The 50602-nt window shown below is 61.2% G+C and carries 47 protein-coding genes and 4 pseudogenes (1 of these 51 only partly in view); 34 read left to right on the top strand and 17 right to left on the bottom strand.

Annotated features, from left to right (window positions below; all coding sequences use genetic code 11):
• From ABVK50_RS28685 to ABVK50_RS28700, 4 genes are all read left to right on the top strand, one after another.
• Nucleotides 1-849, top strand: the 3' portion of a protein-coding gene (locus tag ABVK50_RS28685; RefSeq protein ID WP_353646097.1) for a diacylglycerol kinase family protein. 72 nt of this gene lie to the left of the window's left edge; 849 of the gene's 921 nt are visible here — the last part of the coding sequence; the start codon falls outside the window, past its left edge; the stop codon is at nt 847-849.
• On the top strand, nt 846-1715 hold the full coding sequence (locus tag ABVK50_RS28690) for an inositol monophosphatase family protein (RefSeq protein WP_353646098.1): 870 nt from the start codon (nt 846-848) through the stop codon (nt 1713-1715). Before ABVK50_RS28685 ends, ABVK50_RS28690 begins: the two co-directional genes overlap by 4 nt.
• A gap of 527 nt (nt 1716-2242) precedes the next feature.
• Nucleotides 2243-2581, top strand: coding sequence for a PhnD/SsuA/transferrin family substrate-binding protein (locus ABVK50_RS28695; protein WP_353646099.1), 339 nt, complete (start codon nt 2243-2245; stop codon nt 2579-2581).
• Complete coding sequence (locus ABVK50_RS28700; RefSeq protein ID WP_353646100.1) at nt 2574-2843, top strand: PhnD/SsuA/transferrin family substrate-binding protein; 270 nt, start codon at nt 2574-2576, stop codon at nt 2841-2843. The genes ABVK50_RS28695 and ABVK50_RS28700 overlap by 8 nt, the downstream gene beginning before the upstream one ends.
• 472 nt (nt 2844-3315) lie before the next feature.
• Here ABVK50_RS28700 and ABVK50_RS28705 read toward each other — a convergent pair whose 3' ends face one another.
• The 4 genes from ABVK50_RS28705 to ABVK50_RS28720 form a co-directional block, all read right to left on the bottom strand.
• Nucleotides 3316-3810 (bottom strand): helix-turn-helix transcriptional regulator, encoded by a 495-nt coding sequence (locus tag ABVK50_RS28705; RefSeq protein ID WP_353646101.1) that lies wholly within the window; start codon nt 3808-3810, stop codon nt 3316-3318.
• A gap of 220 nt (nt 3811-4030) precedes the next feature.
• On the bottom strand, nt 4031-4423 hold the full coding sequence (locus ABVK50_RS28710) for a hypothetical protein (protein ID WP_353646102.1): 393 nt from the start codon (nt 4421-4423) through the stop codon (nt 4031-4033).
• 2 nt (nt 4424-4425) lie between these two features.
• On the bottom strand, nt 4426-4866 hold the full coding sequence (locus tag ABVK50_RS28715; RefSeq protein ID WP_353646103.1) for a hypothetical protein: 441 nt from the start codon (nt 4864-4866) through the stop codon (nt 4426-4428).
• Nucleotides 4859-5566: a ParA family protein gene (locus ABVK50_RS28720; RefSeq protein WP_353646172.1), complete on the bottom strand. Its 708-nt coding sequence runs from the start codon at nt 5564-5566 to the stop codon at nt 4859-4861. The genes ABVK50_RS28715 and ABVK50_RS28720 overlap by 8 nt, the downstream gene beginning before the upstream one ends.
• 703 nt (nt 5567-6269) lie before the next feature.
• Here ABVK50_RS28720 and ABVK50_RS28725 point away from each other — a divergent pair.
• The 8 genes from ABVK50_RS28725 to ABVK50_RS28760 all read left to right on the top strand — a co-directional run bounded on the left by ABVK50_RS28725 (nt 6270) and on the right by ABVK50_RS28760 (nt 14288).
• Nucleotides 6270-6671: a MobC family plasmid mobilization relaxosome protein gene (locus tag ABVK50_RS28725; protein ID WP_353646173.1), complete on the top strand. Its 402-nt coding sequence runs from the start codon at nt 6270-6272 to the stop codon at nt 6669-6671.
• Between the two features lie 3 nt (nt 6672-6674).
• Nucleotides 6675-9116: a conjugal transfer protein TraA gene (locus ABVK50_RS28730; RefSeq protein ID WP_353646104.1), complete on the top strand. Its 2442-nt coding sequence runs from the start codon at nt 6675-6677 to the stop codon at nt 9114-9116.
• 9 nt (nt 9117-9125) lie between these two features.
• Complete coding sequence (locus ABVK50_RS28735; RefSeq protein ID WP_353646105.1) at nt 9126-9338, top strand: hypothetical protein; 213 nt, start codon at nt 9126-9128, stop codon at nt 9336-9338.
• Nucleotides 9298-10164, top strand: a complete 867-nt coding sequence (locus tag ABVK50_RS28740) for a hypothetical protein (RefSeq protein WP_353646106.1) — start codon at nt 9298-9300, stop codon at nt 10162-10164. Before ABVK50_RS28735 ends, ABVK50_RS28740 begins: the two co-directional genes overlap by 41 nt.
• Nucleotides 10130-10366: a hypothetical protein gene (locus ABVK50_RS28745; RefSeq protein WP_353646107.1), complete on the top strand. Its 237-nt coding sequence runs from the start codon at nt 10130-10132 to the stop codon at nt 10364-10366. The genes ABVK50_RS28740 and ABVK50_RS28745 overlap by 35 nt, the downstream gene beginning before the upstream one ends.
• 352 nt (nt 10367-10718) lie before the next feature.
• A complete protein-coding gene (locus ABVK50_RS28750) occupies nt 10719-11573 on the top strand; it encodes a fumarylacetoacetate hydrolase family protein (protein ID WP_353646108.1) in 855 nt (284 codons plus the stop codon).
• Between the two features lie 101 nt (nt 11574-11674).
• Nucleotides 11675-12985 (top strand): adenylate/guanylate cyclase domain-containing protein, encoded by a 1311-nt coding sequence (locus ABVK50_RS28755; RefSeq protein ID WP_353646109.1) that lies wholly within the window; start codon nt 11675-11677, stop codon nt 12983-12985.
• Nucleotides 12986-13265: 280 nt separating this feature from the next.
• Nucleotides 13266-14288, top strand: coding sequence for an IS110 family transposase (locus tag ABVK50_RS28760; protein WP_353646110.1), 1023 nt, complete (start codon nt 13266-13268; stop codon nt 14286-14288).
• Between the two features lie 463 nt (nt 14289-14751).
• Here ABVK50_RS28760 and ABVK50_RS28765 read toward each other — a convergent pair whose 3' ends face one another.
• From ABVK50_RS28765 to ABVK50_RS28785, 5 genes and pseudogenes are all read right to left on the bottom strand, one after another.
• Nucleotides 14752-15585: a sulfite exporter TauE/SafE family protein gene (locus tag ABVK50_RS28765; protein ID WP_353646174.1), complete on the bottom strand. Its 834-nt coding sequence runs from the start codon at nt 15583-15585 to the stop codon at nt 14752-14754.
• Nucleotide 15586: 1 nt separating this feature from the next.
• A complete protein-coding gene (locus tag ABVK50_RS28770; RefSeq protein ID WP_353646175.1) occupies nt 15587-16057 on the bottom strand; it encodes an NAD-binding protein in 471 nt (156 codons plus the stop codon).
• Nucleotides 16037-16462: pseudogene (locus ABVK50_RS28775) on the bottom strand (NAD(P)-binding domain-containing protein); the annotation flags it as partial. The gene ABVK50_RS28770 and the pseudogene ABVK50_RS28775, both read right to left, overlap by 21 nt.
• The gene (locus tag ABVK50_RS28780) at nt 16447-17064 is read right to left on the bottom strand and encodes an RraA family protein (protein ID WP_353646111.1); all 618 of its coding nucleotides are present in this window, start codon (nt 17062-17064) and stop codon (nt 16447-16449) included. The pseudogene ABVK50_RS28775 and the gene ABVK50_RS28780, both read right to left, overlap by 16 nt.
• The gene (locus ABVK50_RS28785; RefSeq protein WP_353646112.1) at nt 17061-17759 is read right to left on the bottom strand and encodes a fumarylacetoacetate hydrolase family protein; all 699 of its coding nucleotides are present in this window, start codon (nt 17757-17759) and stop codon (nt 17061-17063) included. The genes ABVK50_RS28780 and ABVK50_RS28785 overlap by 4 nt, the downstream gene beginning before the upstream one ends.
• Before the next feature lie 235 nt (nt 17760-17994).
• Here ABVK50_RS28785 and ABVK50_RS28790 point away from each other — a divergent pair, with 235 nt between their 5' ends.
• From ABVK50_RS28790 to ABVK50_RS28805, 4 genes are read left to right on the top strand one after another with little or no spacing between them, the layout of a single operon-like run.
• Nucleotides 17995-19029, top strand: coding sequence for an ABC transporter substrate-binding protein (locus tag ABVK50_RS28790; RefSeq protein WP_353646113.1), 1035 nt, complete (start codon nt 17995-17997; stop codon nt 19027-19029).
• 5 nt (nt 19030-19034) lie between these two features.
• Nucleotides 19035-19847, top strand: coding sequence for an ABC transporter ATP-binding protein (locus tag ABVK50_RS28795; protein WP_353646176.1), 813 nt, complete (start codon nt 19035-19037; stop codon nt 19845-19847).
• Nucleotides 19844-20692, top strand: coding sequence for an ABC transporter permease (locus ABVK50_RS28800; protein WP_353646114.1), 849 nt, complete (start codon nt 19844-19846; stop codon nt 20690-20692). The genes ABVK50_RS28795 and ABVK50_RS28800 overlap by 4 nt, the downstream gene beginning before the upstream one ends.
• Nucleotide 20693: 1 nt before the next feature.
• Nucleotides 20694-21446, top strand: coding sequence for a GntR family transcriptional regulator (locus tag ABVK50_RS28805; protein WP_353646115.1), 753 nt, complete (start codon nt 20694-20696; stop codon nt 21444-21446).
• Nucleotides 21447-21762: 316 nt separating this feature from the next.
• Here the strand turns inward: ABVK50_RS28805 and ABVK50_RS28810 are convergent.
• From ABVK50_RS28810 to ABVK50_RS28820, 3 genes and pseudogenes are all read right to left on the bottom strand, one after another.
• Nucleotides 21763-22026, bottom strand: a pseudogene (locus ABVK50_RS28810) (peptide-methionine (R)-S-oxide reductase); the annotation flags it as partial.
• Nucleotides 22027-22112: 86 nt separating this feature from the next.
• A complete protein-coding gene (locus ABVK50_RS28815) occupies nt 22113-23342 on the bottom strand; it encodes an epoxide hydrolase (protein WP_353646116.1) in 1230 nt (409 codons plus the stop codon).
• A 363-nt stretch (nt 23343-23705) separates the two neighbouring features.
• Nucleotides 23706-23939 (bottom strand): hypothetical protein, encoded by a 234-nt coding sequence (locus tag ABVK50_RS28820; RefSeq protein WP_353646177.1) that lies wholly within the window; start codon nt 23937-23939, stop codon nt 23706-23708.
• A 330-nt stretch (nt 23940-24269) separates the two neighbouring features.
• Between ABVK50_RS28820 and ABVK50_RS28825 the strand changes: the two genes are divergently transcribed.
• The 9 genes from ABVK50_RS28825 to ABVK50_RS28865 all read left to right on the top strand — a co-directional run bounded on the left by ABVK50_RS28825 (nt 24270) and on the right by ABVK50_RS28865 (nt 33952).
• A complete protein-coding gene (locus ABVK50_RS28825; RefSeq protein ID WP_353646117.1) occupies nt 24270-24902 on the top strand; it encodes a tyrosine-type recombinase/integrase in 633 nt (210 codons plus the stop codon).
• A 692-nt stretch (nt 24903-25594) separates the two neighbouring features.
• The gene (locus ABVK50_RS28830; RefSeq protein ID WP_353646118.1) at nt 25595-25684 is read left to right on the top strand and encodes a K(+)-transporting ATPase subunit F; all 90 of its coding nucleotides are present in this window, start codon (nt 25595-25597) and stop codon (nt 25682-25684) included.
• Between the two features lie 8 nt (nt 25685-25692).
• Nucleotides 25693-27396 (top strand): potassium-transporting ATPase subunit KdpA, encoded by a 1704-nt coding sequence (kdpA, locus tag ABVK50_RS28835; RefSeq protein WP_353646119.1) that lies wholly within the window; start codon nt 25693-25695, stop codon nt 27394-27396.
• 13 nt (nt 27397-27409) lie between these two features.
• On the top strand, nt 27410-29506 hold the full coding sequence (gene kdpB / locus ABVK50_RS28840; RefSeq protein WP_353646120.1) for a potassium-transporting ATPase subunit KdpB: 2097 nt from the start codon (nt 27410-27412) through the stop codon (nt 29504-29506).
• Nucleotides 29507-29518: 12 nt separating this feature from the next.
• Nucleotides 29519-30088, top strand: coding sequence for a potassium-transporting ATPase subunit KdpC (gene kdpC / locus ABVK50_RS28845; protein WP_353646121.1), 570 nt, complete (start codon nt 29519-29521; stop codon nt 30086-30088).
• Between the two features lie 9 nt (nt 30089-30097).
• Nucleotides 30098-30286, top strand: a complete 189-nt coding sequence (locus ABVK50_RS28850) for a hypothetical protein (RefSeq protein WP_353646122.1) — start codon at nt 30098-30100, stop codon at nt 30284-30286.
• Nucleotides 30283-30549, top strand: a complete 267-nt coding sequence (locus tag ABVK50_RS28855; RefSeq protein WP_353646178.1) for a PTS sugar transporter subunit IIA — start codon at nt 30283-30285, stop codon at nt 30547-30549. The genes ABVK50_RS28850 and ABVK50_RS28855 overlap by 4 nt, the downstream gene beginning before the upstream one ends.
• Nucleotides 30550-30563: 14 nt before the next feature.
• Entirely contained in the window at nt 30564-33263 is a 2700-nt protein-coding gene (locus tag ABVK50_RS28860) for a sensor histidine kinase KdpD (protein ID WP_353646123.1), read from the top strand.
• Nucleotides 33260-33952: a response regulator transcription factor gene (locus tag ABVK50_RS28865; protein ID WP_353646124.1), complete on the top strand. Its 693-nt coding sequence runs from the start codon at nt 33260-33262 to the stop codon at nt 33950-33952. Before ABVK50_RS28860 ends, ABVK50_RS28865 begins: the two co-directional genes overlap by 4 nt.
• A 218-nt stretch (nt 33953-34170) precedes the next feature.
• Here ABVK50_RS28865 and ABVK50_RS28870 read toward each other — a convergent pair whose 3' ends face one another.
• From ABVK50_RS28870 to ABVK50_RS28880, 3 genes and pseudogenes are all read right to left on the bottom strand, one after another.
• On the bottom strand, nt 34171-34842 hold the full coding sequence (locus ABVK50_RS28870; RefSeq protein ID WP_353646125.1) for a TrkA family potassium uptake protein: 672 nt from the start codon (nt 34840-34842) through the stop codon (nt 34171-34173).
• A pseudogene (locus ABVK50_RS28875) lies at nt 34835-36165 on the bottom strand (potassium transporter TrkG). Before ABVK50_RS28875 ends, ABVK50_RS28870 begins: the two are co-directional and overlap by 8 nt.
• A 399-nt stretch (nt 36166-36564) precedes the next feature.
• Nucleotides 36565-38235, bottom strand: coding sequence for a winged helix-turn-helix domain-containing protein (locus ABVK50_RS28880; RefSeq protein ID WP_353646126.1), 1671 nt, complete (start codon nt 38233-38235; stop codon nt 36565-36567).
• An 88-nt stretch (nt 38236-38323) separates the two neighbouring features.
• Between ABVK50_RS28880 and ABVK50_RS28885 the strand changes: the two genes are divergently transcribed.
• A complete protein-coding gene (locus tag ABVK50_RS28885) occupies nt 38324-38677 on the top strand; it encodes a hypothetical protein (RefSeq protein WP_353646127.1) in 354 nt (117 codons plus the stop codon).
• Nucleotides 38678-38963: 286 nt separating this feature from the next.
• Complete coding sequence (locus ABVK50_RS28890) at nt 38964-39860, top strand: ankyrin repeat domain-containing protein (RefSeq protein WP_353646128.1); 897 nt, start codon at nt 38964-38966, stop codon at nt 39858-39860.
• 380 nt (nt 39861-40240) lie between these two features.
• On the opposite strand, the gene ABVK50_RS28895 is transcribed toward ABVK50_RS28890, so the two are convergent.
• Together ABVK50_RS28895 and ABVK50_RS28900 are read right to left on the bottom strand one after the other, a co-directional pair.
• Nucleotides 40241-41101: a hypothetical protein gene (locus ABVK50_RS28895; protein ID WP_353646129.1), complete on the bottom strand. Its 861-nt coding sequence runs from the start codon at nt 41099-41101 to the stop codon at nt 40241-40243.
• 241 nt (nt 41102-41342) lie between these two features.
• Complete coding sequence (locus ABVK50_RS28900) at nt 41343-42395, bottom strand: DUF2971 domain-containing protein (RefSeq protein ID WP_353646130.1); 1053 nt, start codon at nt 42393-42395, stop codon at nt 41343-41345.
• 337 nt (nt 42396-42732) lie between these two features.
• On the opposite strand from ABVK50_RS28900, the gene ABVK50_RS28905 reads away from it, so the two are divergent.
• The 7 genes and pseudogenes from ABVK50_RS28905 to ABVK50_RS28935 all read left to right on the top strand — a co-directional run bounded on the left by ABVK50_RS28905 (nt 42733) and on the right by ABVK50_RS28935 (nt 50339).
• Entirely contained in the window at nt 42733-44661 is a 1929-nt protein-coding gene (locus tag ABVK50_RS28905; protein ID WP_353646131.1) for a ParB/RepB/Spo0J family partition protein, read from the top strand.
• 607 nt (nt 44662-45268) lie between these two features.
• A pseudogene (repC, locus tag ABVK50_RS28910) lies at nt 45269-46545 on the top strand (plasmid replication protein RepC).
• A gap of 23 nt (nt 46546-46568) precedes the next feature.
• Nucleotides 46569-47054: a thermonuclease family protein gene (locus tag ABVK50_RS28915; protein WP_353646179.1), complete on the top strand. Its 486-nt coding sequence runs from the start codon at nt 46569-46571 to the stop codon at nt 47052-47054.
• 397 nt (nt 47055-47451) lie between these two features.
• The gene (locus ABVK50_RS28920) at nt 47452-47784 is read left to right on the top strand and encodes a DUF736 family protein (protein ID WP_127404257.1); all 333 of its coding nucleotides are present in this window, start codon (nt 47452-47454) and stop codon (nt 47782-47784) included.
• Between the two features lie 120 nt (nt 47785-47904).
• Complete coding sequence (locus ABVK50_RS28925) at nt 47905-48111, top strand: hypothetical protein (protein WP_353646133.1); 207 nt, start codon at nt 47905-47907, stop codon at nt 48109-48111.
• Nucleotides 48112-48176: 65 nt separating this feature from the next.
• Entirely contained in the window at nt 48177-49226 is a 1050-nt protein-coding gene (locus ABVK50_RS28930) for a Fic family protein (RefSeq protein ID WP_353646134.1), read from the top strand.
• A gap of 228 nt (nt 49227-49454) precedes the next feature.
• A complete protein-coding gene (locus tag ABVK50_RS28935) occupies nt 49455-50339 on the top strand; it encodes a zincin-like metallopeptidase domain-containing protein (protein WP_353646135.1) in 885 nt (294 codons plus the stop codon).
• The last annotated feature ends 263 nt before the right edge of the window (nt 50340-50602 follow it).

The raw sequence follows: 50602 nt of genomic DNA on the forward strand, positions 1-50602 counted from the left end.
CTTGGCCGAGCTGGCTTTGACGTGAGGTACTGTTCGACCAAGGGGTCGGACTTCAAGAAGATGCTCAAGGAGAAGGCCGATCTGGCGATTGTCGCAGGCGGCGATGGCACCGTCCGCAAGGTCGTCACGAAGCTCGCGGGCAGGGACATTCCGGTTGCCATCATTCCGCTGGGGACCGCAAACAACATCGCCACTTCCTTGGGAATCCCCGGCGTTGACGAGGAACATGCCGCCGCCTGGCAAACGGGACGGCGGCAAAGATTCGACATCGGGCTGGCGACGGGCCCCTGGGGTAAGCGGCTGTTCGTCGAAGCCGTGGGATGCGGCGTATTCGCCGAAGCGATTGGAACCAAGGTTGACGAGGATGCCCCACGCCAAGAAAGGCTCCTGCTTGGCCGCCAATCGTTGCGGAAATTTCTGAAGAAGGCTGTCCCGCTCGACATCGAAATTGAAATCGACGGCGAAAGCGTTGACGGTGACCTGCTGGCGGTCGAAGCGCTGAATATCGGCTACACCGGCTCAAGACTGCCCTTCTTTCCGCAAGCGGACTCCGGCGATCGGGGGTTCGACGTGGTCTGCATCCGCAAGGACCAGCGCTCCGACATGCTGGACTGGCTCGCCGCCTCGGATGATATGGGCTCGCCCGCGACCGCCGTATTCGGGCGGCGTCTTCGCATTCGATACGACAAATTCACGGCCCTGCGCATCGACGACAAGCTTCCGGACCCGCCCCACAAGCAAGGCGAGGTGAACGTCGAAGTCCAGGAGGACTCGATGGATATTGTTCTGCCGGCCCAACTCGAGAACGAGGCGAGGAGCGGCCGCGATCTTGCGGAGAAGGCATCATGAGCCAACACCGAACCACGAAAGAGCCAGCAATTGACGCGAAATACCTCGCCGAGATCGAACAGACGGCAGTCGAACTAGCCAATCTGGCCGGCGCCGAGATCAAGACCGCCCTCGGCAGCATGCTGTCTGTCCGCTACAAGACCGGTTCCGAAACCGAAGAGATCTGGCAGGATCCCGTATCGGAAACGGACGCCAGGATCGAGGAACTCATCCGCGCCCGGTTGGCAAAATCGTTTCCGGAACACGACATCATCGGAGAAGAAATGGACGAGCGACCGGCGCGCGACCATGACTTTGTTTGGGCTGTCGATCCGATCGACGGGACGACCAATTTCGTCAACGGCTTCCCGCTTTTCGCCGCGACCATCGGCGTCGTGCATCGCGGACAGCCGGTCGCGGGCGCGGTTTGGTGCGCTACGAGCCATGCGCTCAGGTCAGGGGTCTATCACGCCTCGCTGGGCGGAGCGCTCTGCTTCAATGGTGAGGCGGTCAGGCCGAAGCAGAATCCACTCGTGCGTCGGCGTCTGGCCGGCGTGCCTGGCGGGCAATCGAACAAAGGCGGCTGGGAGATGAGAACGACCGGTTCGGCTGCCATCGAATGCGCCTTCGTGGCCGGCGGCATGCTGGAGGCGGCGCATTTCGAGCGCCCGAACATCTGGGATGTCGCGGGCGGCGTCGCTTTGGTTCTTGCCGCCGGCGGTCGCGTCATGGTGGCGGGAGGTAAAGGCTGGACCCCACTCAAAACGTTCGAAGCGCCCGATCGCGGTGACAGCGCGCCGGATCTGCGGCATTGGAGCCGGTCGCTTATTCTGGGCCGCGTTGATGGAGATACCCTGGTGTCGGGTTTGGGTCAGCCCCTGTTCTGAATCTTGTCCGATGCAACCAGTGAGATAGCAAATTGTATAGGCGAATTATCCGCCTGAGTACGCACGGGCATTTTCCGAACTCGAACTCGATCGCCAGTCACCGATGTCGTAAGCAGCCGGCTCGTCGTGTGTGAGCCAGACGCTGAGCCCATCCCGATACATGCGTGCGAATAGGCTGTCGGGGAAGTGCTCGATCGCCTTGTCACGCAGCCAGCGCTCAACTTGGCCCCAATATTGAACGCGACACGAAGCCGTGGATCGCCGATCTTCACCTCGATGTCGTCATCCCAAAAGCCTTGCGCCAGCTTTCGTCCGGGCGCGACAAGACCCGGTAGCTGGCGGGCGCAGTGATCTCCAATCGCGCTGGATGCCTGCTTCGACAGGCAGCCGGCTTGAAATTCTTGCCGGCGGTCTAGTGTCCCGGCGTTCTCGAGCGATTTCGCAAAGATGTCACAAGCCTGCAATTGCAGTGTCATTTCCCGGTCGTATGGCATCGGAAAGCAACCGAAGACGACAAGGGGACGACCATGCGGATTTCGACGATCCTGACGGCGGCGACACTGGCCCTCGCGACAACGGGCTGGGCGCAGGCCGAGAATTTCAAGCTGGCGATCACCGATGTCGAGGGACTGGAGCGGCTTCAGACAGAATGGGGTCCGTTCAAGGCCGCGCTGGAAAAGGCGTCCGGCCACACATTCGAATTCTTCCCAGTCAGCAACCGCACTGCCGCGGCCGAAGCGCTGCGCGCCAAGCGGGTCGATTTCGTCATCACCGGGCCGGCCGAATACGTGGTCATCAACAAGATGACCGACGCCAAGTCGCTGATCGGACTCAGCCGTCCCGACTACTTCTGCGCACGTGGTTAAGGCGGATTCGCCTTTCGTCAAACCCGCGGACCTCGCAGGCAAAAAAGTCGCGCTGGACGATATCGGATCCACCTCCGGTCACCTTTGCCCGTCGCAATTGCTGTCCGACTATGGTGTCGATCCGAAGACCGGAATCGAGGTGACGCATACGTCGCACGCGGTCGCCCACGAGGCGCTGAAGCGTGGCGATGTGGAGGCAATCGGCGTCAACTTTACTGCCGCGATCGCGCGGGAAAATCCCGGAGTGTCGGCAACCGGCTGATATCGGCCAAGACTGTGCTCAGCATTTAGCCGGTGCACGACCCGCGCGCTGATCGCTTCGGAACCCAGCTTGCTGAGCGGGGCCAACTTCCGCTCAGCAAGCAGGGGCTCAGCTAGCAGGGCTGCCAGCCGAGGCAGGGTCAAGCGATGCCAGCCAAAAGCAGCTCCCTTCTCCCTCGCAACCCTGCGCGACAGATCATTCGCCGCGTCGAGGTTTGCTCCGACGATCAAGACCTCTTCAGCCGCTGCCCTGCTTTCCAGCCAGGCGCGCGCCCGGCGGATTCGACGATGGCTTTCGGCAGAGGTAACGGCAATCGCGCCCATCATCAAATGGTACCCATACCCGGTCCGAACGCAATGCAGTCATTGTTGTGCTGCACAGGCTACTATCGAGCTGCAGGCCGCGGACCAACCCGATCTGGCTACTGCCGAAGCGTTCCGATGCAACTGTCGAAGGAGGCTAGCAAGTCCACTTACCGGACTTCGTCCTTCGTCTGCGATGAGGCTGTGGCGGCGTCGGCCGCCTTCTGCTGTGCGACCATGCGCTTGACCAGGGCGAGGAGATCGCGCGTAGTGTCGTGGGGCAAGGCCGCCATAAGTTTTGCCAGTTCAAGACGATCCTCGGCTTCCTCCGGCGTCTGGCCCCAAAGATGAGGAGCAGCCTCAAAAAGCATTTCGATCGGCATGAAGCCGAGGATTTCACAGAGATGGATCATACGAGTAACGTGCATTTTCGAGAAAGCACGTTCGTATCGACCATAAACCGGTACTGATAGACCAAGCAAAGGCGAGAGATCCGCGCGGGTCAGACCTTCATCCTCGCGAGCCTTGCGCAGGAAAGCGGCGATCTTCTCATCCATTTGGCCCAGGGTGGTGATGCCGTCAAAGCCCGGACGTCGATAAATTGGTTTGTCAATCTCCGGGTCGGCTGTTTCCACCAACCCCTTTGCACTTTTATAGCTGATCATATCCCGCGTCACGGACCCAACCCCCTAAATGAAAACCGCCCACGGGGCGGTACTATGCACCAAAATTGAATACACTTGGTATTAATTCCAATCCCCAGAACGGCCTTATTCCCTTACCCATCTTGGGGGTTCAGGATGGGCCGCCGAAGCTGCTGCGCACGGATAGCCTCCGACCTCTTGGACGGATCGATGATGTGCGGGCGGTACGGTTGCAAGGGCATCAACGGTTCTTTGCTGCGACCATCGTCCAACGGTCTGGTCCGCCCTCGAACACTGATTCCACCAGTTTTTCACCTTCTATCCAACCGAGATGCGCCGATAGTTCGCAAGCTATTGAAGACTCATCAATAGTTGTACAGCGCTTCACGCTAATCGTCGATCCATCACCGTGCCTGGATATATCCCATTTGGATATGCGGAAGAGTTCGGCTTTCGCGTGTTCACTGCTCGGCCACATAGCCTTATCGGATATGGGCTCAGTTCCTTTCAGAACAGGCAATATGGCCTGCGAAGTCTCAGGAAGGCCTATGCTCGGCCGGCCGAGCATAGGCGCGGCGTAGATGCCGATGACGGCGCCGACAGCTATTCCAAACAGGAAGCCGCGGCCTATCATTTTCAGTAGCCGTTGTCGCGGAGATACTGGTCGATGGCCGCCTTCATGATGACGGTCATCTTCAGGTCGTTTTCGTGCGCGGCCTTTTCGAGCCGCTTCTTTGTCTCGTAATCCAGCGGCACGTTGACGAAATGCTTCGATTCACGTTCACGAGCGCGCTTCAGATCGCGAAGTCGGGTCCGCGAAACCTCACGCTCCAAAGCGCGTGTCGTCGATCGCTCTCGGCGTTCAGCCTCCGTGGTGGCCAACAGGGCCGTTGGTGCCTGGTCTTCTTCCCCTTTTGCCGTCTGCGGGACTGCGTCCGGTTCAACGGCAGACTTGACTGGCGCCCCTGCGGTCTCTTTCCCAGGTGGCGCGACTTCGCGGGCTGGCTTGGCCGCGCTCGGCCTTGGCCGGCGCGGCGCAACGGGGAAATCCGAAACAGTCGTTTGTCTCTTAACCATTGACTACCTCCTTGAGGTAACTCGTCAGCAGCTTCTCAATGTCGCCGACCAGGCTCACGACTTCCGTCCTTGCCTTCCTAACGGGCTCCGTCAATTCGAGCATTTGCAGTGTTCCGTAGCCGTTTCGCAGCTCGCGATAGCAATTGCGTTCCAGAAGCTCGGTATCGAGCAAACAGGAATCGTAGCCATTTTCGCGGAGGTTGTTCACGAACGGCCGGATCAGCCGATACGCCTCAAGATTGCGAGCCGGAATTGTTAACCGGGTGACGAAGTTAGCCTGCGGAATTATGTACCCGATCTGATCGGCAATCTCCGCTGCGGCTTGCGCAGCTTCGCCTGCTGCCTTGATCTCATCCTGGTTCGGTTGGATCGGCGTGAGGATCAGGTGAGAATTTCGGATAATGGTGTCGCGCACAACGCTGTCCTGACCGGGTGAATCCATGATCACCACGTCATACTTGCCTGCGTCGGCATCGAGGACCTGCTGGATCGTGCCCTGTCGCGCGGCCGTCACCAGATCGATGCCATCGGGTATATTGTCCTTCGCCTCGCAGCGCTTCCACCACTCATGGAGATTCTGTCGGCCGTCGGCATCGATCAGCAGAACGCGCTTTCCCTGAAGGGCGTATTCGCCGGCAATCAAGATAACTGCTGTCGTCTTGCCGGCTCCCCCGCTAACCGCTGACACAAAGACTGGCATTCTCGGTAACTCCCTTCGCCAGGGCGCAATGTCGTTTCCGCTCGATCTCTGCGCATTTGCGCGGGAAAGCCTGTGAACGCCCATGCTACTCAAATAGACTACTTCAACACCATGCGAAAAATCTGCCACAGCCTTGGAAAACATCGCATCGACATAGCCCATGTCAAATCAGGCCCACGGTAACGAACCATATTACTTAACCACGCCATGTCCACATCGTGTGGCAATGATGTGTGTCATATCACACTTCCCGCTCGTGTGGTTTTTGCGTGTCGAACTGGCCAACGGCACTGCGATTGAGAGGGCCTCCCTGGCGGCACCTGTTGAGATTCTGCTGGCGTGGTGAACCCCGGAGCCGCGTGAGAGGCCGTCTGTGACGCTCGCACGCAAGCCGCCAGGGCGAAGAGCGGAGCGTCCCTTGCGGCTGAGTACGAGGGGCACACAAAGGCCGTCACTAGCGGATTTCGGAGGTGAACCCTGGTGAGCGTTTCATCGTTTGAAAGGGCAGGACGAAGTCCCTGCCCGTCATTGCGATAGGTTGAGCGAAGCGAGAGCCTTTCGAGGAGATGATCATGATAGGTGGAATTTGGTTGCTATTAGAGGTGGCAGGATACGGAAAAATGTGCGACATTTTTTCCTGACGATCGAGGAACACGCCCTCGATGCCTGCCGCAAGCGCCAGAGAGAGGGGCCCCAAGGCCAAATGGACGACGTGAGATTCGAGGTCCGGCTCGAGCCGGACCGGAAGGAACGCATGGTGCACGCCCGCGTCAGCGCGGACGAGTATGCAGCCATCGAGAAAGCCGCCCAGGCGGCTGACATGACGGTTTCCGGATTTTTCCGCTCGCTGATTTTGGAAGGCGCCGGGGTCCGGCCGATCCTTACGAAAGAGGATCGCGCCATCATGGCGCTGTTGCTGGAGGATATGCGCGCAATCGGCGTCAACCTGAACCAGGTCGCGCGATCGATAAACAGCGGCAAGAGCGTTCATCCGAGCGAGCTCGACATCAATCTCGCGAACGTGCAGAGCGTCCAAGCGGCCGTCATGACCGAGCTGCGTTCGTTATCGAAGCGCGCCGGTCACAAGCGGCGAGGGGAGGGGTAGGCGTTGGAACTCTTCTTCGGCGCGTTCACCAGCGAATGGGAGCAGCGGCGCGCGGCGCTGCTGCATGAGCTATCGCTTGGAGGGGGACGATCTACGGCCGAGGAAGAATTGCGGCGGCGCATGAAGGCGCTGGCCGAGCTTGGCGCAGCGGGTGGCGGCGGAGGTGGCGGCGGCGCCGCGCCGAAGTCGCGTCACGCAGCGTCGAAGAGTATGCAGGGCACGGCGGCTAAAGCTTCGACGGTGGCGCGGCCGATGCAGGTCCGGCTTGCGGCAGTGGCGCAGGGAAGCCAGCCGGCCGTTGTCAAAATGGCGTCCTATGGTGGCGGAGCGCGGGTCGGGGCGATGCTTAATTACGTTTCGCGCGGCGGCGAGCTTTCCGTAGAGAACGAAAACGGCGAGCGCATCCGAAGCCGTGAGGACCTTGCCGGCATTCGGGCCGATTGGGATCATCTGTTTCAGAACCGAACCGAGAGCCGGGATATCGGCAGTTTCACCGTGGAGATCGCAGCGACTGCTTTCGCGTCCGACGATGCGATGCATGAGCTGGTGAGAAGCAGCCTTACGAGCGGTTTTGGCGACCGGCATTTTGCCTATGCCGTCGAGAAGAACGACGACGGCGCATTGACCGTGCAAGGCGTCGTGGTTCTCAGGAGCGGGCAGGGGGAACGGTTGACGGGTGACGAAAAGGCGGCCGGCATCATTCAGGCCCGATACGATGCAAGCGCAGCTGCGAGCGAAGCGGCTGCCCAATTCTCGTTTCAGGAATATGGCAACGGTGTCGATTACGGTTCGGGCAAGTTGCGGGACCTGGTCGACAGTCACGGTGGCGATGTCCGTGACGATCGCGGCCAGCCTGTCGCGGACGACAAGGCCGCGGGCGACCTGGTGCAAAAGAAATGGCGCGGGGATCTGCACAGCAGAAAAAGCCGCGACGTGATGCACCTCATCATGTCGGCCAGGGCCGGAACGGATGCCGCGGCATTCGAGGGCGCCGTTCGTGACTTCCTTGCGGATCAGTTCGCGGGACATCGCTATGTGTTCGCGATGCACGATCCCGCCAATGACCCGAAGGAGGCCGGGGAGGGCGGCAAGCGCCCGCACGTTCACGCCCACGCGATCGTCACCATGAAATCAGAATCCGGTGACCGGATCGAGACGACGCCGGCCGTGTTCCGGCAATGGCGGGTGGCGATGGCAGAAAAGGCCCGGGATCATGGCATTGCCATGGAAATGACCGATCGGCGGGAGTTCGCCAATCCGCCGGCCTTCACGCGCAACCAGGTGCGGCCGGTCAGCAGGGAAGGGCGGACGGAGCATGTCGGAACAAGCGAAGCCGCGCAGGCGAGGTATGACGCTAAGCGGAACGGCCGGAGAACCTTAGCCAAAAGCGAAAGGAGCCGGGAGTATACCGTAAAGGCTAAGCAAAGCTGGCAAGAAATCGCACTTGCAAGCGGTGACCGGCGCATCGTCGCCTATGCCGCCCAACAGCGGGATCAATTGATATCCGGGCTTTCGGGCGGACAGGCAGAAGCGACCTCCAATGTTGTCCATGCAGATTTCGGGTCAAAGTTCCGCGCCAATCTGGTACCATTACAAGAGCTGGTTTTGGAGGGTGACGAATTGCGCGCGACATCACGGACAGATTTCGAGGCTTATGAAAAGAAGGTCGAGACGGCCTTGTTCAAGCTCGAGCGTATCGTCGGGCCAGAAGAACGGAGCGACTTTGACGAGGTTGCGGCCTTGGCGCGCGAACACGTCAATCAACGGCGTGAGCTCATGCAGCTCCATGAGCAGCGCAATGAGGCGATCGCAGAGCAGGGTGGCGAAGATCAGCAGTCCAATCGGCGTGACGAGGTTAACGACAGATCGGATGCTGCAGTCGCCAAACATGGCAAGGCGGATGTCGACGCTGCAAATGAACTTCTCATCGAGATCGAACACAATCGGGAAGGATTGGACCGGATCGAGGCCGGCGACTTGCCTCATGATCCTAAGTCATTCCGCGCCGGGCTTGAGCAGGGGTTGGAACGCGCAGCGGAACTAGCGGTGCGGGGCAACACCTATATGCGGGAAGTGGCCGAGCAAGATCATGACCTTCAGAGTGCCATCGAGAAGGCCGAACAGGACGCACAGCGACCGGAGGAAGAAAAGGGCAAAACGCCGGCGAGTGTCGATACTGTTGCCGAACAGCAGCGCGATCTTCGCAACGATGAGACGGAGCGCCAGCCGAATGAAAACGACGCTCGTGGGGCTCGTGAACTGGCGTCGACGGTCGACGCTACAAATCGTCTACAGGATCGAGTAGATAAAGATAAGGAAGCCGCGCGGCGTGGTGGCGAAACAACACGGACCGATCCCGCGCAACAGCACATTCCTCGGCTTGAGGAGCTGGAGCGGGAGGAAATGGACAAGAGGGAACGCGACCGCGACGACCGGGAACGTTAAGCGAAGATCATGTTCGATAACCATCGGCAGGATTGTGTAATCCAGAGCAACGACCCAAAGGGCGACGAAGGCTTCGGCAAAGTCCTTGGCTTCGTCATCTGCTTTGTGCTGTTCTTGGGAGCCCTCCAGGTCGCCTATGATGCGGTCGCGGGCTGGTATGACGCCGCTGTGAATTGGGGCAGTGAAACTGCCGCCTATGTCGCCACCTTTTGGCCGCTTTAGCGTCCACGGCCTTTCTCTTACCAATCAGCCGCTCGGCGGTGACAAAAGCACGCTGCCATTGTTCCAGCTCGCCCGGCGGCAAAGACTCGTCGAACGGCATAAGCTCCTTAAATGCCGAACACCAGGTGATGTTGAACACGCATGGGAGGAGATCGGAGAATCGCAGTTCCCGGCCGAAGCGTCTCCGGATCGCTTCATATGCACAGGCCTTGCACAGCGTTTCGTTCTTCCGTGCTATATTTCGCCAGATAACATCCTTCAGCATCGGCGCCACTTCGTCCGGCTCTCGCCTGCAACGATCGCAACGAATGTTCATCGCGCCTGCTCCCATAAGCTGCCTGCCGTTAGCGTTCCGCCGGCTCGGTTTCGCTTTCTGGGCTCTGAAGCGGGTATAAAACCGGTCGGCGCCATGGCCATGTCGCTGGCCATAGCCGCGGTCTGCCAGGTCTTGTGTAAACGCCTTTTCGAACCGACGGTTTCGTTGTTGAGCTCGCCCCAGTTTTTCACGACGAGTAGGGCGGTTTGGTCGGCACTTCACCGCCTTGCGGGCAGCATTCCAGCATTCGGCCATCGCTTTCTTTCCGCCGCGGCCCTCACGCGCAATCAAGTCGATCTCATGCGTCGTGACAATGGCGCGGCAAACGATCTCCCGGGCCTGGAAGAACTGGGCATCCAATCCCGCGGCATCGAGGGAAGTCCGCATGATCAAGCACGAGGCTTGAGCCTGAATCTTCGATGGAACCTAGCGCTGCTCGCGAGGTTGGTCCGGACTGAACAAGAGGAATACGGCCATGGCAAGATGCGACCAGTGCGGCAACGACTATGATAAGGCTTTCCGCGTGAACCTGGGGAATGCAACCTACACTTTCGACAGCTTTGAGTGCGCGATCCAGAAACTCGCTCCGACATGCCCACATTGCGACGTCCGGATCATCGGCCACGGAGTCGAGCAGGGCGACATCATTTACTGCTGTGCGCATTGCGCCGAACAGGAGGGAGCCAACGCTCTTACCGATCGCGCGCCTTGATGCCGTCACGGTCCTATTCCGGGCCGTTCGGGCACTTCGGTTGCGAACGGCAGCAAAGCGCCCCATGTCGGACGTTGAGATTGGCTTTGCCACTCCCTGAAAGCCGACATTCCAAGCGGCGAGGCTGGCGGTCGTGGTTGCGCCATAACAGGTCATTCCAGGTCCGCCTCATTACCAACTTTCAGCCGTTGCGACGGCGCGGAATGAAAACCAGCGCCCAAGCCTAGGTCTGCCGTGCTCGGCGGGCTCGGGCGCGCCCAACCACTCGCGCCTAGTCATTGAGCGCAGCCCGCAGGTACCTATCGCGTCCCCCGCACAATTAGGCTAAACTGCGGGACAAAGGGAGGCCTCCATGCGTACGGTCGCGCCCGTTTCGTTTGTTGCGGGGTTGCTCGTGAGCGGAGCCGCGCTGGCGGAATGCCCAACGGCCGAGGTGATCCAGAACTTCGTTCAGGACTGGCAAGCGAAACGCCCGGCGAAGGCTTTGCCCGTTTCCGATATGAAGGATGCCGTATGCGCTCGCGACAAGGTCGTCGAGGCCTTGACCGACTCGCAAGGCAAGGTCGTCGGGTACAAGGCCGGACTGACAGCTAAAGCGGTTCAGGAGCGCTTCAACTGGAACGCGCCTGTTGCGGGCCTTTTGCTCGAAAAGATGGTTTTGAAAGATGGCGCCGCTGTGCCGGCGGCGTATGGAGCGCGCCCGGTATGGGAAGCCGATATGCTCCTCGTCGTGAAGGATGATGGTGTAAATCAGGCGAAGACCCCCGAGGAGGCCCTGCGGCACATATCGGGAATGCGGCCCTACATCGAATTGAACGACATCGCGCTCGGCCCGAACGAGAAGATCGACGGCTTTCAGCTTATCGCGATCAACGTTGCCGCTCGTCTTGGGGTCGCGGGTCCTGAAGTCCCGTTGGAGGACACGCCGAAAACGCTGAAGCGTCTCGCTGAGGCGAAGATCGTCGCGACCGACGGGAGCGGCGCTATCCTGGCCGAAGGGATTGGTGCGGCTACGCTCGGGAATCCGCTAAGCGTGGTCGTGTGGCTCGCGGAAGACCTCGCTAAGAATGGCCGCAAGCTGAAGACCGGCGACCTGATCAGCGTTGGCGCGTTTTCGCCGCTGACACCGCCGAAGCCGGGTCAGACGGTCACCGTCCGGTATGACGGACTGCCGAACACGCCGAAGGTGTCAGTGAGATTTGAGTAGAGGTCGATGGATCCGGACCGGGCCGACGCATCGCGACCGGGGGGCCTGCTCTGTTCTAACGCGCGGGTGCAAGTCGTCGGAACCGCGCTCGAGGATGTGCGATGGTGCCGGAGACTCGCTATGCCAAGAGCGGAGAGGTTCGGATCGCTTACCAGGTGGTCGGGGGTGGACCGCTTGATCTGATCTTTGTGCCAGGCTTCATCTCCAATCTCGATCACCAATGGGACGATCCGGCGCTAGCGCATTTCCTGTCGCGGCTGGCGAGCTTTAGCCGGCTCATCCTGTTCGACAAACGCGGCACCGGGCTCTCGGACAGGATCGGAAGCCTCCCGACACTGGAAGAACGGATGGATGATGTGCGCGCGGTGATGGATGCCGTCGGCAGCGAGCGCGCTGCCGTGTTCGGCACTTCTGAGGGCGGCGCGATGAGCATGCTGTTCGCTGCGAGCTATCCCAAGCGGTGCCAAGCCCTCGTGCTCTACGGGGCCTACGCTCACTTTTTCACCTGGGTTCTGCCGCCGGACAAGTTCGAAGGCTTCCTCGACAAGGTCGAGCAGTCGTGGGGAACAGGGGCGAGCATCGCTGCGTTCGCGCCGACGCGGGCATCGGACGAGCGATACAGGGGATGGTGGGCACGCTCAGAGCGATTGGGAGCGAGCCCCTCGGCCGTCCTCGCGCTCATGCGCATGAACAGCGAGATCGACGTTCGGCACATTCTCCCGACCATTCGCACGCCGACGCTCGTGCTGCACCGCGCCGGCGACAGCAGGGTCAACGTGGAGGCTGGCCGCTACCTGGCGCAAACGATTCCGGGAGCGAAATATGTAGAGCTGCCCGGACAGGACCATTTTATCTCGGCGGGTGACTACGACAGCATCGCCAATGAGATGGAGGAATTCCTCACCGGCTCACGCGCCGACGTCGCGCCGGATCGCATCCTTGCAACGGTAATGCTCACCGACATCGTCGACTCGACGAAGCGCGCATGGGAACTCGGTGACAGGCGCTGGCGCGCGCTGCTCGACCAACACGACCGGATCGCACGGCTGGAGATTGAACGCTTCAAGGGACGGGAGGTGAAAACAACAGGCGATGGGTTCTTGGCAACTTTTGACGGGCCTGCTCGCGCAATCCGGTGCGCTGCGGCCATTTCAGAGGGGGTGCGCTCGCTGGATCTCCAGGTCCGAGGCGGAGTGCATACGGGGGAGATAGAGGTAAAGCCGGACGACATTTGCGGAATAGCTGTGCACATCGCAGCTCGAATCTGTGCGTTGGCCGGAGCAGGGGAGGTGCTCGTGTCCAACACCGTTCGTGATCTCGTTGCAGGCGCAAACCTTCGCTTCGGAGATCACGGTTTTCATGCCTTGAAGGGACTTGATGAAGCCGTGCACCTGTTTAGGGCCGAGACTTGAAGAGGTACATGCTGACCGCGTCGGCGAGTGATTCCAATGCCCGGGCATCGAGGTAGAGAAGACGGCGAATCATGTGCGCTGGTTCATGCGAACGTCGCCTTTCGGGAAGGCCGCTTCGGAGCCTGGACAACTGTGGACCAGCGTCTCTTTTGGGGTCGACCGCCGAACGGCAGCTTTTCGCGGTTCGAATCCATAGCCGCCAGTCCGCTCGTGATGCGGTGGACGGCTCTCCTCCGCCTTGCGGCTATAGTCGCTGGGCCAGAGCTGAAGGAGAGCTGAGATGGACAACGTTACGACGATTGGTCTGGATATCGCGAAGTCCTTGTTTCAAGTCCACGGCGTAGATGCCGTGGGCCAGGTTGTCATTCGAAGGAAGCTGACCCGCGGGCGCGTGCTGGGGTTCTTCGAGAAACTGCCGCGATGTCTGGTCGGGATCGAAGCCTGCAGTTCCTCGCACTATTGGGCGAGAGAGCTGACCGCACGAGGTCATGATGTGCGACTGCTGCCGGCACAGTACGTGAAGCCCTATTTGAAGCGACAGAAGAACGATGCGGCCGATGCCGAGGCCATCTGCGAGGCGGTGACCAGGCCGACCATGCGCTTCGTGCCGGTGAAGACGCCCGACCAGCAGAGTGTGATGATGTTGCACCGGGTTCGGTTGATGCTCAACCGCCAGCGCACGCAGATATCGAACGCCTTACGGGCCCATCTGTCCGAGTTCGGGATCGTAGCGCCGATCGGGCGTAACGGAATTGAGCAACTGCTCGTGGTCATCAACGATGATAACGACACGAGGATACCGGCTGACGCAAGGCTCTGCCTGCGAATGCTCGAGGCGCAGCTCACGGTCGTGAAGGCGCAGATCCTTGAAAACGATCGCAGGGTGCGGGCGAGTGCGCGAGAGACCGAGCTGGGTCGCAGGTTGATGGAGATACCGGGGGTGGGCCCGCTGTTGGCGAGTGCGTTTGTCGCGACCGTCGCCGATCCGCTCGCATTCAAGTCGGGGCGATGCCTCTCGGCCTGGATCGGGCTCGTTCCCAAGCAGAACTCAAGCGGGGGCAAGGAGAAGCTCGGCAGCATCTCCAAAGCCGGCAATCGCTACCTGCGCCAGCTGCTCGTGGTCGGAGCGATGGCGGTCATCCGCTATGCCGAGCGGCACGGCACGAGGCGACCCTGGCTCGTGCAGCTGATGGCACGGCGAACAACCAAGGTGGCGGCGGTCGCGCTCGCCAACAAGACCGCGCGGATGGTCTGGGCACTGATGACGAACGGCGAGCGCTACAAGGAGCCGATCATCGCGTAGAACGACACAAGGCGCGCGATCGCCGACGAGGTTGGAAAGGGCGGACAGGAGCTGATGCACAAAGCCGGTTGAAACCGCCGGATCAGGAAAACCCACTGGGGCCGTGCACCTCGAGTGCGAGCTTACGATCGGGACCTGAGCCGCGCGAATGGCATTATGGCCAGCGGCGCGTGAAAAGCCGCACTTACAGGTCGGATACATGGCCGCACCAACCAGCAACTGCAAAATGCTCAAATAAACCCTTGCCAACGGAGAGCCGTCCATACACGGCCCCAAGACTGCCGGGCCGCAATGCCCCGATGTCGGTTGAGGCAAACTTGTCGGCGTCAGAAAGCAGACATCTCCGGCGGCAACGCTCCAGATGCGCCGGTTAACGTCTGAAGAAGTCTGAGTGGAGGTCTGCTGCGAGAATATCGTCAAGGCCGCGGATCGCCACCGTCCATGTTAGGAGTCCTGGGCGTGCTTAGGTAAGGATGTCCCAGACGAACCGGACGCATACCAGAAGCAGAAAAATCCCGAACGACGTTTCGAGCGCCCGGCGGGGCAAGGCGTGCGCCAGCGCGACGCCGACGCGCGCGGTCAGAAGCGATGTCGGGATCGTCAGGGCAAAGGTGGCCAGCGATACGAAGCCGATGGCATCAGGCGGCAGGTCCGGGCGGCTGTAGCCGGCGGCCATGTAGCCCAGCGTTCCCGGAATGGCGATCAGGACGCCGACGCCCGCTGCTGTCGACACCGCGCGGTGGATCGGCGCGCCGTGCAGCGTCATAACGAGGTTCGAAAGGGCGCCGCCGCCGATGCCCATCAGCGAGGAGGAAAGGCCGATCGCGGCGCCATAAAGGCGCATGCCGCCCTTCGACGGAAACGCCTCGCGCACCCGCCACCCCTTTCCGCCGGTAAGAAGTTTTGCCGCGTTCTCCGTCGCGACGCCGATAAAGACCGCCTGGAACACGACCGGATCGGCATAGCGCGCGATGACCGCGCCGAGCATCACCCCTGCCAGGACCGGCAGCGCCCAGAGGCGCAGGAGCGCCAGATCCACTGTACCCTTGGCGTAGTGCGCCCGCGCCGACATGATCGAGGTGGGCACGATGACGGCGAGCGACGTTCCGACGGCGAGAGGCATCGCGACCTCGGGCTCGTATCCGAGAATACCGAATATCTCGTAGAAGACTGGCACCGAAATGGCGCCGCCGCCGACGCCGAACAGGCCGGCGAGGAAGCCGGTCGCCGCCCCGGCCACCAGAAGGGCCGCAATCAGGGTTAGGAGCGTCTGGGGATCGGCGAGTGCCTGCAAGATGTTAGCCCAGCAGCATGCGGGTGAGGCTCGCGCCGTCGAAACGGCCAAGCCCCTCCGCGAGCGCACGGTCGTAGCTGGCTTTTGCGGCCTCGGACAGGGGGAGGGACCTGTTGCCCGCGGCGGCAAAGTGCAACGCTAGATCGAGGTCCTTGGAAAGGCCGGATATATCGAAAGTCCCGGGCTGGTCGGCGCCCTCAAGCGTATCCACCACTACCTGGGCGCGGTTCTTCAGCACGGTCGGCCCGGCGGAACTGTCGGCGATCAGGCTTATGGCTTTTTCGGCCGGAATGCCGGCGCCCTTCAGGAGGGTCATCGCCTCGGCGAGCGTTTGCCAGTAGATCGCCAGCGGCAGGTTGAGGGCGAGCTTCATCTGCGTGCCGCTTCCGGCCGGGCCGAGATGCTCGACGCGGCGACAGAGTTGTTTGAGGACGGGCCTGGCTCGTTCGTAAGCGGCGTCGTCGCCTCCCGCCATGCCGAGAAGCTGCCCCTTAAGCGCCGGCGCGACAGTGCCGCCCACCGGGCAATCGACGAAGTCGGCGCCGGCCGCCGCTATCTTTGCAGCGACGGAGCGGCTCTCTTCCGGAAGGATGGTGGACATGTCGACCACGAGGCGTCCGGCAATGCCGGCCGCGACCAGCCCCTCGGCAACGGCGTTCACCGCGGGGGCGTCGGTCAGCGAAATCAGAATGACATTGCAGGCCGCAAGCTCGGCGAGGGCGGCTGCGATGCGTGCTCCTGCCTGGGCGGCCTCCGCGGTACGGGCAGACGTGCGGTTCCAGACGATCACATCGTTGCCCATCTCGACAAGGCGGCGCGCAAAGGCCGTGCCCATTCGGCCGGCGCCGGCAATTCCGATGACGCTCATGGCTCGTCTCCTTCCGTGAGTCCGAGTATCTGCAGCGTCGTTTCCCCGGCGCGCAGCCTTTCCATCATCCGTTCCTCGGCAGCCGCTCGCGCCTCGCCTGCTGCAAGCGCGGCCTCGGCGTCGCCTGCCGGCAGGACAATGACGGCATCGGCATCCGCCACGACAAGATCGCCGCGCTCGATGCGCACGCCGCCGAGCGTGATCGGTTCTCCGATCTTGCCCCGGTCCCGCTTCGTCGTGCCGCGAATATTCGCGCCGCGCGCAAAGACGGGAAAGCCCATTTCGATGAGCCTGGCGCTGTCGCGCACGGACCCGTCGGTGACCAGGGCGGCGATGCCGCGCAACCGGCAGGCGAGCGCCATGATCTCGCCGAAGGGCCCGCTGTCGGTGCTGCCGCCATAGTCGACGACGAGGACGTCGCCGGCGGCGGCGGCTGCAATCGCCCTATGCAGTGCGAGATTGTCGCCAGGCCGGCAGGCAGCGGTAAGCGCGGGGCCTGCCGCCGCCATCTCGGGTGCAAGCGGACGGAGCGGCAGCCCGATTATTCGGGCTGAGGGCGAAGCCTCTCCGATCGTGGCAGTGCCGAGCGCGGCGAGGCGGGCGGCGAGGCTCACGCCACGGGACCTCCTATGCGAAGCTGCATCGGGGCGAGGCCGTCGACCGAGCAATCGAGCACGTCCCCGGTGACGACCGCGCCGACGCCCGCCGGCGTGCCGGTCATGATGATGTCGCCCGGCATCAGGCGATGCTGCTCGGAAAGCTTCGCTATGATCTCGTCGACGCTCCAGATCATCAGCGAAATGTCGGCGTCCTGCCGAACTTCACCGTTGACCTTGAGCTTGACGTGGCCGGTGGAGAGCACGCTGCAATCCTCGACGCGGGTGACCGGGCCGACCGGCGCGGAAAAGTCGAAGGCCTTGGTCACCTCCCAGGGCAGGCCCTTGGCCAAGGCCGCGGCCTGATGGTCGCGCCGGGTCATGTCGAGCCCGACGGCATAGCCGAAGATATGCTTCGATGCCTCCGCCTCCGGGATGTTGTAGCCGCCGGATTTCAGCGCGACGATGAGTTCGCATTCGTAGTGGAAGTTGTTCGTGAGCACCGGATAAGGGATCTCGCCGCCGTTCTTCACGATGGCGTCCGCGGGTTTCATGAAGACCACCGGCGGATCACGCTCGTCCGCATTCATCTCGCGGATGTGGGCGACGTAGTTCTTGCCGATGCAATAGATGCGCCGGACCGGGAATTTTTCGTCCGACCCCGTAATGTCGAGATGCGCCTGCGGCGGCGGCGAAACGGCATAAGAAACCAAAGGTGTCCTCCCCTAAGTGGAATGATTGCAGCGGCGCGCCGGAGGCTCCGGCGGGGGGCGCTCCTGCGCAGAATTTCGCAGAAAAGCATCCAGATCAAGATACGAAACGCACTTTTCAGCCATTTCATATATTCTTGTGCAATTCGTGGCAATTCGTATAGCTTGGTTGTGGGGCGCCGGCGACGTTTTCGTCCTGACCTGCACTCCAGTAACAATGAGTGGGAGGAACTGACTCATGACGCTTGAAACCCAGATATCGCGCCGGACTTTCGGAAGGCTGGCGGCGGCCGGCATGGCGACCGCGGTCATCGGGGCGCCCGCGATCGTGCGCGCGCAAACCGCAATCACTTTCGCCGTGCCGAACCCTTCGGCCCTGACTTGGCTGCCCTATTGGGTCGCAGTCGGGGAAGGTTACTTCGAGGAGGAAGGGCTCAACCCCACGCTCGAGGCAATCGACGGCTCCTCGGCCGTGCTGCAGGCCATGTCGGCCGGACAGGCGCAGATCGGGGCGCCCGGACCCGGCCCCGTGCTCGGCGCGCGCGCCCGCGGCGTCGATGTCAAGTTCATCTACAACCTCTATCCGAAATCGGTGTTCGGCCTGCTGGTAAAGGACGAGAGCGAGTTCAAGCAGCCCGCCGACCTGAAGGGCAAGGTGATCGGCGTCGGCACGGCCGACGGCGCCGAAGTGTCGTTCACCCGCGCGATCATGACGGACCTCAACCTGAAGGAGGGCACCGACTACACGTTCCTGCCGGTGGGCGACGGCGGTACGGCGGCGGTGGCTTTCCTGCGCGACGAGGTCTCGTGCTATGCCGGCGCGGTATCCGACGCCGCGATCCTGGCCGCGCGCGGCCTGAAGCTGCGTGAGATCACGCCGGAGGCTTATCTCGGCTTCTTCGGCAACGGCATCGCGATGCTCGAAAGCCAGATCGCGGCGACGCCCGATCTGGCGCCGAAATTCGGCAAGGCGCTGGTGCGCGGCACGAAGTTTGCGATCGATCCGGTCAACAAGGACAAGGCGCTTGCGCATTGCGCGGCGGGTAACCCGCAGGAAGGCGAGGACAAGAATTTCGCGGCTTCGCTGCTGGAAGGCGTCATCTACCGCATGACCCCGACCGAGGCCTTCGCGGCTCAAGGCTTCGGCTATCAGCCGCCCGAGCACTGGCAGGAGATCCACGATTCGGCCGTTGCGTCCGGAGCGCTCGAAAAGCCGCTGCCCGACCTGGCGGCTGTCTATACGAACGAGTTCGTGGCAGGCTGGAACGCCTGATGACGATGATGGAGCCCCGCCCGCTGCGTCCAATGCCGATCGCACCGGAGATGCGGCCGGTCTATGAGATCGAGCGGCTGTCGAAGACCTATGCCCGCAACAGCCTGACCGCGCTGACGGATGTGAACCTGATGCTCCGCAGGGGCGAGTTCGTGTCCGTGATCGGCTCGTCCGGCTGCGGGAAGTCGACGCTGCTTAAGATCATGGCGGGGCTCCTGCCGCCGACCCGGGGCCGGGTCGTGCTGGAGGGCCGGCCGGTGCTCGGCCCTCGGCCCGATATCGGCATGATGTTCCAGCAGGCGACGCTGCTGCCCTGGAAGACTACGGTCGAGAACATCGTGCTGCCGATCGAAATCCGCAGCGGCCGCGCCGCCGCGAAAGCTGCCACCGCCCGTGCGCGCGACCTGCTGCAGCTCGTCGGGCTGGGCGAGTTCGGCAATGTCTATCCAGGCGAACTTTCAGGAGGCATGGCGCAGCGCGCCGCGATCTGCCGCATGCTGATTGCGGACCCGGCCGTGCTTTTGCTCGACGAGCCGTTCTCCGCGCTCGACGAGCTGACGCGGGACTTCATGAACATGGAGCTGCAGCGCATCTGCGTGGAGCGCCAGGCGACAGCCTTCCTCGTCACCCATTCGCTCGCCGAAGCGGTGATCCTGTCGGACCGCATCCTCGTGATGCAGCCGCGTCCGGGCCGGATCGTTGAAGACGTTCGGATCGACCTTCCGCGCCCGCGCACGCTGGAGATGATCAACACGCCGCACTTCGGCGAAATCGTGGCGTACATCCGCAATCTGCTCGGCCGGGAGGCTTTCTCATGACCGACGTGTCGACTACCGAAGGCGCGGATACCATCTGGGTCGAACGCGACGCCTTCATCGATAGGATCCCGCGCTGGCTCGCCATGACGATCCTGTTCGTCATCGTGGTCGCGATCTGGGATTTCGTAACGCGCATGGGCTGGGTGTCACCTATCATCCTTCCCAGCCCGCGAGAAACGTTGGACGACCTGATCTTCGTCGGGCACAACCTGATCACCGGAGACTACATGCTGGGGGCGCTGTGGACCACGACGCTGACCGTCATCTACGGTTTCCTGATCGCTGCTGCGATTGGGTTCTCGCTTGGCGTGCTGGTGGGCGAGACGAAGTTCGGCGAGCGGGCGGTGATGCCTTATCTGGTTGCGATCGACACAATGCCGAAGATCGCCTTCGCTCCTCTTTTCATCGCCTGGCTGGGATTCGACATATCCTCCAAGGTGGCGCTTGCCGCCTTTATCGCCACCTTCGCGATCGTAGTGGCGACGGCGGCCGGATTGTATGCCGCGTCCGAAAGCGAGAGGATGCTGTTCAAGTCGATGGGAGCATCACGGTTCCAGACGCTGATCCGTCTCAAGCTGCCGACCGGACTGCCCTATATCTTCACCGGCCTGAAGATCGCCTCGGTCGGTGTCATGGCCGGCGCGATCACGGGAGAGTTCCTGGGAGGAGGGAAGGGATTCGGGGCGCTGATCAGGCAGGCGGCCAGCCAGATGAACACGCCGCGCGTTTTCGCGCTCATCCTCTACCTCAGCCTTCTCGGCCTGGCACTCTATTTCACCATCGCCTGGGCCCAGCGGCGACTGGTATTCTGGAATAAGGCCGAACGGCTGGGAGCGATCGGCTGAGATGAGCGGTACGAGCGCCGGCGTGGTGGAGGTCAGGAACCTGTCCGAGCAGGCTTATGACCGGATTCGCCACGACATACTGTACGGAGAATTGTTTCCCGACGAGAAGCTGCAGATAGACGCGATCTCCGAACGCTATGGGATCGGGGCCGTACCGGTCCGCGAGGCGCTGAACCGGCTTTCGTCGGAGGGGCTTGTCGACAGGAAAAGCCACCGCGGCTTCTTCGTCGCGACCATTTCGATGGCCGATCTCGAGGAGTTGGTGAAGACGCGCATCTGGCTGGAGACGCTCGCGCTGGAGCAGTCGATGCGCAACGTCGATGACGCCTGGGAGGAGAAGCTGGTGGTAAGCTACCATCGCCTTGCGCGCACGCAGCGGCTGCTGCCCACCCAGCAGGGGCGGGAAATCTCCGAGGAATGGGAAGTCCGCCACAAGGCGTTTCACATGCTGCTTCTGGACCGATGCGGATCGAGCCTGCTGCTAGGCTTCTGCTCGACGCTGATGGATCAGGCGGTCCGGTACCGGAACCTGTCGATGAACACGAATCCGAGCCGGCTACGGCGCGAGGGCGCGGCGGCCGAGCACCAGGCGATCATGGACGCGGTGCTGGAGCGGGATACCGCGCTTGCGTGTCGGCTGCTGACAGAACACTACCAGACGACCCTGGAGGGCCTCCGGCAGGTCATCCTCGGTCGGACAGATCCAAATTTGCCGCAGACACGCGCCCGGGCCGGTGGCAGTTCGTTCACATAGCGGCGGAGTTCGCTACGCAATGGTGGATGTACAGTTGGGCAAGCTTAAGGATTGGCAGATCAGTCAGAACTCGCGCGAACTGAATGTCCGCTCACTTGGATCTGAAACCAGAAGCTGCCGGTCCGCTTCTGGTCCAGTGCTGACAGTCTGCAAAGCGCTCCATGTCGGTCGTTGAGGTGATCTTTACAGTCCCCAACAGCAGACGTTGCCGGAGACTATCCTAGACATCGTAGTACGCCAGATTCAGACGTCTCCGGCGAACGCACCGAATGTCGCGATCTGGCATCAGAAAGCTGCCGTTCGCCATCAATAGGGTTCAGCTTACCGGCTCACCTTCGGGTGCTCCTCGGCGGAGCTTGTCGGGAAGCCGCTCCCCCTCGGGCGTGAACTCAAGCGATCCTGAATTTATGCAATAACGCTCTCCGGTTGGCGGCGGACCGTCATGAAAGACGTGGCCTTGGTGCGCGCCACAACGCGCGCAAACGATTTCCGTTCTGACCATGCCGTAGCTGGTGTCGCGGATGCCAAGCAGATGTTCTTCGGCGAAGGGCGCGGTAAAGCTAGGCCATCCGGTGCCACTGGGTATTACGCCATGCCGAGCAAATCCGCAGAAGAAGCGCGGGTGGCGGCATGACAGCCACCCGCAATTCGACTTTCAACAGCTTATCAGGCCAATATTGGCTCGGGCCGATCCGGCGTCTCGATTAAAATCGCTTGGCGGAGGGGCTTGAAGGCCGTGCGAATTTCGGCCGTCATGAACTTGGGTTGCTCCCAAGCCGCGAAATGTCCGCCCCTCGGCAGTGTGTTGAAGTGTATGAGGTTCGGATATGCCTTTTCAACCCAGCTCCTTGGTGCTTCGTACATCTCGTCCGGGAATACACTGCAGGCCGTCGGAAGCCTCACGCCCTTGGCAGCGAAGAAAGAGGTTCCTGCGACCGTATTCTCCCAGTAAAGACGAGCCGCAGAAATCGCAGTGTTCGTGAGCCAGAAGAGCGTCACGTTGTCGAGAACGTCGTCGCGGGTGAGGCCTTCTTCCACTCCGGCGAAAGATCTCGCGATCATAGCGTGGCTTTTCCAGTCGTGATCGATCATGAATGCTGCCAATCCGACAGGCGAATCTACCAGTCCAGTCAGGGTTTGCGGACGCGTGCCCATCATGAAGGCGTAGGCGAACTTGTTCTCGCGGATTTGTTCACAGGCTTTCCTCTCCTCATCCGTAAGGTCCGCCGGCAGCGGGTAGCCGGACCAGATCACCGCATCCACGTCAGGCGGTACCACTTCGGGCATATTAGTATGTATTCCGATCAGACCTTGCGGCTCCTGGATGCCCATAAAATTGACGACGATGGAGCCCCAATCACCGCCTTGCGCCAGGTATCTCTGGTAGCCAAGGCGGGCCATCAGCTCGGCATAAGCGCGCGCGATACGGTCGGGATTCCAGCCCGTGGCGGTCGGCTTCCCCGAAAAGCCGTAACCCGGCATCGATGGAATAATAACGTGAAATGCGTCCGCTTCGCCTCCGCCCTGCGCGGTTGGATCGGTCAGCGGCTCGATAAGCTTCATTTGCTCTATTATCGAGCCCGGCCAGCCATGCGCAATTAGGAGCGGAACGGCATTCTCATGCTTCGAACGAACGTGAATGAAATGGAAGTCGAGACCGTCGATTTCCGTGAGGAAGTGCGGGTACGAGTTGATTTTTCCTTCGATTCTGCGCCAGTCGTACTCGTCGGCCCAGTAGCGCGCAAGTTCCTGGATTGTCTCGAGTTTTACGCCCTGCGACTGATCCGAGACAGTTTCCCGCTCGGGCCATCGCGTGGCTCTGACACGACGCTTGAGTTCGAGAAGATCTTCTTCCGGAATGTCAACGCGGAATGGCCGGATCGAATTGTCAGGCATGCTGGTTCTCCCCGTTTGCACGGCAGGGATCGGCCCTACCGGCGGACAACAATATGCCGGCCGGCAGGACCGGCGCTGATGCCTCGTGAGGGTGCCGAACGGCGGATCAAACACGGTGCGCCGAAGTCGGCTCGGTCGCGACGACGGACCCATTTTTACAGGATTTGGCGGCCGCAGTCACGGGACTTGCTGGGTTAAGTCTAGGGCTTACGAAGGTCGCTTGCGATCGAATGGCGCGATTGATGCGACGGCTGCAATTGAAACAAGGACTGCCTAGCGGAATGGAGGCTTTCCACGCGACATTGCCAAAACGCCTTCCGCTTTCGGCCCAGCTTGCTTGAGATCGCCTCCGCGGTGGCTCTACTAGGCCGAAAAGGTCACTCGCACGCCCCGCTGCCGGAAATAAGCCTGCATCAGCTTGCGCCCTGAACGGTTGTTCTGTGCGAGCCTGGTCGGATCAAACACTGCCTCTTTCAACCCTTCCCGTGTCAGCGCTGCTTTGAGGCTCGCTATATGTGTGTCGATGTCGGCATTGTCTGATTGCAGCGATGCATAGATGCTGTCGGTTGCCTCGGCCACGGTTGGCTCGCTCACGATCGTACTCCTTACGTTGTTGGGGTAACCTAGATTGGCGGCTTTCACGGCGGCCGCGTAGCCGATGCCACCGCACGATGTGCCCCGACACGCGACCCAAGCTGCAGGCCCCGACTGTGAGAGGTGTTTGGATCCACTCTGTCAGCGTGACCGCCACGCTCCCACTGTAATCGCATCCCGAAGCTCTGGCGAACTCGCCTTGACGCTTGTTCTCTTGAACGGCGGCTTACCTCAAAGGGACCCCGGAACCGGACCGGCGGCTTCCGGCCCCTTAAGCCGTGATGCTGACGGCCCCGTTTGTCCTCTGGCCAATCAAGGCCGAGGAGAACTCACATGGGCCATTCTCGATTCGATGATGCTAGTCGCGAGCGCGCGGCTTGGAATGCAGGCAAGAAGGTAGGCACTAAGCGTCCGTTCACTCAGAAGCAGATCTGGGCGATCCGGTTTTTCCTCGATCGCGAAAGACGCATACGGGACCGCGCGCTGTTCGATCTTGCAATCGACAGCAAGCTTCGTGGCTGCGACCTGGTCAAGATCAGGATTCGCGATGTGGTCGCCGGACCAGAGATCAGGACTCGCGCGATCGTCGTTCAGCAAAAGACGGGGCGGCCGGTCCAGTTCGAGATCACCAGCGACGTGAGAGCCAGCCTTCTCATCTGGCTCGAACGGCGTGGCGGCACAGTGGAGGACTATGCCTTCCCGAGCCGGGTCGACCATTCACACCACATGAGCACGAGGCAATACGCGCGCTTGGTCGACGAGTGGGTGACCGCGATCGGCTTGCGTCCGGAGGAGTACGGCACACATTCGCTCCGTCGCACGAAGGCGTCGATGATCTACAAGGCGACGGGCAACATCCGCGCCATCCAGATCCTGCTTGGTCACTCCAAGATCGAGAACACGGTGCGCTATCTTGGCGTCGACGTGGAGGACGCGCTGCTCCTGGCAGAGCGGACCGAAATTTGACGTTGGGCGGTCATCCGACGGAAACCCGGATGACCGCTTTGACCAGCGTTAAATCGACGAGTCCACGACGGGGTGGGAAACGGACTGGCGGGTTTGGGGCGGCTACGTCGAGAAAGCTGACCTTCACCGAGTGAACAAGCTTCGGCGGCAACGCGCCCTCATGTCGGCCATAGACGCGAACTTTGCCTCCGCCCAGAAGCAGACATTGCGGTTGACCACGCTGGAGGTCGTGGCTGCGCCAGATGCTTCCGTTGGCGCGAGTGCCGTTGAACAACCGGAGGCGGATCTCATTCAAGCCGTTCGGCGAGGGCCGATAAAACGTCAGTTGTCCCGTTTTGACACTCGACGACCATCGATGGAGAGTGTCGACCGCGGTTCGTCATCCACCAGTTGGCAAGCGCCAACAAGCTCCGGTGACGGTCGACCCCCGGGGCATCCATATATGAAATTACTATGAGATCGGCTGGCGGCCCCTCTCGAATTTATATCCCTCATCCGCCAATTCTCCCGCCACAACCAAGGCATCCATCGCGCGCATCATCGACGGCCGACGGATGCTGCGCGCGCCCACATGGTCACATCCGATTGGAGCCCCGAATGCTTGATGTTCTTTTGCTGGCGATCGGCCTCGGCTTTTTCGCTCTTTCCATCATCTACGGCTTGGCCTGCGACAGGCTTTGAGGAGAACGACGATGATTTTCGACTACGCCCTGGGTGGCCTCGTGACCGTGCTGCTCCTTGGCTACCTCATCTATGCGCTTGTCCGCCCGGAACGGTTCTGAGGGTTTCCATGACAATCAATGGCTGGATACAGATCGCTCTTTTTTGCGTGATCGTCGTTGCGCTGGTAAAGCCGCTCGGCGGCTACATGGCGCGCGTCTTCAACGGCGAGCGCACTTTGCTTTCGCCCGTACTGCACCCCATCGAGCGCGGTCTTTACGCGCTCTCCGGCATCGACGGGCGTCAGGAGCAGCACTGGCTGACCTACGCGGTGGCGATGCTGCTCTTCAATGCGGCCGGCTTCGTACTGCTGTTCGCCTTGCAGCGCCTGCAAGGCGCGCTGCCGTTCAACCCGATGGGGTTTGGCGCGGTGACGCCGGACTCCTCCTTCAACACCGCCGTCAGCTTTGTCACCAACACCAATTGGCAGGGCTATGGCGGCGAGAGCACGATGGGCTACCTCGTTCAGATGGCCGGGCTCACCGTGCAGAACTTCGTCTCGGCAGCCACCGGCATTGCCATCGCCATGGCCCTGATCCGCGGCTTCTCGCGCGCTTCCGCGCGCACGGTTGGCAATTTCTGGGCCGATCTGACTCGCGGCACGCTCTACATCCTGCTGCCGATCTGCGTCATCTATGCGCTGGTCCTGGTGTTCCAGGGCGTGCCGCAGACGCTGTCGTCCTATGTCAACGCCACAACGCTCGAAGGCGCCGAGCAGACCATCGCGGTCGGCCCGGTGGCGTCGCAGCTTGCGATCAAGATGCTGGGCACGAATGGCGGCGGCTTCTTCAACGCCAACTCCGCACACCCGTTTGAGAACCCGGACGCGATCACCAATCTCCTCCAGATGGTGTCGATCTTCGCCATAGGCGCGGCACTCACCAACGTGTTCGGCCGCATGGTCGGCGACGAACGGCAGGGCTGGGCAATACTTGCCGCCATGGGCGTGCTGTTCCTCGCTGGCGTCGCCGTCACCTACTGGGCGGAAGCAGCCGGCAACCCGGCTTTCACAGCGCTGGGGATCGAGGGCGGCAACATGGAAGGCAAGGAGGTGCGCTTCGGGATCGCGCTGTCTGCCCTCTTCGCGGTCATCACCACGGCGGCCTCCTGCGGCGCGGTCATCGCCATGCATGACAGCTTCATGCCGCTCGGCGGCATGATACCGCTGATCAACATGCAGCTTGGCGAGGTGATCGTCGGGGGAGTCGGCGCCGGCCTCTACGGCATGCTCCTGTTCGTCATCCTGGCGATCTTCATCGCCGGCCTCATGGTCGGACGCACGCCGGAATATCTCGGCAAGAAGATCGAGGCCAAGGAGGTCAAGATGACCATGCTGGCCATCCTGTCGCTGCCGCTGGCGATCCTCGGCTTCACGGCGATGGCCGTGGTCCTGCCGACCGGCGTGGCGTCTCTTGCCAATACGGGTCCGCACGGTCACTCGGAAATCCTCTACGCCTACACCTCTGGGGCCGCCAACAACGGCAGCGCCTTCGCCGGACTGTCCGCCAATACGCTTTGGTACAATCTGACAATCGGTCTCGCCATGCTGGCCGGCCGCTTCCTCGTCATTATTCCGGTGATGGCGATCGCCGGCTCGCTTGCGGCAAAGAAGCGCGTTCCGGCTTCGGCGGGCACGTTTCCCACCCATGGCGGACTGTTCATCGGACTGCTCGTCGGCATCGTGCTGATCGTCGGTGGCCTCACCTTCTTTCCGGCACTCGCAGTCGGCCCCATCGTCGAACATCTCGCGATGATGGCCGGCCAGACATTTTGACAGGAACGGCATCATGGCCAAATCCGACACAATCAGCCTTTTCAGCGGCAGCATCATCAGGCCGGCGATCGGCTCTGCCTTCGTAAAGCTCGATCCGAGAGTGCAGTTGCGCAATCCAGTCATGTTCGTGGTCGAGGTCGTGGCGGCGCTGACCACGCTGCTCTTCATCCGCGACCTCGCGACAGGGGGCGAGAATCTCGCCTTCTCGTTTCAGATCATCCTCTGGCTTTGGTTTACGCTTCTGTTCGCCAACTTCGCCGAAGCTGTCGCGGAAGGGCGCGGCAAGGCCCAGGCCGACACGCTGCGCAAGGCGCGCTCTGAAACGCAGGCGAAGCTGCTCGCGGACGAAGCCGCCTCCGACTACAAGCTGGTCCCGGGCACGAGCCTGAAGCCGGGCAATATCGTTCTCGTGGAGGCAGGCGACATCATACCCTCCGATGGCGAAGTCATCGAGGGCGTCGCTTCGGTCAACGAAGCGGCGATAACGGGCGAATCGGCCCCGGTCATTCGCGAATCGGGCGGCGACCGCTCGGCGGTAACCGGCGGTACCCAAGTTCTATCCGACCAGATCAAGGTGCGGATCACGGCGGCGGCCGGTTCGACCTTCCTCGATCGAATGATCAGCCTCGTCGAAGGTGCCTCGCGCCAGAAGACGCCGAACGAGATCGCCCTCAACATCCTGCTGGCCGGTATGACTATCATCTTCGTGCTGGCGGTCGCCTCGATCCCGAGTTTTGCCATCTATGCAGGCGGGTCGATCCCCGTCATCGCCCTGGTCGCGCTTTTCGTCACGCTGATCCCGACCACGATCGGCGCGCTGCTGTCGGCGATCGGCATCGCCGGGATGGACCGGCTCGTCCGCTTCAACGTGCTTGCAATGTCGGGCCGGGCAGTCGAAGCGGCCGGCGACGTGGACACGCTTCTTCTCGACAAGACCGGAACCATCACGCTCGGCAACCGCCAGGCGACGGAATTCCTGCCCGTGCGGGGCGTTGACGCACGCGAGCTTGCCGATGCGGCGCAGTTGGCTTCGCTCGCCGACGAGACGCCCGAAGGTCGCTCCGTCGTGGTGCTCGCCAAGGAAAAATACGGCATTCGCGGCCGCGACATGCAGCAGCTCCACGCCAATTTCGTGCCCTTCACCGCGCAGACGCGCATGAGCGGCGTCGACGTCGAGGGCAGTTCGATCCGCAAGGGCGCGGTCGACGCCATTCTCGCCCATGTCGGCGCCAATCCGAATGCGGCGCTCGCCGTCAGTGGCTCGACAGCTGTCGGCACGCGGGCGTCGAGCGACAGTATCCGTGAAATCCGCGCCATCGCCGACGAGATCGGCAAGGCCGGCGGCACGCCGCTCGCCGTTGTTCGCAACGGGCGTCTCCTCGGCATCATCCATCTGAAAGACATCGTCAAAGGCGGCATAAAGGAGCGTTTCGCCGCCTTAAGGCAAATGGGCATCCGCACCGTGATGATCACCGGCGACAATCCCATGACTGCGGCGGCAATCGCCGCCGAGGCGGGCGTCGACGACTTCCTAGCCCAGGCGACGCCCGAAGCCAAGCTTCAGCTTATCCGCGACGAACAGGCGAAAGGAAAACTCGTCGCCATGTGCGGCGACGGCACGAATGACGCGCCGGCGCTCGCCCAGGCCGATGTCGGCGTGGCGATGAACACCGGCACGATGGCGGCGCGGGAAGCCGGCAACATGGTTGATCTCGACAGCGACCCGACCAAACTGATCGAGGTCGTCGAGATCGGCAAGCAGCTTCTCATGACGCGGGGATCGCTGACGACTTTTTCCATTGCCAATGACGTCGCCAAGTACTTCGCCATCATCCCGGCGATGTTCGTCGCCTTTTATCCGCAACTCCAGACGCTCAACGTGATGCGGCTCGGCACACCAGAAAGCGCGATCCTTTCGGCGATCATCTTCAACGCCTTGATCATCGTGGCGTTGATCCCGCTCGCCCTCAGAGGCGTAAAATACCGCGCGGTCGGCGCGGCAGCGCTGCTTCGCCGCAACCTTCTCATCTACGGCCTTGGCGGCGTCATCATTCCATTCGTCGGCATCAAGGTGATCGACGTAGCAATCACCGCGCTCGGCCTTGCATAAGGACCAACAGAAATGCTCGCACAGCTTCGCCCCGCGCTGGTCATGATCGTGGCCCTCACCCTCCTCACCGGCGTCGCCTATCCCCTCGCTGTCACCGGAATTGCGCAGACGGTCTTTCCCCGGCAGGCAAACGGCAGCCTGATCGAACGGGACGGCAAGGTGATCGGATCCGAACTCGTCGGCCAGTCGTTCACCGGAGAGCGTTATTTCCATACGCGCCCTTCGGCCGCCGGCGACGGCTATGACGCTGCGGCATCCGGCGGCTCCAATCTCGGCCCGACCAGCAAGAAGCTGATCGAGCGTGTCACGGCCGACGCGGCGGCCCTCAGCGGCGAGAACCCCGGAGTTCCCGTGCCCGTCGACCTGGTGACGACGTCGGCAAGCGGGCTCGACCCGCATCTCTCGCCCGAAGCCGCACTTTTCCAGGCGCCGCGTGTCGCCAAAGCCCGCAATCTTCCGGAGGACCACGTGCGCCAACTCGTCGCCGCCCATATCGAGGACCGGATCGTGGGAATATTCGGCGAGCCCAGGGTCAACGTGCTGCGACTGAACTTGGCCCTTGACGCTGAAGCGGTACAGTAGGAGGACGCGATGCTGCGGATAACAGACCTGCTCAGCCTGGAAGACGTTGGTCTGGACGTCAGAGCTATGTCCAAGAAGCATGTGCTGCTGGAACTCGCCAGAATGCTGGCTGCCCAGTCAGGCTTGCCCGATACCGTATTTTCCAGGCGCTCACCGAACGTGAAAACCTGGGCACTACCGGATTCGGCCAAGGGATAGCGGTGCCGCATGCACGGCTCCGCGAGCTTGGGACGACCCATGCCGCCCTTGTCCGGCTGGCCGAGCCGGTGGATTTTGAAGCCGGCGACGATCGACCTGTCGATCTGGTCTGCGCTATCATCGGACCTGAAGGCCCGACACAGGAGCCGTTCGAAGCGCTGGTCAGCGCGTGCCGCGTCTTGCGAAATCCGGAAACCCTGGCAAAGCTCCGGCAGGCGGGTAGCGCTGCCGCTGTTCACTCCATTCTGGCCGAGGCAGTTTGAGCAGAACCCGATCGATGTCCGACCACAACGTCAAGGACAAGCGCCCATCCCCCGAGGCTCTCCTCGAGGAGGCGTCGCGTGAGTCGCGCGGCCATCTCAAGGTCTTCCTGGGGGCCGCTCCCGGCGTGGGAAAAACCTACGAGATGCTTCTCAGCGCGGCAGGGCGGAAGCGCGAGGGTGTCGATGTGATTATCGGCGTCGTCGAGACCCATGGGCGCGCGGAGACAGAAGCCCTGGTGAAAGGGTTCGAGATCGTTCCGCGCCGCCGCATGGATTACAAGGGCCGCGCCATCGAGGAGATGGATCTGGATGCCGTTCTCGCTCGCGCGCCGCAACTGGTGCTGGTCGACGAACTGGCGCATACCAACGCGCCCGGAAGCCGGCATCCCAAGCGCTACTTGGATGTAGACGACCTGCTCGCCGCCGGGATCGATGTTTATACCACGGTCAACATCCAGCATCTTGAAAGCCTGAATGACGTCGTGGCGCAGATCACGCGCATACGCGTCCGCGAGACCGTGCCCGACGCCTTCATAGACCGCGCCGACGAAATCGAGGTCATCGATCTGACGCCCGGAGACCTGATCCAGCGCCTGAAGGAAGGCAAGGTCTATGTCCCCAAGACAGCGGAACGGGCGCTGACCCACTACTTCTCGCCAGGCAACCTGACAGCACTTCGCGAGCTTGCGCTCAGACGCACCGCCCAGCGTGTCGACCAGCAGTTACTCACGCACATGCAGGCTCATGCCATCTCAGGGCCTTGGGCGGCCGGTGACCGCGTGCTTGTGGTCGTCAACGAGCATCCGAAGGCGGCAGCACTCGTGCGATACGCGCGCCGCCTGGCCGAACGGCTGCGAACGCCCTGGGTGGCGCTCTACGTCGAAACGCCGCGCGCGCTGCGTTTGACAGAGGCCGAACGCGATCGCGTCGCGGACGCCTTGCGCCTTGCCGAGAAGCTCGGCGGCGAAGCCGTCACGATCCCCGGCAGCGGGCTCGCGAAGGAGATCATCGGTTATGCCGAGGCCAACAATTTCAGCCATCTTATTATTGGCAAGAGCCAGCGGTCTCGCTTTCATGAATTGCTTTTCGGATCCGTCACCTATGACATCGTGCGCGGCGCCGGACACATTGCCGTCCATGTCATCGCGGGAGCCGAACGCGATGCTTTGCCGGGAAAAACAGTGGCGACACGCGATGTGTCGGCCGGAGTTGAACTCCAGCCATACCTGGTCAGCATCGGCCTCATTGCGGTGGCGCTCGCTTTCGGCTTGCTGCTTGCCCAGTATCTCGATGTCGACAATGTCGCGCTGGTCTTTCTGACCGCGGTTCTGGTGAGCGCGGTCGCCTATGGTCTTCTGCCCGCGCTCTTCACCAGCGTCGTCAGCATGCTTACCTTCAACTTCTTCTTCATACATCCGCTCCACACATTCACGATCAGCGATCCCGAAAATGTGGTCGCGCTGTTTTTCTTCTTCGTGGTGGCCCTGATCGCCAGCAACCTGACGGCAAGCGTGCGCAGCCAGGCGATGGTGGCGCGCCGGCGCGCCAAGACGACCGAGGATCTCTACCTCTTCAGCCGCAAGCTCGCGGGCATTGCGACTCTCGACGACCTGCTTTGGGCGACCGCCTCTCAGGTCGCATCCATGCTCAAGGTCCGGGTCGTGCTCTTTCTTCCGAGCGATGGCTCCATCACGCTGAGGGCGGCGTGGCCGCCCGAGGACGTTGCCGAGGAAGCCGATCTGGCCGCGGCCAAATGGTCATGGGAAAACAATCGGCCGGCAGGCCGCGGCGCCGACACCTTGCCTGGCGCAAAGCGCCTGTTTCTGCCGATGCGCACCGGACGCGGCGCCGTTGCCGTCATCGGCATCGACAGCGACAAGGCCGGCGCCATCCTGACACCCGACCAGCGGCGGCTGCTCGATGCGCTCACCGACCAGGCCGCGCTTGCGATCGAGCGCGTGAACCTTGCCGAAGACGTTGACCGGGCGAAGCGCGCGGCCGAAAAGGACCAGCTCCGGTCGGCGCTCCTCACCTCCATATCGCACGATTTGCGCACCCCGCTTGCCTCCATCCTCGGCGCCGCCAGCAGCCTCGGCACCCTGTCGGGACTCGAAGAGGCAGACAAGGCGGGACTTCTCTCGACGATCCAGGACGAAGCCGAGCGTCTCAACCGCTTCATCGCCAATCTTCTCGACATGACGCGGCTCGAATCGGGAGCGGTCGCGCCGAATATGAGCCTTCACGACATCAGCGAAGTGGTAGGCGCCGCTCTCCGGCGGGCTGACAAGATCCTGTCGCATCACCGAGTCGAAACGAAGATCGCGGCCGATCTTCCGATGGTGAGCCTCGACGCGGTGCTGTTCGAGCAGGTGCTGTTCAATCTTCTCGACAACGCCGCCAAATACGCGCCGCCGAACTCGGCCGTCCGCATCCAGGCCTGGCTCGACGATAACATGGTGCGGCTGCAAATCCTCGACGAAGGGGGAGGCATTCCGGCCGACGACCTGAACCGCGTCTTCGACAAATTCTACCGCGTGCGTAAAAGCGACAGCCAGCGTGCCGGCACGGGTCTCGGTCTTGCCATCTGCCGCGGCTTCATCGAAGCCATGGGCGGCTCCATCGAGGTTGCCAACCGAAACGATCGCCCCGGCGCGGTCTTCACGATCGCCATTCCAGTCCCGGAGGAAACTGGCAAATTGGACACGGCGGCATGAGCTCGCGCCCAATCAGGGTTCTGGTGATCGACGATGAACCTTCCATCCGGAAACTGTTGCGGACAAGCCTGGCTACCCAGGGATTTCAGGTGTTCGAAGCCGCGAACGGTCGCGAAGCGCTTGCACAGGTCGAGCAGGCCGGACCCGATCTCATCATTCTGGACCTCGGTCTGCCCGACATTCAGGGGCACGAGTTGATCCGCAAGCTTCGGCAGCAGGAATCATCAGTTCCCATCCTGGTGCTTTCCAGCCGGACAGACGAGACTGGTAAGGTCGAAGCCTTGGATCTCGGCGCCGACGACTACGTCACCAAACCATTCGGCACGGACGAACTTTTCGCCCGCATCCGCGCCGCTCTCAGGCACCGCCTTCAACAGCAGGGCGAAAGGCCTGTGTTTTCCAGCGGCGACCTGTCTGTCGATCTCGTACGCCGCATCGTCACGGTGCGCGACGTCGAGGTGAAACTGTCGCCGAAGGAATATGACATCCTGCGTCTGCTCGTTGCCCATGCCGGCAAGGTTCTTACGCACCGATACCTTCTGAACGAGGTGTGGGGCGGCGACACGGACGTGCAATATTTGCGCATCTATATCCGACAACTGAGGCAGAAGATCGAATCCAATCCGGAGCGACCAGAGCACATCATCACCGAAACGGGCGTCGGCTATCGCCTGCGCACAATGGACTGACGGATCTTCAGCGTGGGCCGGGTATCGGCGTCGGGAAGTGCCGATCCTAATATCCCTGAGCTGCCAACAGCTTGGTTCATAGTCACTGCGTGATGACGATGTCGGCTATCCATTCCATTCAGGTCATTGCTCGCGCCCGGCCCGTACGTCGCCAACGGTCACGGAACGAAACGTCACGATGGCTCGCTCCGCATCCGCAGAGCACCAGGACCATTCCGTCAGGCAATAGCGGCGAACTTTTCCACCAGCTTTGTCGGACCGGATACGATCAGCAGATCGCCGCGCTCTATGACGGTTTCCGGGGTGGCGTAGGTGAAATCGGTCCGCGGCCGTTTCACGCCGACGACGGTGACGCCGTACTTGGTCCTTACGGCGGAGTCCGCCAGCGTCTTGCCGACAGCCTCTCGCGGCGTCCTCGTCTTCACGATGGCGAAGCCGTCGTCGAATTCGATGAAGTCGATCATCTTGCCCGTTACGAGATGCGCCACACGCTCGCCCATGGCGGCCTCCGGATAGACGACGTGGTGTGCGCCCGTCCGCTCCAGGATACGACCGTGGTTCGTGTTCACGGCCTTCGCCCAGATGTCGGACACACCCAACTCGGCGAGCGCCAGAACGGTCAAGACGCTCGCTTCGATGTCCGTTCCAATACCGACCACGACATGATGGAAATCCTGCACGCCGAGACGCCGCAGGACGTCGGCATTGGAGGCGTCGGCTTCCACCACATGGGTGAGTTGGCTTGACCAGGTCTGGACGAGGTCAGCGCTCTCGTCGATGGCGAGAACATCGTGACCGAGACTAACGAGGGACTGGGCAACGGCGCCGCCGAAGCGGCCGAGACCGATGACGACGACACCGTCACCGTGGGATGTGCTGCTTTTAGCCAACGATTGGGCGCTCCTCTGGATAGCGGAAGGGGTCATTGCGTTCTCGCAGCGCGAGCGCGCTGGCGATGGTGATCGTGCCGACGCGTCCGACGAACATCAGTGCAATGATGACCAATTGCCCGGCAGGGGGCAAATCTGCGGTGATCCCGGTGGACAGGCCTACGGTCGCGAACGCCGATATAACCTCGAACAGGACATCCTGAAGCGCGAAGCTCGTCACGCTCAGGAGGATGAATACTCCTGCACCGACCGCTCCAACCGCTAGCAAGACGATCGTCAGCGCTTGGCGCTGGACAGGCGAACCTATGCGGCGACGGAATGCGGTCGAATCCGTCTGGCCGCGGATCTCGGCCCAAACGACAAAGCCCAGAAGAAAGAAGGTGGTGACCTTGATCCCGCCTGCGGTGCCGGCGCTGCCACCCCCGATCAGCATCAGGGCGTAGGTGACCGCCAGCGTTTCGATCCGCATGCCTCCCACATCGATGCTGTTGAAGCCCGCGGTTCGCGTCATCACCGAGTGCATGCCGGCGTTCAACAGCTTTTCGGGTAATTCGAAGGGGCCGAGTGTCGCCGGATTGGTCCATTCGTAGGCAGCCGTCGCGACCAGACCAGCAACCAGCAAGAAAGCGGTCCCGAAAAGCGTGATCTTTGTGTGAATAGACCAACGTGCAGGGTGCCGTATCCCCTGCCGAAGTTCAAAAACCACGGGAAATCCCAAGCCGCCGATGACGACGGCGGCCATGATTGCAATGAGCACGATTGGGTCGAACGCGAAGCCGGAGAGACTGTCGGAATAGGTGGAGAAGCCCGCATTGTTGAAGGCGGAGACCGCCTGAAAAAGCCCGTGCCAGAGAGCGTCGCTCCATGCGTAGTCGTAAGCGTAGCGCAAGCGCCAGGCAAGCACGGCGGTCGTCAGCATTTCGATGGTCACAGTGACCAGCAGGATGAGCCGCAGGATTGCCGCGACATCGCCGAGCATAAGGCTCTTTGTCTCGGCTTGGGCGACCAAGCGGCGGCTGAGTTTCAGCTTCCGGGTAACCAGGAGCCCCAGGAGCGTCGCTCCCGTCATGATCCCGAAGCCGCCGATCTGGAAAAGCGCAAGAATGACGCCTTGACCGAATCCGGACCAGTAGGTGGGTGTGTCCTGAACGATCAGCCCGGTCACGCAGACGGCCGAGGCGGCCGTGAACAGGGCCGTCAGCAGCGGGCCCCTCCTGGGTCCGCACGCGAGATCGGTAACATCAGCATTGCCGTGCCCGTAAGGATGGCAAATAGGAATGCCAATGGCACCAGTCGAGCGGGGTGCTGTATCGATCGTCGCAAATGCCACCCTTATTGCTTGACCCGCTGAACAAGGCGGAACTACCGCTCTACAGCATACCGCCCGGAGTTGGTCCACCCTGGAAGCGGCTCAGACCCCCAGCGGCCGCCAAAGCGCACGAATAAATACTAAAGCGACATTATTGGCGACCGTTCAGAGGTCCCGGTTGCGCCATCTGCGGAAGTTCGAGGCATCGCCGATGAACGGCAGCCGTCGGACTTGTTCCAGAAGTTCGGGTGCAAGCGCACTATTGGCGCAAGTCGGGCCCCATTGCCGACGTTCCCGCCCCAATATTCCTGGCGAATAATGGATCCTGCTTTGGCGGCAACTAGCGCTGACGGCACGAGGCTCCAACCGTTGTTCGGCCTATCTCCCGCTGCCGGGCCACATACGGCCGGCCGTCACTCCGGCAGCCCCGCGATCCGCATGTGTTCGATCCAGCGGTCGAGGCTGGGAGCAGCCCACATCTTCTCCCACTGCTTGCGTTGTTTGCTGATGGAGTCGCCGGGCGAGTCCTTGAGGAAAACCGCAAGCGCTTCCTTTGCCTCCCGCTGGTTTCCCAGACAGGCGTGGATCCCCGCAAGCATTCGGTGTGCGCCGCTCGTAATTCTTGACATTTTCCGCATCGCGGTCAGCGCAGCCCCGCAATCGTTCTTTTCCCACAGCGCCCAGCCCATGTCCCAGTGGTACCAGTCAGGATGGAAAGGATCGATGCCCTTGGCCTGCTCGATCCGATCGATCGCTTCGTCAATTCGGCCGGCAAAGATCAGCGGGGACGCACTGCCGGCGAGGATATTCGAGGCGCTGGGATTGAGGGCGATCGCCTGATCGTACCGCGCAATGGCCTGCTCGATCTCTCCGGCTTCGGTATGAATTTTGGCGCGGACATAATGCGCATTGGCATCGTCCGGAGCGAGCAGGATTGCCTTGTCCGCGTATTCGGCGCCGCGCTTCAACGCCTCGTCGGGGTTGTTCTCCTGCTTGTGCCAGAATAGCGCGTCATTGCGATAGGAAAAGGCCAGCCCGATATAGCCGAACTGGGAGTTCGGATCCGCTTCGATCGCCTTGAGGCTGAACTGCCGTAGCAGCTCGTTCCCCGCAGCAGAGAAATCCTTGTCTGTCTCGGCAAACCCCATCTGGACATAGCGGAGCGCGCTGACCTGCGCAGTGTCGCTCTGTGGCAAGGGTCGCTCGATCCTGCGCCCGACCCGATCCGCAAGCGTGCGGATGATCTCCTCCTGGACGACGAAAAGATCGCCAATCTCTCGGTTGTAGGTGTTGGCCCAGACATGCGATCCGTCATGCGCGTTCAGCAACTGGGCGGTCACTTTCAGCCGCTCTCCGATCTTCTGCTGGCTGCCTTCAAGCAGGTAGTCGACGCCGAGTTCATCTCCGATCTGCCTGGTGTCGACCGGCTGGTCGCGGTACCTGAAGCTCGAGTTCCGGGCGATGACGGTGTAAGTCTTGCTCCGTGCCAGCTCGGTGATGATCCCCTCGGCGACGGCATCGCTGAGATATTCCTTGTCCGCACCGGTGCTGAAGTCCTCGAAGGGAAGCACCGCAATCCTCGGCATGTCGCTCGAACGAACCGGGGCGGCTCGCCAGGTCTCCATGCCGTAGTATGCGCCGATCGCTGCCGCGACGAGAACGACCGCTGCAAGAATGAAGCCGGGTCGCGAGAATCGTGACTTGGCTCGTTCTGTGCCGACCGCGGCGTTTGGGTCCGCCGCGTTCGATGGATCGGCATTCAGCCGGTAACCTCTCTTTGGGAGGGTTTCCACGATCACGTGCCTGTCGTCGCCCAACGCGCGGCGAATATCGGCAATGCATTGAGTGAGGCTGTCGTCGGTCACGAAGGTATCGGGCCAGACCGCCTGCATCAGCGCATCCTTGGACACGATCTCGCCCGGTCGCGAAGCGAGCAAGGAGAGCACCTCGGCAGTCTGGCTGCGCAGATTGACCGCTTTGCCTTCGACGGTTCGGAGTTCTCTGCTTTTCGCAAGAAAAACAAAACCGCCGAACGTGATCGTTTCAGCAGATTTCGGTTCGATTTCAGGAGCCGTTCGGGACATTTCACCCTCCTGGCGTGCTTCCTAGCCTAGCCCATTCGGCCGTCGCTTCCAAGCGATCCCATCAGCACCGGATGGAACGGAGGAAGACATGAATCACACCAAGCCCATCATCGCTCTAGCTCTTCTTTTGGTAGCGCAAACGGCAGCAAAAGCGGATTCCCGCATCGCGAGATTCTGTGGCCTTGACCATGCCAACGAGGTTGCTTCGGGAGACGACGTCCGTTCCAACCCTGACGGTTTCTACGTCGTTAGCCTTAGGGAACAGGTCAGCGAAGGCGACCCTCGTATCATGCTAACCACGAGCGATGCCTTCTATCTCTGCACCCGATCTGTCGCGACCCCCGATATGGACGCGACGAAGGCGCTGCTGCTGATAAACGAACGCACCGTGAAGTACCTCTTCGTGCCAGTCATGCGGCGCGACACGCGCTCGTCATCCTGAACAGCCGACCTCTATGTGCTGACCGGCAAGCTCGGCCAGAGAACGCCCCACGGGGTGAGCTATGCCGAAGCCGGCACAGCCATGGTCGGACACGGGGCCGACACGCCGATGGAGGTCTTCAGCGCCGGCACAACCGGATCTCGATGAACTGGCCATCTTCGTGGTGGACGTCAATCGACCGTTCTCGTCGCCGGCCAAGTTCGACTGAGGCGTAGTTTCCGGGACGGGGCGGCGTGTAACCCCCCGGAAGGAGTACCATGCTTATCCTGCAGCAGGGGAGGAACTGATGCGCGCTGGAATGCTGTTGCTGATATGTTTCTGTTTGATCCCGATGACATCCCAGGCGGCAGCCATTCACGACGCCGCCAAAAAGGGCGACATTGCGGCCATCGCGGCTGCGCTGGATGCGGGTGCAAACGTCAACGAATCTGATGGTCTCGCAGCGCCGCTCCATTATGCGATCAATAGGCAGCGTCTTGATGCGGCCAAACTGCTGATCGAGCGCGGCGCAGATGTTAATGCCGTCTCGAAGATTGGGGGTACACCCCTGATGGCGGCGGTGGCAAAAAACCGGTTTGAATTCATCACGCTGCTGTTGGCGCATGGCGCAAATCCGAACTCGACCGCGGGGAAGCAGACTCCCCTCCATTTGGCCGTCAAGCGCGGCTGCCTAGACTGCGTCAAAGCGCTGGTCGAAGCGGGCGCTGATGTCAACGCCCGAACAGCGGACTCCTTCGCGCGGACACCCATCCATCTTGCCAGATTTTACGAGCATTCCGAGATATCCGACTATCTCATGGCGCATGGCGTCGTGCTGCCGAAGCCGGCACCGATTGTCGAGAAATTGGTTGCCGCCGATGTCGAGAAGGGCCGGATTTATTTCGGCAGAAATTGCGACGGGTGCCACGCCAACGAACCAGGCAAGGGCGGCAAGACTGGTCCGAATTTGTGGGAGGTCGTCGGCCGAGACAGGGCATCGGTGCCAGAATTCAATTATTCCAAGACTTTGCGGGATTGGGAGGGCGCGTGGACTTACGAGGATCTGAACACCTTTCTTTATGATCCCCTCCTCACCACGCCCGGTGTCCTCATGGAAATTTCCGGCGTTCCCGACGAGACCGAACGTGTTAATCTGATTGCCTATTTGCGTACGCTAAGCGACAAGCCGATCCCTCTGCCCTAGGTCCCGGCTGATGCGCGAGCGCGGCATGCAACTCGATGTGCTGGCCATCTTCGTGGTGGACGCCAATCGGCCGTTCTCGTCGCCGGGCAGCCTCGACTGAGGCGACGTTTTCGCGGGGGCGCAAATGTTTGGTACGAGGCGAGGCGGCACCCTTCGCTTACACGCATCATGGAATGTCAGGTTTGGACATCAATCCGGCCAATGATGGCAATTCCTGCTACCTGCGCTTTCCCCGATTTTAGGACGGTCCGGCAATGAGGTCGCAACCGCTGACTTGGGTCAAATCACGTTGATGCTCCGAAGGAGCCTGAAGGTCCGCTTCTGATAATCCGAGACTCGAAGCTGCCAATCCGCTTCCGGCCCCGGTTCCGACATGCGTTCTAGGACCGCAGCGCGCTTGCGATCTTCTGCCACTCGGGAATGTCGTCGAAGCCGTACTTACGCAGTCCGGACAACTTTGTGAAAAGGTCGAAGGAGTGAAGCGTCTTCAGGATCAGCAGCGGCGCATTGTACGAAGCCATCACAACGCCCGAAAGAGTGCTTCGTCGTTCGGAAAGCAACGTCTCGAGGACCGCGCTTTCATTTCGGGGATCAGCGAGCCAGGCTCCGTCTTCGGAAACGAATGTTACCGACACAGAGTCGGCAGCTGGGTGAACGATCTCGCATAGTTTCGCGTATAGAGGCTTCACTCCGGGGATTTTCATCCGATCGACGTAGTCAATGTACTTAAACGTCTGCATTGCCTTGTGACTGTCAGGTGCTATTTCAGTTTTTGCCACTTTGCGGGCATGCGAGAAGTGTATCAGGGAATCTTCCAGCTCCTTCGAAATGATCATCGCGTCAGGGGCGTGACCTGAAATTTCAGCCTTGACCGCTTCCTTAATTCTCGCGAGCGTATGCGCCACCGGACTCAGGCTATGACCGATGTCGCCTGCCGACTCGATAAGGCTTCTACATGCTGACGCGCAGCCGTAGAGGCTTCCAGCCTCATGTTCACGGATCGCAACCTCGATCCATCGGGTTGTTCTGAAAACCGATGCGACGGATGCCATATGCGCCCTGTTGAGCATCTCGGTCCAATAGACGCGCCCAGAGTACTCCCGGCCAGTTTCTTCATTCAGAGACTTGCGCTCGAATTCGGACAATTCCTCGAACGTGTACTTCTCCTTGATCAGGTCAGGCGCGATATCATTGATAATACGACCGTAGATTTCGGAGGTCTTTCCGAACACGGTGGACATTTTCTTGATGTCCAGGTGTAGTGACGGTGTCGGGGGTGAGCCACTGGCCATGAAGCCTCTATCGCCTATCGAACTTTCCGGAACAGCGCTTCCTGCCCGGCCATGCCGAGCATTGGAATCGGTCTACCACCGGATTGCAATAGGGCGTCACTCGTCAGCCGACCGCTTTCCCTGAACCCGGAAGCGATTGTTGAGCGATAGCAATTGAGCCGTGTCCAGCATGCGTCCGCGCGTAGTGCGGCTAAAGGTCAACAACTTCGTAGTTCAAATTTACCTCGGATCGGATGAGTTGACGAAGGCTGCATGCCGGATACCGCTCACCAACCAGCGCCGTGATTGCATTTCGCAACTCATTCTTCGCCCGTGAACCGAAAATCACACTATGCAAATCCGCTGCTGCGAATGGCACGAACTCGCGAGCCGCGTCGGGTTGCCAGCCATCGCCAGCGACGATGCGCCATTCCTCTTGCGCCGCCCAGGCCTGCGTCTTCGTGTAGACAAAGAGGTCGTGCAGGCTTTCCTCCTCATCGAGCGCCCGTCGCCCGGAAAGCCAATCAATGAATCCCTCATTATCGAACAGCACGGGGACTTCAGCCACGTATGCAACGGGCCTTGCGAGCAGGAAAAAGCTGTCGTCGCTCGTTGGTGCATACTGCAAGACCGCGCCCTCGTGATTGCCCGCGTAGAGGCCCCACATCGGCGCGATAGTGGCGCTGGCCGAAAGGCAGAGTACCTTGTGGTTGGAACATACGCCCGCAATTAGATCGCAGAAGCGCTTCAAATCCGCATTCCATTGCCGAACGCGGTCGGCGAGTTGGGGACGCATGAACGCGTCGAACTCTGCACGCTCAGGGGGATGCGGGAAAAGGAAACGCAGGGCGAGCAGGGCGCGGCCAAACTTGTTGCCCGCTGGGATTGGTACAGGCCCGTAAGCTGACTCCCAAATCTGATCTAGCGCTCCAACGATCACAGTTTCCTCGTCAATGTTCATTGCGAGGTTGAGTCGCATATCGAATTCATCGTCGAAGGTGCTGGGCCGCCCGAACTGAAGAGTACCATTTTGAAGAATCGCCAACGCCGCGTCAGGTGACGCGTATTTGTAAAGGCTACCTGGCAGATTCGGATGGGGTTGAATTGGCATACGCCACGCTAGCCGACACAGACCCAAAAAGCATCTCTTTGGATGTCCGCGTTTCTTAGTAGCGTGCGGCGATTTCCGGCCTGCCGCCTCCCGGACGAGGTCGGTAGGAACCGGCAGCTTTTTGCCGCTCCCCTGCATTTCCTCGAGCAGCACATTCTCCGGTCAACAGGCGCCCCGCTGGCGCGGGCCGAAGTTCTTTCGCCTGATGGAGAAAGGGGGCGCTGCCCCCTCTCCCCTGCAAGGAGAAAATCGGTCTCCCCGTCCTTCCTTCGCACGGGTCTTGCCCGCGCTTCGTGCAGGATCGACGCGGATTCGCATAGCGGGTCCAGCGCGCCCCTTCGGCTTTGCCTCGGGCGGGTGATTCCCCTCCGATTTGTCTCCTTGCCCCCTCTCCCCCGCTGTTCCGCACGAGCTCGGGAGCAGGAGCGGGGCTCCTGCCCCTTCGGGCAGGAAGCCGCTTCGCGGGAAAAGGAAATCAGGAGAAATCATCATGACCGACACCATCACCATCCCATTGAACAAGCTGGACGCGGACCCGAAGAACGTTCGCAAGACCTACAACGCCGAAGGCGTCGAGGCGTTGGCCGCAAGCATCCGAGCCGATGGCTACCGGCTGTTGCAAAACATTGTCGTTCGGAAGGGCGACAAGAAGGGCCGCTACTTCGTGACGGCAGGCGGTCGCCGCCGTGCTGCGCTGCTTCTGCTGGCCGAGGCTGGCGAGATCGCGAAGGATTTTCCCGTCGAATGCAAGGAGCGCTCCGGCGAGGACGCCACGGGAATCAGCCTTTCCGAAAATGTCATGCGGGAGGACATGCACCCGGTCGATCAGTACGAGGCCTTCAGCGTCCTTGCCAATGAGGGCAAGGAAATCGCTGATATCGCCGCTCGTTTCGGGACAACCGAAACCATCGTGCGCAAGCGGCTGGCGCTTGCCCGCGTGTCGCCGGTGCTGTTGCAGATGTTCCGCGACGAGGACATGAGTTTTGCGCAGTTGTCGGCCTTCACCGTCAGCGACGATCACCAGCGGCAGGTTGAGGTATGGAGTGCCCTGCCCTCTTGGAACCGTGATGCTTTTTCCATCCGGCGCGCGCTCACCGAGGAATTGGTTGCCGCGACGGACAAGCGTGTCCAGTTCATCGGCGGATTGGCCGCCTATGAAGCGGCGGGCGGCGCGGTAACTCGCGACCTTTTCGATGAACGCAACGCCGGTTATGCCACTGATACGGTGCTGCTGGAAAAGCTGGTGGCCGAAAAGCTTGAGGCGGCGGCCGGGACGGTACGTGCCGAAGGCTGGAAATGGGTGGAGTGCCGCACTTCCATGCCGGAAGGACTTCACAGCATGGAGCGCCACTATCCGGAAGACGTGAGCCTTTCCCAGGAAGATCAGGCAGTGCTCGATGCCGCGCAGGCAGAATATGACGAGCTTGCCGAACTGATCGAGAGCGGTGCTGCCGACGACGAGGCCGAGGCTAAGCTTGAGGAAGTTGAAAAGCGGATTGACGCCCTGACCGCCCGCACGGAAGCCTATAGCCCCGAGGCACTGGCGAACGGCGGCGCTTTCGTCATGCTCGATTATTGCGGCAGGCTTTCCATCGAGCGCGGTTTTGTGAAGCCGGACGATGCCGAGGTAACATACGAGGACGAGGGCGACGAGGGCTTGCCGAGTATCGCAGGCGAAGCAAAGCCCGCAATTCCGACCGTCACGCATTCGGCGGCTCTGATAGAGGATCTGACGGCCCACAAAACCGCAGCGCTGCGCATTGAACTGGCGAACAATCCTGACGTTGCCCTTGTCGCCGTTGTGCATGCCATGCTGTTGCAAGTGGCCTATCCATACAATTCGGAGCAAAGCGCGCTTCAACTGTCGATCACCCATGAGCGGTTGAAGCCTTCGATGAAGGACGCCGAGAGCTGCAAGGGCCTTGCGGCGTTCAGTGACCTGTCCGAAAACTACGGCCATCACCTGCCGGGCAATCCCGCCGATCTGTTCGATTGGCTGCTAGAGCAGCCGCAGGACGCGCTTCTTTCGCTGCTGGCCTTTGGTGCCGCTCATGCGGTCAACGCGGTAGAGAAGAAGTTCACCGACCGCAAGGAGGGCATTGAGCAGGCCAACCAGCTAGGCCGAGCACTTAGTGTCGACATGACCGAGTGGTTCGAGACGACCGGCGACAGCTATTTCAAGCACGTCAATCGGACCACCATCGAGCTTGCCGTGGCCGAAGCTAAGGGCCGGGAGGCGGAGCTTTCCGTCAAGGCAGCGGCCAAAAAGACCGAAGCCGTCATGATCGCCGAGCGACTTGTTGCCGGTAGTGGCTGGATACCCGCCCCTGTGCGGATCGCTGCCGACGACGACGCGAGGCCTGTCGAGCACGAAACGGACACCGAGGATAACGAGCAGGTCCCCGAAGCGGCTGAATAGACATCAGCCGCAGGCCGGTTGCGTGTTCTCCCGCGCGACCGGCCACCTTTTATCAAAAGCGCGGTCGAGGCCGCCGCTGAATGAATAAGGCCGGATCCGACTGTCCTTATTTACGTTTTGAGGGGAGGCCCGAGCCCCCTCCCCTCAAACTCCCTGCCCCGCCCTGGATAGCCGACATGGTCCGCCATGCCGGCTCTTTCCTACTTCAGCGAGCCAATACGGTATACTGACTTAAAGGCAGCCGAATATGTATTGCACTTGGAAAACACGGAAAAGCAAGGAAATGCGCCTTATGCGAGCCCATCAGGCTCTTCCGGCGAGCGGCGCGTGTACCACAATTATTGCGCCAAAACGGTTATTCCGGTTATGCTTCGCAAATCATCGGGATCAGCATGATTCCGACTAGCGCATTCTAACGTTTTAAGACGGAGAGACAGACCGGCCCAGAAAAAGAAAAACCGCTCCCGAACGAAAATCCGGAAGCGAGTTTGCAGTGAAAAAATAAGCCAAAACCTTTCTCGCAAACCCTCCCTTCCTTGTCAACTGAGAAACACCGCTTCGGTGAACGGGGAAGCTTTGCCTGGTCCCTAACAAAGGAGACGAGGACATGGGTGACCCCCATACGGATCGGCGGCCAATCGGTCGCCGAATGACGCCACAACGTGCCGATTACCGGCGACTGGCACAGTCGGCCGAGATCGGAACGGTGACGCGCGGCCAGCTTGCCGTGCTTGCACAAAACCTCACTTGCATTGGATTGATCAGCGCGACCGAAAGCCATCTTTTGGTGACTCTGGTCAACACGGCCCCGGCCGAGGCCTTCGACAAGTCCGGCCGTCCGATCATCTTCAAGTCCAACCAGCAGCTCGGCTTCGAGATCGGCCGCTCAGCCGGTCGTGTGAGCCGTATGCTGTCCAGCCTTTTCGACGCCGGCTTGATCACGATGCAGGATAGCGGCAATTACAAGCGCTACCCGGTGCGAAATGGCGATGGTGCGATTGTAGACGGTTGCGGCATCGACATGCGGATCCTCATCGCCCGCTATCGCGAGCTCGACCAGCTCGTGCGGCAGGCCAAGGCCGAAAAATCGGCCGCGAGCGCAGCATTACGTCGCTATCGCGGCGCGCTGCGCAACCTTCGCTATGCTCTGGCAACGGTTACGAGGCTGTCGGATCGCGCCCTGGTTCGCATTGAGGGCCGCGTCGAACGGGTCGTCGCCCTTGTCGGCGTTGCCTCCAGGGCGCCGAGCGCCCTTCTCCGGCGGGCCTCGGCACTTTTCGACTGGTTTGTGGAGCGCCTGATGCAGCTTCCGCTGCGTTCAGAATCTGCGTCCGAAACAGAAAATTCGACATGCACGTATGCCGAAAACGGCATACACAAACAGACTACAAACCCTGATCCTTTTGAAGAGAGTAATGACAATCGGCGTTCGGCTGACGCCGAACAGCTTCATCTGCTAGAGGCTGGCTCCGCCAGCAAGAGGGCTTATGAAACAAGCCTGGAGCGCGCTTCGAGCCAAGTCAATGGGCGAGAGCGCCAGCCGCAGGCGGTAGTGGCATTGCAAGACCTGGTGCGGGCAATACCGGCCTTAAAGGCCTACGGCTTTGCCCTGCCCCGCAGTTGGGCCGATCTGGCGCGGCTCGTGCCGCTGATGTGCCGCCTGACGGGCATTTCCGATGATGCGCGACGCCGCGCCATCGAACAGATGGGCGAGCAGCAAGCAGCGGTCGCAATCGCGGTGACGCTGCAGAAATACGACTGGCAGGAAGTAAAACGGGCGGCTACTTGCGGGCCATGACGGACCGCGCTGCCGCCGGCGAGCTTCATCTTGCCCGCTCGATTTTCGGGCTGGCAGCCCGTAATTCCATGGAGGCATTGAATTGACATTTCGAACGATATTGGCGGCCATGGCCGCAATCTGGTGCATGGATGCGGCGGCCGAGCCGTCGGCATGGTCCGGCCAGGCGCGGGTAATCGACGGCGACACGATCAGTATCCGTCAGCAGCGCATTCGGATTGCCGCGATCGATGCATGCGAACTCGACCAGACCGGCTTAAAGGACGGCCAGACCTGGCGTTGCGGTGTCATTGCTCGCAGTCACCTTCGAAAGATGATCGATGGACAGCATGTCCGTTGCGAAATCATCGACCAGGACCGGTATCGCCGTTTGGTCGGGCAGTGCTTCATCGGCGATACCGATGTTGGCCTCGCCATGGTGAACGCCGGGCTAGCCGAGGCGATGCTTCGATATCTGCCGTCTTCCCACTCTATCAGCCTGATTGAGTACGGGGAGGCCGAGAACCGCGCGCGTGGCAAGGGTCTGGGGATCTGGTCGGCTGAGATCGAAAGTCCGCATCTCTATCGCCGCGCCAAGTCCTCACAGATGCCTTAACCCCAGATAGCCAAATTGGTGCTATCGAACGGCAAATGACGTGAGCCATATTGCTTCGCGCTTTGGCGCAAAGACCGCGCAAAGCTCGTTGCACGGTCTCGAATAATGACTAATATAGGCTCATTTCTTGTCCTGTCAGGTCGACAACGAACAGGGTGAATGTTGCCAAAAACGTCATGTCTCACCCCTCCCCGGTGGTTGCTTTTGACGCTCGTTCGCACGTCGACGCGGTTTGCGCAAAGCCGGCTGTCCCAAAAATTTCCCCGCCTGCGGCTTCCTCGCGCGACAAATTTTTTCGCCCGCCGGCCTCTTCCGCTGCGCTCCAGCCTTCGGTGCACACCGCTTTCCGCCGTGCCATGTGAACGATCATCGCAACCACCAAAGAGGAGTGACTGACATGACCACCACCAACTACATCCAGTTCGATGCTGACGACCTCGACGCCGCCAAGGGCAAAGGCCTCATCTCCACCATCGAACGCGACCTGGACATCGCCGCTGTGCCGTTCAGCTCGGACAACGAAAAAGCACCGACGCATCGCGTCTATGCCAAGTCGCCGCGCGGCCATGACATCGAGGTCGGCGGCATCTGGAAAAAGAAGAACGCGGAGGGCAAGCCCTACTATACGCTCTCGATCAAGCGCCTCAGCTTCAACGCCAATCTCGGCCGCTTCCCGGGCCAGGACGACCCGACTCTGCAGGCGATCATCGAATGGGAACCCCGCGATTAATCGCAGTAAAGCGCCCGGCCAAAAGCCGGGCGCCCACCTCAGAAACGCCCAAAAGCACCCCAAAGTGCTGGATTTTCAGCACTTTTCTTGTTACAGTGCAAGGCAACTGGAGATTTGCCGATGAACATCCATTCCGCACGTCCGGATCGTTCCCCGGAGGCCATTGCCAAGCGCAAGAAGGCCACCGATCAGGCGCGCGCCGCCAACATCCGGCAGGGCTACGCCCACGATCCTGTTCTCGAGGCGGCCAACGCCCGGTATGTCGCCGGCGAGATCACGTCGGAAGAATTTCGCGTGCAGATGCAGGCGCGTTTCAAGCGCGCCTGACGCTCCAACTCTGGTGTGCACAAGCCGCCTGCGATCACGGGCGGCTTTTTTCATGAGGAATCGTATTGGCGGACGAGGCAAAGGGATCGTACACCTACCCCGACACGCCCGGCGATCCAGATCGCGCCGGTGTCCTACGCAACAAGTTCGGGCTAACCAAACACTCGGAGCTGGGACCGGCTGAGTATGCCATGACGCATATTCGACAGAGTGAGATTGGGGAGGGCCGCGGCCCGAGCGGCAATTTCGACAAGGAACATCTGAAGGCCATACACGGCTATATTTTCCAGGACGTTTACGAGTGGGCCGGTCACACGCGCAACGAAAGCCCAAGCATCGACGGCGCGCGCGTCGAGCCGATCGGCGACCTTTCCAAGGGCGGCACCTCATTCCTGCATGGCTCACGCATCGACTTCGGACTGGACGAGGCCTTCAAGCCGATCCGCGATCCCGACGTTCTTCGCACTGCTACCCCGGAGCAATTCGCTGAGCGTGCGGGCCAGGTCCTCGCCGAGCTCAATTACGTGCATCCATTCCGCGAGGGCAACGGTCGCGCCCAGGAAGCGTTCATTATCGAGCTTGGCCGCCATTACGGCCATGAGGTGGATTTTACCGTCATCAGCAAGCCGCGGATGATCGAGGCATCAATCGAAACCACAAACGACCCGTCCAGTCCGGCAATGAAGCATGTGCTGGAGGACGGCATCAATCCGAACCGCCGCGAGGCGCTTCGTGCTGCATTTGCCGACCTCGAACAGTGCGGTGAGAAGCCGTTTGAACACAACATCCGCACAGCACGGCTGGGAGAGGAAATCACCGGCCAAATTCTCGGCCATGACGACAGAGTCGCCAGTATCGTCACGGATGAGCGGATCATTGCCGTCGACCGCGCCGACTTGCCCGAACGCTTGCCCGATGGCAGTTCTGAGGTCTCTTTCACCGCTCGCTCTGACTTTTCCCGCCTGGGACGCGAGCAACAGGCCACCGAGGCGCACATGCGGCCCCAGCAGGCCGAGCAGCCGCAGCAGGACAGAAGCGCCGGGCTGAAGGCTATCGAGGCCGAAATGGCGGCGCGGCGAGACCGTGAGCGCGACGACGACGATCACGGTCGATAACCCACACCACAGACAACAGGCTGCCTCATTGTGCTGGCGTCGTGCTGGCCGGCGTCCGCATACTCGGCGCCGTCTCCGTCCGTTGGGTGATTTGACGGACAAGCTACGATAGCCCCTCTCCCATGCAACCGCTGTCGCGGTCCTCCACTCCGTTTCGGCCCTACAGGTGCATGTGCTCGCTTCGGCTATCTCCGTTCTTTGCCGTCAACCAACGGAATGGAGACGGCCATGCAGAGCATCAAGGACACCTACCAACGCATCACCGATACGATCGTCGAGCAGCTTGAAGCCGGCACCAAGCCCTGGATCCGCCCTTGGCGCGGCAGCGTCCGCCACTCCCTCATCCCGCGCCGCGCGACCGGCGAAGCCTATCGCGGCATCAATGTCCTGATGCTGTGGGTGTCCAGCCAGATGTTCGGTTACGAGGAAAACACCTGGATGACCTATCGACAGGCGCAGGATCTTGGCGGGCAAGTCCGGAAGGGCGAAAAAGGAACGCTCGTCGTCAAGTACGGCACGTTCACGCCGAAGGAGCGCGAAGGCGACGAGGATCGCTCGATCCCCTACCTCAAGGGATACACCGTCTTCAATGTCGAGCAGATCGAGAACCTGCCTGACCGGTTTTTCAGCCCGGCCGAGGAGCTTCCGAGCGTTCCTGTTCCGCACTTGGAAACCGTCGAGGTTTTCGTGAGAAAAACCAACGCGAAGGTCAGCTACAGCGGCACGAAAGCCTGCTATCGGCCGAGCAGCGATGACATCCTCATGCCGGGCCGTGACCGGTTTGATAGCGAGGTTCACCTATATTCGACCCTGCTGCATGAGCTCTCGCACTGGTCCGGCGCAAAGCATCGCCTGGACCGTGATCTCAGTGGCCGATTCGGAACGGAGAGCTACGCCGTGGAAGAGCTCGTCGCTGAACTCGCGGCATCATTCCTTTGCGCCGATCTCGGCGTGGCTCATGATCCGTGCGATAACACCGCCGCCTACCTGGCAAGTTGGCTTGCCGTCCTGAAAAACGACAGGCGCGCTATCATCACCGCCGCCGCCAAGGCGCAGGCCGCGGCCGACTATCTGACTTCGCTTCAGCCAAGGTCCGGACTGGAGGCTGCGTAAGGAGAAGCGGTTTCCGACGGATTGTAGGAGTCGGGCTTGCCCCGACTCCGTCATAGTTTCACGTGACTGTCTATATGGTTGTCCGCGGACAACCACTGCTCGCGTCGAGGTGTTCTCCTGCATTCGCAGGGAGTTGTCCGCGGACAACCAACCTCGAAACGGCGTCAGGGTTAAGCGTTTGTAAATTCGTAACGAATCGGGTCTTATTGTAACTGCGCAGTTTACCGCGTCTTAGCTTTAATTGCGCAGTTCGAGGGTCCAGG

This window comes from Mesorhizobium sp. WSM2240, from assembly GCF_040438645.1.
GTDB lineage: Bacteria > Pseudomonadota > Alphaproteobacteria > Rhizobiales > Rhizobiaceae > Allomesorhizobium.

What these genes read in the sequence shown, in the direction of transcription:
- ABVK50_RS28690 (WP_353646098.1), top strand. Translation starts at nt 846, where the DNA reads ATGAGCCAACACCGAACCACGAAAGAGCCAGCAATTGACGCGAAATAC.
- ABVK50_RS28695 (WP_353646099.1), top strand. Translation starts at nt 2,243, where the DNA reads ATGCGGATTTCGACGATCCTGACGGCGGCGACACTGGCCCTCGCGACA.
- ABVK50_RS28705 (WP_353646101.1), bottom strand. Translation starts at nt 3,810, where the DNA reads ATGATCAGCTATAAAAGTGCAAAGGGGTTGGTGGAAACAGCCGACCCG.
- ABVK50_RS28710 (WP_353646102.1), bottom strand. Translation starts at nt 4,423, where the DNA reads ATGATAGGCCGCGGCTTCCTGTTTGGAATAGCTGTCGGCGCCGTCATC.
- ABVK50_RS28715 (WP_353646103.1), bottom strand. Translation starts at nt 4,866, where the DNA reads ATGGTTAAGAGACAAACGACTGTTTCGGATTTCCCCGTTGCGCCGCGC.
- ABVK50_RS28720 (WP_353646172.1), bottom strand. Translation starts at nt 5,566, where the DNA reads ATGCCAGTCTTTGTGTCAGCGGTTAGCGGGGGAGCCGGCAAGACGACA.
- ABVK50_RS28725 (WP_353646173.1), top strand. Translation starts at nt 6,270, where the DNA reads ATGGACGACGTGAGATTCGAGGTCCGGCTCGAGCCGGACCGGAAGGAA.
- ABVK50_RS28735 (WP_353646105.1), top strand. Translation starts at nt 9,126, where the DNA reads ATGTTCGATAACCATCGGCAGGATTGTGTAATCCAGAGCAACGACCCA.
- ABVK50_RS28745 (WP_353646107.1), top strand. Translation starts at nt 10,130, where the DNA reads ATGGCAAGATGCGACCAGTGCGGCAACGACTATGATAAGGCTTTCCGC.
- ABVK50_RS28750 (WP_353646108.1), top strand. Translation starts at nt 10,719, where the DNA reads ATGCGTACGGTCGCGCCCGTTTCGTTTGTTGCGGGGTTGCTCGTGAGC.
- ABVK50_RS28755 (WP_353646109.1), top strand. Translation starts at nt 11,675, where the DNA reads ATGGTGCCGGAGACTCGCTATGCCAAGAGCGGAGAGGTTCGGATCGCT.
- ABVK50_RS28760 (WP_353646110.1), top strand. Translation starts at nt 13,266, where the DNA reads ATGGACAACGTTACGACGATTGGTCTGGATATCGCGAAGTCCTTGTTT.
- ABVK50_RS28770 (WP_353646175.1), bottom strand. Translation starts at nt 16,057, where the DNA reads ATGGCGGGAGGCGACGACGCCGCTTACGAACGAGCCAGGCCCGTCCTC.
- ABVK50_RS28790 (WP_353646113.1), top strand. Translation starts at nt 17,995, where the DNA reads ATGACGCTTGAAACCCAGATATCGCGCCGGACTTTCGGAAGGCTGGCG.
- ABVK50_RS28795 (WP_353646176.1), top strand. Translation starts at nt 19,035, where the DNA reads ATGATGGAGCCCCGCCCGCTGCGTCCAATGCCGATCGCACCGGAGATG.
- ABVK50_RS28800 (WP_353646114.1), top strand. Translation starts at nt 19,844, where the DNA reads ATGACCGACGTGTCGACTACCGAAGGCGCGGATACCATCTGGGTCGAA.
- ABVK50_RS28805 (WP_353646115.1), top strand. Translation starts at nt 20,694, where the DNA reads ATGAGCGGTACGAGCGCCGGCGTGGTGGAGGTCAGGAACCTGTCCGAG.
- ABVK50_RS28815 (WP_353646116.1), bottom strand. Translation starts at nt 23,342, where the DNA reads ATGCCTGACAATTCGATCCGGCCATTCCGCGTTGACATTCCGGAAGAA.
- ABVK50_RS28825 (WP_353646117.1), top strand. Translation starts at nt 24,270, where the DNA reads ATGGGCCATTCTCGATTCGATGATGCTAGTCGCGAGCGCGCGGCTTGG.
- ABVK50_RS28830 (WP_353646118.1), top strand. Translation starts at nt 25,595, where the DNA reads ATGATTTTCGACTACGCCCTGGGTGGCCTCGTGACCGTGCTGCTCCTT.
- kdpA (WP_353646119.1), top strand. Translation starts at nt 25,693, where the DNA reads ATGACAATCAATGGCTGGATACAGATCGCTCTTTTTTGCGTGATCGTC.
- kdpB (WP_353646120.1), top strand. Translation starts at nt 27,410, where the DNA reads ATGGCCAAATCCGACACAATCAGCCTTTTCAGCGGCAGCATCATCAGG.
- kdpC (WP_353646121.1), top strand. Translation starts at nt 29,519, where the DNA reads ATGCTCGCACAGCTTCGCCCCGCGCTGGTCATGATCGTGGCCCTCACC.
- ABVK50_RS28850 (WP_353646122.1), top strand. Translation starts at nt 30,098, where the DNA reads ATGCTGCGGATAACAGACCTGCTCAGCCTGGAAGACGTTGGTCTGGAC.
- ABVK50_RS28860 (WP_353646123.1), top strand. Translation starts at nt 30,564, where the DNA reads ATGTCCGACCACAACGTCAAGGACAAGCGCCCATCCCCCGAGGCTCTC.
- ABVK50_RS28865 (WP_353646124.1), top strand. Translation starts at nt 33,260, where the DNA reads ATGAGCTCGCGCCCAATCAGGGTTCTGGTGATCGACGATGAACCTTCC.
- ABVK50_RS28880 (WP_353646126.1), bottom strand. Translation starts at nt 38,235, where the DNA reads ATGTCCCGAACGGCTCCTGAAATCGAACCGAAATCTGCTGAAACGATC.
- ABVK50_RS28885 (WP_353646127.1), top strand. Translation starts at nt 38,324, where the DNA reads ATGAATCACACCAAGCCCATCATCGCTCTAGCTCTTCTTTTGGTAGCG.
- ABVK50_RS28890 (WP_353646128.1), top strand. Translation starts at nt 38,964, where the DNA reads ATGCGCGCTGGAATGCTGTTGCTGATATGTTTCTGTTTGATCCCGATG.
- ABVK50_RS28895 (WP_353646129.1), bottom strand. Translation starts at nt 41,101, where the DNA reads ATGTCCACCGTGTTCGGAAAGACCTCCGAAATCTACGGTCGTATTATC.
- ABVK50_RS28905 (WP_353646131.1), top strand. Translation starts at nt 42,733, where the DNA reads ATGACCGACACCATCACCATCCCATTGAACAAGCTGGACGCGGACCCG.
- ABVK50_RS28915 (WP_353646179.1), top strand. Translation starts at nt 46,569, where the DNA reads ATGGCCGCAATCTGGTGCATGGATGCGGCGGCCGAGCCGTCGGCATGG.
- ABVK50_RS28920 (WP_127404257.1), top strand. Translation starts at nt 47,452, where the DNA reads ATGACCACCACCAACTACATCCAGTTCGATGCTGACGACCTCGACGCC.
- ABVK50_RS28925 (WP_353646133.1), top strand. Translation starts at nt 47,905, where the DNA reads ATGAACATCCATTCCGCACGTCCGGATCGTTCCCCGGAGGCCATTGCC.
- ABVK50_RS28935 (WP_353646135.1), top strand. Translation starts at nt 49,455, where the DNA reads ATGCAGAGCATCAAGGACACCTACCAACGCATCACCGATACGATCGTC.